We start from the raw sequence: 55,798 nt of genomic DNA, 5'->3' as shown, positions 1-55,798 counted from the left end.
CTCGACCCCGGCGCGGTGACCGCGGTGGTCGCCCGCCGCAAGTCGCTGCTGCCCGCGGGCATCACCGCGGTCGACGGCTCGTTCGCGGCCGGCGACCCGGTCGACCTGATCGACGCCGGTTCGGGCGCGCCGGTCGCCCGTGGGCTGGTCAACTACGACGCGGTCGAACTGCCCGCGCTGCTCGGCCGCACCACCGGAGAGTTGGCCGCCACCCTGGGGCCGGGATATGAACGGGAGGTCGTCCATCGCGACGACCTCGTCCTCCTTTAGAAGGATTACGTCATGACGACCGTCCTCCAGCAGGCCGCCGACGCGCGTGTGGCCGCCATCGATCTCGCCGCGGCCACGCGCCTCGACAAGGACAAGGCACTGCTGCTCATGGCCGACCGCCTGATCGAGCGTTCCTCCGACATCGTCGCGGCCAACGAGGTCGACGTGAACAACGCGCGGAGCGGCGGCCTGACCGAGGCGATGATCGACCGGCTGGCCCTCACCCCGGCCCGGGTCGAGGCGATGGCCGAGGGGCTGCGCGAACTGGCCGCGCTGCCCGACCCGGTGGGTGACGTCGTACGCGGTTCGACGCTGGCCAACGGGCTCGAGCTACGCCAGGTGCGGGTGCCGTTCGGCGTGGTCGGCATCATCTACGAGGGCCGGCCCAACGTGACCGCCGACGCCGCCGGCATCTGCCTCAAGTCGGGCAACGCGGCGCTGCTGCGCGGGTCCGGTTCGGCCTTCAGCTCGAACGCGGCGATCGTGTCGGTGTTGCGCAAAGCGGTGGCCGACAGCGGTCTGCCGGCCGACACGATCCAGCTGCTCGACGCGACGACGCGCGACTCGGTGAAAGAACTGATGCGCGCCCGGGGCCTGGTCGACGTTCTGATCCCCCGCGGCGGGGCTTCCCTCATCCGTACGGTCGTGGAGGAATCGACCGTGCCGGTGATCGAGACCGGGGTCGGAAACTGTCACGTCTATGTGGACGAAGACGCCGACCTTGAGAAGGCCCTGGCCGTGGCGGTCAACTCCAAGACGCAGCGACTGTCCACCTGCAACACGGCCGAGTCGCTGCTGGTGCACGCGGCGATCGCCGACCGGTTCCTGCCGCTGGTGCTGGCCGCATTGGCCGACGCCGGGGTGACGGTGCACGGCGATCCGCAGGTGGTGGCGTACGACTCGGCGGTCGTCCCGGCCGTTGACGAAGACTGGGGCAAGGAATATCTGTCGGCGGACATCGCGGTGGCGATCGTCGACTCGCTGGACGACGCGCTCGACCACATCCGCCGCTACGGCACCGGGCACACCGAGGCCATCGTGAGCGAGTCGCTGACGGCGACCCGGCGGTTCACGGCCCGGGTCGACGCGGCGGCGGTGATGGTGAACGCGTCGACGCGGTTCACCGACGGGGGCGAGTTCGGGTTCGGCGCCGAGATCGGGATCAGCACGCAGAAGCTGCACGCCCGGGGGCCGATGGGGCTGCCCGAGCTGACCTCGACCAAGTACGTCGTGACCGGGAACGGCCACATTCGACGGTGAGCTTACGACTCCGGTGACGGTGCCGGAGTCGCCTCGGCCGTGATCTCCAGGTCCGGCTTGGGCGACTCCGGCTCCGTCGGTTCCGGGGTGGGGTGCTTGGTGGTCGGTTGCGGGGCCGGCCTGGTCGTCTCCGTGGGGTTGGTGGGCTCGGCGGACGGCGTCGAGCCCACCAACCCGGCCGGAGAGGAAAGTTCGGGGGCGGGCGTTGTCCGGCCGGGTTCCGGCGCGGGCGTCGTCGGGCTCGGCGCGGACGTCGTCGGCGCGGGCGTCGTCGGCGCGGGCGTCTTTGTCGGGCTCGGCGCCGGCGTGGCGGGGTCGGTCGGGGTCATCGGTGGTGGCGTGGGTTCGCCGATCGTTACCGGCGCGCCCTCGACGGCTGCGGAACGCCAGTTGTCACCGACGAGCGCCGTCACCGCGTAGACCCAGCGGCCGGCCGGCACACCGATTTCGGCGCAACGCGTCCGGGTGATCACGCCCGAGCATCCTCGCCCCGCGTCCACGGTCGTGCCCGTCGCCAGATCGGTGCGGGTGACGCGATAGCCCCGCAGGGCCGGGCCGGTGAAATCGGACCAGCGCACTCGCACCGACTCCCCCACCACTCGCGCATGGGGTGCCCGCATCGCCGGCAGCACCATCGCCGCCGCGGTCGCGGGTGCGTCGCTCACCGACGAGTCCCAGGCGGCCATCGCGGCGGCCGGTTCGAAAAGAAGCACGCCGATGAGGCCGGCCCCCGTCAGCACCAACGCCGAGCGTCGCGGTGTCACGGCAGCCTCCTCACCTGGTAGTTCGACGACAGCGAAGCCATCCTGATCTCATCGCCGAGTTTTTGCGCGTTATCCACAGTCGAGCGTTATCCACAGGCCATCCACAGCGGCCCGATTTGATCACCGAATTCCGGCATAATGCCCGGTGGACGGGGGCCCCGGTGGTGGGTGGGCCTGTGGGGCCGGCCACGCTGCGGCCCGAGCCGGCGACACCCGGGCGGAAACCCGGGCGCCGCCCAGCGGGGGTCAGCTGGCGTCGCTGGCGCCGGTCACCTTGACCTTGATGGCGAACTTCGCGCCCTGGCAGCCGTCCTCGACGTTGTTGATCATGCGGATCGACTTGGACAGGGTGAAGGTCTTCGTCTCGCCCGCGGCCAGCTTCAGCGACAGGCCGGAGAGCACACCGCCGCTGCCGATCGTGTTCTGGCTGAAGTCGCCGAAGTAGATGCCGGTGTTGTTGCAGTGGCTGCCGGGCTGCACGCTCACGGCCTGGGCGCCGTCCGACTGGTTCCAGACGACCTTGGTGACCTCGACCGGGTACTTGTTCGGGTTCTCGATCTTGATCGTGGAGTCGCCGGTCGCGCCCGGGTAGAGGGTGGCGTCGGTCATGGCCTCGGTGATCACGAGCTCCTTGGCCGTGTCGGCCTGGGCGTAGGCGTTGCCTTCGCCGTTGGCCAGCCACGACGCCCAGGCGGCACTGGCCGCGCCGGTCACGGCGAGGGTGGCGACGATGACGGCGGCACGCTTGGTCGACTTACGCATGATGGCGGCTTCCTCCGATGTAGATGAAGGCGCCGGTTTCGCCACTGACTCCCCGCCGGACTGTGGCGACCAGTGTCATCGCCCAGCGGATCTTCGCCTCGCCTGAACCCGGTGTCGGGCTCGGGAGAACTGTGCCTTGGCTGTGACGTGCGACTCAACAACCAATGTGACTATGAGTAGCGTCGACCGGGTTGCCAGACCGTAGCTGATCAGCCCCATTAGGGTGCAAATCGGTTGCCGATGTTGACAATCAGCGACAGGCCCGAAGCACGGTCAGCGTCGTGTTCACATCGAAGTTGGGCCCCTCGGCGCTGTCCCAGCCGCCGTCGGTGCGCTGGGTCTCGCCGAGCCGCTTGCGAGCGCTCTGCAGCAGCCAGTCGTCGCCGAGGTTGACCCGGCGCAGCGCGGCGGCCATCGAGGCGATGTCGGCCGGCGTCATATCGGGCAGCCGGTCGCCGAGCACCAGCTGCACCCGGGCCGACTCGTAGAAGTACTGCTGGCCGTAGAGCAGCCCGGCCGCGTGCCAGCCGGCCGCGAGGAAGGACGGCCACGTGCCGTCGGAGTGGAGCCGGCCGACCACCCAGGCGGCGGCCGAACCGAGCGTGTGGCCGTAGCGGGCGGGCACGTCGAAGTGCGGGTGCGCCTCGTACTCGGCCAGCGTCATCCAGAACCCGGCGACCGCGGTGAGATAGAGGGTGGCCTCGGGGTCGCCCGGCATCGCCCAGGCGGGCGCCTCGGCGGCCAGCTCGGCGGCCTCCTGCCAGGTGCCGTCGCGCCGCTGGATGCTGGCCAGCCAGGCCAGGGCCCGGTCGACCGGGTCGCCGTGCAGGCCACCGAGGTCGTCGAGCTCGTTGAGGCGGAAGCAGGTGGCGTCGATCGAGTCGACGGGGCCGTCGGTCGAGGCGGGCCAGCCGCCGGCCTCGGACTGCCCGGCCGTGATGCGCCCGATCACCAGCGGATCGGGTGAGTGACCGGTGCGCAGATATGACAGACGTGCTCGCTCCACGGGGTCGCCGTGCGCGACGACGTAACCGATCGCAGCGTCGATGTCTACCACGACGGTGACGCTACAACTCGTACCGGGAAAGCGCTGCTTTGAAAGTCACGCTGGGGAACCGTTTGACGACTCCCCAGCGTGACATTCCCGGACAATCAGTACGAAGGCTGCGACGGGTCGATCGTGTTGACCCACGAGACGATGCCGCCCTGAAGGTGCACCGCATCCTTGAAGCCGGCCGCCTTGATCGCCGCCAGCGCCTCGGCCGAGCGCACGCCCGACTTGCAGTGCAGCACGATCTGACGGTCTTGCGGGAAGCGCGACAGCGCCTCGCCCGAGAGGATCTCGCCCTTGGGGATCAGGGTCGCGCCCGGGATCCGGTTGATCTCCCACTCGGCCGGCTCGCGGACGTCGACCAGGAACAGGTCCTTGCCCGAGTCCTGCCAGTCCTTGAGCTCGCGGGCCGTGATGGTCGCGTTGAGCGTCGCCTCTTCGGCCTCGGCCGAGACCGCGCCGCAGAAGTCCTCGTAGTCCTCGAGCAGGTCGGTGACGGTCGGGTTGTCGCCGCAGAGCGCGCAGTTCGGGTCCTTGCGGACCTTGATCTTGCGGTACTCCATCTCGAGGGCGTCGTAGACCATCAGCCGGCCGACGAGCGGCTCACCGATGCCGGTCAGCAGCTTGATCGCCTCGTTGACCTGGATCGAGCCGATCGAGGCGCACAGCACGCCCAGGACGCCGCCCTCGGCGCAGCTCGGCACCATGCCGGGCGGCGGGGGCTCCGGGTAGAGGCAGCGGTAGCAGGGACCGTGCTCCTCCCAGAAGACCGAGGCCTGGCCGTCGAAGCGGTAGATCGAGCCCCAGACGTACGGCTTTCCGAGCAGCACCGCGGCGTCGTTGACCATGTAGCGCGTCGCGAAGTTGTCGGTGCCGTCGACGATCAGGTCGTACTGGCTGAACAGCTCTTTGACGTTGTCGCGGTCGAGCGCGGTGTTGTGGATGACCACGTTGACCAGCGGGTTGACCTCGGCGATGCTCGCGGCGGCGGACTCGGCCTTGGGCCGGTCGATGTCCGAGACACCGTGGATGATCTGGCGCTGGAGGTTGGACTCGTCGACCGTGTCGAAGTCGACGATGCCGAGCGTGCCCACACCGGCGGCGGCGAGGTAGAGCAGCGCCGGCGAACCGAGGCCGCCCGCGCCGACGACCAGGACCTTCGAGTTCTTCAGCCGCTTCTGGCCGTCCATCCCGACATCCGGGATGATCAGGTGCCGCGAATAACGGCGGATCTCATCGACGGTCAGCTCTGCGGCCGGCTCGACGAGCGGGGGCAGTGCCACGTTAACTCCCCGGGTTGACGGTAAGGATCGGTCACCATTGTCACTCGCGACGACGGCAACCGGCCATGACGTTGGACACCGGCCCGACATGCGGGACACGGGAATTTTCCAGGCCGTTCACAGAGAAGGGCCGCTGAAGATCTTCCCATTCCGGGTCGGCCACGCGTACGCCTTGCAGCCGCGCAGCGTGAGGGTCTGCTGCACCATCACCGGGGCCGGGCCGCCCGCCTTCGGACAGCCCTCGTGATGATGGCCGAGCTCGTGACCCACCTCGTGGTTGATCACGTATTGCCGATAGGTGTGCAGGGATACCCGGGCACTCACGAACGGGGTCGCCGAGCGCCGCCACCGGTCCAGGTTGATGATCGCCTTGCCGGTGGTCCGGCACGACGTGTACGGCCGTCCGCCGATCCGGATGTTCGTGCCGCCCCGCAGGCACATCTGCCCCGCGGTGTCCCGGGTCGCGAGATAGACGGTGAAGTCGGCCGGATCCGAGCCACTCACCATCTGCAGGCGCACCTGGCCGCCGCCGATCCAGCTGCGCGGGTCGCCCAGCGTGTCGGCGACCTGGGTGGCGAAGTCGGTCGCGTCCTCGTTGCTGCCCTTCTCGACGGCCACCCGGAAGCGGCGCAGCTCGCCCTTGCGGCCGAAGACCGGGCTGCGCGTGGTGGCGTACGTGAACTGGCCGGAACCGTGCGCGGGCACTCCGCCGGGCATCTGCAGCTGGCTGGACACCAGCGTGGTTTTCTCCGGGGTCTTCGATGGCGTCGGAGTCGGCGTGCTCTCCAGAACCGGGGCCGCACTCGAAAACGAGGGAGACGGGGCGACGGCCGGGGGCGCCGGGGCGGCCGATTCCTGGATGCGGCGGCCCACCGCGAAACCGCCCGCGATCAGGATGACCAGCGCGAACGCCACCAGCCACCACTTACGCCACTGATCGCGGCCGACAGGCGGCGGCGCGGCGGGCGGAGCGGTGACTTCGTCGATCATCGTGGGTCAGCGTCGCACACGGCGGTGAACGATGTCTGCCCCAAATGGATCTTGTGAGATCCGCTATCCCCCGACCGGGGACCGGATCTCGTCGAGCATGCCGACCACCGCGCGGGCGATCACCCGCGGCACCTCCATCTGGGCCACATGCCCCACGCCGGGCAGCATCAGCAGCCGGGAATCGGGGATCGCGCGGGCCACCACGGCGGGCACCCGCGGGTCGACCAGCTTGTCGTTGAGACCCCCGGCGACCAGCGTCGGCGCCTCCACCCGGGCGGCCAGCCGCCACTGCGAGTTCTCGCCCGGCAGATAGGCCCGGAGGAAGCTCGAGACAAGACCCCGGAGCGTTCCCAGGTACGCCTTCGGGTAGTGCGCGACCGTGTAACGCAGACGGATCTCTTCCATCGCCTCGGCGCGCCGCTGCGGGGTGACCTTACGGGTGTCGCCGAAACACGCGGCCAGCACCTGTTCGGCCATCTCCTCGGCGGTCAGACGGGCGAAGGCCCACCCGAGCACACGATCGGCCTTGGGCAACGCCAGCAGAGGCAGAGCACGGGCCTGAGCCGTACGCCGTACGTCGAGGAACGGCATGGCCGGCGAGATCAACGTCAGCGTCCGTACGAGGTCAGGCCGCAGCCCGGCGACCCGAACCGCGATCGATCCGCCCAGTGAATTGCCGACCAGGTGGACCGGGCCTCGCCCGTCGTGCTCGAGATAGGCGATCAGCGTCTTGGCGAAAGCCGGGATCGAGTAACGCGGACTGGGATCGCTGTAGCCGAAGCCGGGCAGGTCGACCGCCTGGGCGTCGAACCGGTCGGCCAGCAGTCCCGCGAAGTCGGTGAAGTTCTGCGACGAGCCGCCGAGACCGTGCACGTAGAGAGCCGGTTCGGCGTCGGGGCGGGTGGCCGGCGTGTCCCGGACGTGGAGCATCGCTCCCCCGATGGTGACTCGCCGTGCAGGCCAGGGTGCCGGTGCTTCGCCCTCCGGCAGCAATGCGCTGTCGGCGGCCAGGTTCGCGCCTCTCATCGAGTCAAGAGTGCCTCAAGCCGGCGGTTCACCGCCGCCAAAGTGGCGCGCACCATGGCGTGCCGGTCGTCGCTGGTGACCACGGCCGAGCCGGCCAGCTGTTCGACCCAGCCGCCGCACGAGAGCAGCAGCACGACGACTGCGACCTGGGCGGCGCCGAACGGGACGGCGGCCGCGTGCTCGACGAAGCACCGGGCCGGGCCGTCCGGGTGGTGGTCGGACTCGGACAGCAACTCGTCGACCGCGCCCGCCGTGGCCATCGCGCACAGACGCAGCAGATAGCCGTCGACCGCGGGCCCGCTGGCCGTTCCGGACGCCGTACGGGTGCCGACGCCGAGCTTGACCTCCACCGTGGCGTCCGAGCCGAACGTGTTGACGTGCACGTTCTCGATCACGACGCGCGGGCCGGGGTGCTCGTTCGGATAGAGCGGGCGCGGCGTTCCGCATTCGACACCGGTCGGTACGACCTCGGCCGACTCGTCGACCAGGGGGACGGCGGCCGGGCGGGCCGCGGCCACGTGACGTTCGCGCGCCTCCCGTTCCCGGGTCTCGCGCTCCTTGGCCTCGCGGGTCTCGCGTTCCCGGGCCGCCTCCCGCTCCCGCGCCTCCCGCTCCTTGGCCTCGCGCTCCCGCTCGGGGGCGATGACGTCGGCGAGCGACGCCGACTGGGCGGGCGGGGCCGAGATCGGCTCGGCCTTGCGCACCCTCGGCACCAGACCGGACGGTGAGACGGGCACCGGGATCTCGCCGGGCATGGCCGCGTCCAGACCCATCCGGTCTTGCAGGAGGCGGGCCACCTGACGGCTCACCTCGGCCGGGTCGGCGCCTTCGGCGAGGTCGAGCCGCAGGCTGTGCGCGCCGTTCGGGGCGGACCGCAGCGAGGCGTCCCGCACCCCGTCGACCTCGCGCACCGCGGCCAGGATCGCCTGCACGTCGAAACCTTCCTGCCGTTCCTGCGCCGGCAGGACGTCACCACGACGCAGGTGGGTGGCGATCCGGGCGAGCGCGGGGGTCTCGGCGGTGGCCTCCACGAGCGGCGGCTCCGGCACGCCCTTGGGCACGTCGGGCTGGGCGGGCACCCGCTGGGGCAGACCGGGGTGGCTGGGCTCGCTCGACTCACTCACCGGTCCGAGGCCGGGGTGGCTCGGCCGGCTCGCGGCGCCGACGCCCGGCTGGGTCACGGGTCCGAGGCCGGGATGACTCGGTCGGCTCGCCGGCCCCAGGCCCGGGTCGTTGGCGGAGCCGAAGCCGGGACTGCTCGGCTCGTTGGCCGGGCCGGGGCCGCCCGGTTCGGCGGCTGGGCCGAGTCGAGCGGTGGTCTGGCCGAAGCCCGAGTAAGGAGCCGGCGAGGGCTGGGTCGGGACCGGTGGCTCGTACGGCTGCGGGGTCTCATAGGACGACGGCGGCTTCAAGGGCTCGTACGGCTTCTGCGGCTCGTAGGGCGACGGCGGCTCGTAGGCCAGCCGGCGCGGGAAGCTCGACGGGTCGTAGGCCGGGCGAACCGTGCCCGGCTGGTCGGACGGCACCCGCGGCACGCCCTGGATCGGGGTGCCACCGCTGAGCGCATGCCGGGCCGGCTCGGTGGTGGTGTGCTCGGCCGTGCCCCAGTCGGCCCGGCGTCCGCCGCCGGGGGTGGACGGGCGCACCAGCGGGACGGCGGCGCGCTGCTGGACGATCGGCGGCGGGGGCGGTGGGGTCTCGTCGTCGAGGTCGCCCTCGTAGGGGTAAGGCGGGGCGCTGTTCGGCGTCGGGACGTCGTAGGCCCGCAGCGGCACGGGACCACTGCCACTACCCGGTTCACGACGGTCACCCGTGCTCAAACCGGGCTCACGACGACCTCCCGTGCCCAGACCAGGCTCACGGTTGGCCCCCGTGCCCAGACCAGGCTCACGGTTGGCCCCCGTGCCCAGACCAGGCTCACGGTTGGCCCCCGTGCCCAGACCAGGCTCACGACCGGCCACCGCACCCGGGCCCGATCCCGTGCCCAGACCGGGCTCCCGACCAGCCACCGCGCCCAAGCCAGCTCCAGTACCCAGACCGGGCTCACGGTTGGCCCCCGAGCCCAAGCCGGCTCCCGTGCCCAGACCGGGCTCACGGTTGGCCCCCGTACCCAAGCCGGGCTCACGGTTGGCCCCCGTGCCCAGGCCGGGCTCACGGGCAACGGCGGGGCGGGCCGGCGACGTGGGCTCGGCCGCGGGGCGGGGTGGCTGCGGCGCGAGCGGGCTCAGCAGCTCGGAGAAGCGCGACCTGTCCCAGCGCGAGCCGCCGGGCAGAGTCTCCACGGACGGGGGAATCTCGCTGCCCGGTTTCGCGTCGACGAAGCCGGGCGGGGCGGGCGCCGGAGACGGGGCCGGAATGCTGGACGCGGGCCGCACGGAGGGCTGAGCGGAGGCGGGAATGGCCGATGAGGGAAATGCCGGATTACGCGGAAACGAGCGGGTCTCGGCCCCCGAACGGCGCCAGGAGGGCACGTCACCCTCGGTCTCGACCCCTGTCCCCTGATAGGACCAGGGGCTGTCCGATGTCGCCCAGCCGTTCACCCGAGAGCGCTCACGCGAATCGGCACCGTTGCCGCTGTCCGCGGCTCCGGTGTCTCCGGAATGCCCTGATTCATCCACCGCGTGCTCCTCGCTCGCCCCCGCTGAGGCTACCGTGTGCTTGCAGTGGCGATAAGTTGCAGCGTCGCGACAATTGCTGCGAAGGAGCAACACTCGCCGATACGGGCAATCCGCGCCGGCAAACGGGGTACGACCCGCTGGAGGTTCGAGAGACATGACCGCTGCGTCCGGCGGAGCTCAGACGGCCCGTCCCACCCGTCTGCCCCGATCCGCGCGTCGTAAGCAGTTGCTGGCGGCCGCTCAGCAGGTCTTCGTCGCGCACGGCTACCACGCCGCGGCGATGGACGACATCGCCGAACGTGCCGGCGTCTCCAAGCCCGTGCTCTACCAGCATTTCCCGGGCAAGCTGGAGCTCTACCTGGCACTGCTCGACACCCACTGCGACGCGATAATCGCCAAGGTGCGCGACGCCATGCTGGCCACCTCCGACAACAAGGAGCGGGTCAAGGGCGCCGTACGGGCGTACTTCGACTTCATGGATCACGAGAGCGAGGCGTTCCGGCTCGTCTTCGAGAGCGACCTGCGCAACGACCCGCAGGTGCGTCAGCGGGTCGAACGGGTCGAGGTGGGCTGTATCGCCGCCGTCACCGACACCATCATCTCGGACACCAGCCTCAGTTCCGACGCCGCCGAACTGCTCGCCTCGGGTCTCGTCGGGGCGGCCGGACAGTCGGCCCAGTTCTGGCTGACCAACGGACGGCGTACGCCTAAAGCTGAAGCCGAAGCGCTCGTAGCTGCGCTGATCTGGCGCGGGATAGCCAGCTTCCCGCTCCAGGGTGGCGCATCCGGCGGCACTCCGGCCGAAATCGGATAGCCTTGCCAGCGGTAAGACCCGCGAAAAGGAGGGGCCCCGTGGAGGTCAAGATCGGCGTGCTGCACACGCCGCGTGAGCTGGTGCTCGAGAGCGCTCAGACCCCGGCGGAGGTCGAGCAGGCCGTGACCGAGGCGATGGCCAAGGACAGCGTGCTGTCGCTCACCGATGAGAAGGGCCGCAAGGTGATCATCCCGATCTCCAAGGTGGCGTATGTGGAGATTGCCGACGCGAACCCGCGTCCGTTCGGTTTCACCACCCGCTGAAGTATTTCTTCACCCGCTGAAGGCGCCTTCGTTCCCGGAGGCGCCTTCAGCGTGCTTCGGCCTCCGAAGTCCGCTCTGAGGTGCACGATCGTCCGGTCGGGTAGACTTGCCCTGTTGCCGTCGACGTCGATCTCTACCGATCGCCGCGGTGACCCGCGCGTGCGGCCCGCTGCTTGTTAGCTCAGCAGCGTGTGGCCCGCGCCCTATCCACACCGCGCCCCAGACTTTCAACGGGCGCACCACGAGAGGCACCCGTAAAACTTCATGACCGAGATCGAGATCACCGAACCCGCACTTGTGCCGGTCACCAGCCGCGCACCGGTCCGTCCGGACAGCCCCACCTTTGCCGAGCTGGGTGTCCGCGCCGAGACCGTGGAGGCGCTGGCCAAGGCCGGCATCACCCACGCCTTCGCCATCCAGGAATACGCGCTGCCGATCGCGCTGCGCGGCACCGACCTGATCGGCCAGGCCCCCACCGGCACGGGCAAGACGCTGGGCTTCGGCCTGCCGATGCTCGAGCGGGTGCAGGCCCCGTCCGAGGGCGCCGACGGCAAGCCGCAGGCGCTCATCGTCGTTCCCACCCGTGAGCTGGGCCTGCAGGTGGCCCGCGACCTGGCCGCCGCGGGCAGCACCCGGGGCGTCCGCGTCCTGCCGATCTATGGCGGCGTGGCCTACGAGCCCCAGGTCGACGCGCTCAAGAAGGGCGTCGAGATCCTGGTCGGCACGCCCGGCCGCCTGCTCGACCTGGCCAAGCAGAAGCAGCTCAAGCTCGACTCCATCCGCACGCTCGTGCTCGACGAGGCCGACCGCATGCTCGACCTGGGCTTCCTCGACGACGTGGAAAAGATCCTGGCGATGATCCCCGAGCAGCGGCAGACCATGCTGTTCTCGGCGACCATGCCCGACCCGATCGTCGCCCTGTCCCGCCGCTTCCTGCGCACCCCGGTGACGATCCACGCCGGCCACACGGCCGACAGCGGTCCGTCGCCGCTGACCAAGCAGGTCGTCTACCGCACCCACCCGCTCAACAAGGTCGAGATGGTGGCCCGCATCCTGCAGGCGCGCGGCCGGGGCCTCACCATGATCTTCACCCGCACCAAGCGGGCGGCCGACCGCCTGGCCGAAGACCTCGACTTCCGGGGCTTCGCCGTCGCGGCCGTGCACGGCGACCTCAACCAGGGCGCTCGCGAGCGGGCCCTGCGGGCGTTCCGCAGCGGCAAGATCGACGTGCTCGTGGCCACCGATGTCGCGGCTCGCGGCCTCGACGTCTCCGGCGTCACGCACGTGATCAACTACGACTGCCCGGAAGACCCCGAGACCTACACGCACCGCATCGGCCGCACCGGCCGGGCGGGCGCCACCGGCGTCGCCGTCACCTTCGTCGACTGGGAGGACATGCCGCGCTGGGTCCTTATCGACAAGTCGATGGGCCTGAGCATGCCGCAGCCGCCCGAGACCTACCACACGAGCCCGGCGCTCTACAGCGACCTGGACATCCCGACCGACATCTCGGGCACCCTGCCGACGGCCGACCGCAGCCGGGCCGGGCTGTCCGCCGAGGTCGAGGAAGACCTGGGCGGCGGCCGTCGCCGGCGCGAGACCGGTGGCGGCGGACGCGGCCGGGGCGGGCGCTCCCCGCGCGGCGGCTCCGATTCGGCTCCGCCCTCGTCCGAGAGCGGCAGCGACACCGAGCGGCCGAAGCGGCAGCGGCGCCGGCGGCGGGTCGACTCCGACGACGCGGCGCCGGTCTCCGACGCGGTCACCACGACCGAAGAGTCCACGCCCGACGAGGGCGAGCGTCCGGCCGGCACCACGCGCACGCGCAGCCGCCGCCGGGTGGCCGCGCCGACGTTCTCCGATGCCGAGACCGACGCGGTCGACGCCCCGGCCGATGACGCCGGCGAGTCCGATGACGACAGCGCCGACCGTCCTCGCCGCCGGCGGCGCCGGGGTGGCCGGGGCAGCCGCGGGGCCGGGTCCGCTTCGGACGACGCCGCGCCCGCCGACATGAGTGGTGGATCGGAAGCCGGAGTGGGCACGACCGCCTGATTGCCCGCGTACGGGGAAAGCCCCTTGGTCTTGATCTTGAGACCGAGGGGCTTTCGCGTGTCAGTGGCGGGGCTCGACGCCCAGGGCCGCGCAGGCGTCGCGATACATGCGGACGGCCTCGGCCCGCACCTGGCGGCGCTCGGTCAGCCGCTCGGAGAACGGGACGCGGACCGGCACCTCGATGCCGTTGACGACCGCCTTGAACTCCATCGCGTCGGCGTCCAGGCCGGACATGCGGGCCGCGGTCGCCGTCGGCATGCCGCCGAGTGCGCGCACGATCAGCACCATGTTGTCGGTGTGGTCGCCGTTCATGTGCCGGGCGATCTCGTCGACCACCTCGGGCGGAAACGGATCGGTCATCCCCATCGCCTCTGCAGCTCGGTCAGCACGCCGATGTTCAGCCGGTAGGCCTCGGCGACCTCGGTGATGAACTCCTCCTGCTCGTGCGGCGACCAGGGCACCGAGTCGAGCAGGGCCCGGTAGTGATCTTTGAAGGCGCGCGGGTCGACGCCGTTGAACAGGAAGAAGCGGTGGCCGTCGGCGGCGGGCAGGCCGTAGGACTGGGCTATCGCGGGGCCCAGATATTGGCCGCCGGAGAGGTCGCCGATGTAGCGCGTGTATTGGTGGGCGACGAAACCCGTGGCGGCCAGGTGGGCCACGTGACGCAGGCGTGTGCAGTACGTGGTGGTGCTGGGCAACGCGAAGAGGTGGTCGGCCCATCTCGGCCCGTACAGGTAACGCAGGTCGGCCTCGAGCGACGGAAGCCGGCGCAACTCGGGGAACAGGAACGTGCCGACCACCGGATCGTCGGCCATCGTGGTGGCGGCCGACTCGAGGGCCTCGTAGATGAACCAGTGCTGCGCGGTCAGGTCGGCGTAGGCCTCCCAGGGCAGCCGGCCGGCCGCGAGCGCGTCGAGGAAACCGCTGCGCTGGGCCGCGTCATGGTCGCCGACAGTGTTGCGGCGCACACGGACGGACAGCCGGTCGGCCCCCGGCGGAACGGCCATCAACGACATCGGCAAGGCACCTCGCTCCCGGCCCATCAGCCTACTTATAGATCCACTCGGCGCTGACGGCGGTCCTCACTCCGCGTGCACATCTGCCGTGGGCCGGGATCATACGCGGCGTTCGTTTCCCCTCTCGGCGCACTCGGCGTGTTCGTCGACTTTTTCCGGGCGCGGCAGAATGGAGGGATGCCGCAATCGCTCGAAACCGCGTTGGCCGAGGTCCGGGAACTCCTGCTGGGCCCCGATCTGACCCGTGCCGTGGCGGCCGGCCGTCGTCGCGGCCTCACCGCGCCGGTGACCAGGGCCGAGTTGCGGCCGGTGACACTCAAGGGTGGCCCGCGGTTGCAGATCGTGACGGACGACGGGTCGCGGCCGTTCACCCGCAACGTCGCCCCGGGAGCCGAGGCGGCGGCTGCGGCCGATGAGCTGCTGGCCCTGCCGTTCGGCAACTGGCACGTCGAGACGACGTCGGTGACGCTGCAACTGCGTGTCACCAAGAAGGGTGACGCTCAGGTGCACCGGGCTGCTGCTGCGGCTTCTTCTGGATCTTCCGCCCATGATCGCCAGAAGCAGTGGCTGCTTGACCCGGGCGATCCGCTCTTCGACGTGATCGGCGGCAACGCGGCCAAACGGCGGCAGATCGACGCCTTCCTGCGCGCCCTCGCGGCCACGCTGCCCCGCGAGCTTCCGCCGACGTTGCGGGTGGTCGACCTGGGCTGCGGAAACGCGTACCTGACGTTCGCCGCCTACCGCTACCTGGCCGGGCTGGGCACGTCGGTCCAGGTCGTGGGGGTCGACGTCCGGGAGGATCAGCGCGTACGCAACACCGCCGTCGCCGCCTCCCTCGGCTGCGCCGACGACGTGACCTTCGTGGCCGGCACGATCGAAGACGCTCAACTGCCGTTCGCGCCCGACCTGGTGCTGGCCCTGCACGCCTGTGACACGGCCACCGACCAGGCGCTGGCCCGGGCCGTCGACTGGAACGCGGAATGGGTGCTGGCCGCGCCTTGCTGCCACCACGACATCGCCGCCCAGCTCAAGGGCCGTCCGGCGCCCGCCCCGTTCGGCGAACTGACCCGGCACGCGATCATGCGCGAGCGTTTCGCCGACGTGCTGACCGACTCGCTGCGGGCGGCGCTGCTCCGGCTGAACGGCTACAAGGTCGAGGTGGTCGAGTTCATCGACTCGGCCCACACCCCGCGCAACCTGCTGCTGCGCGCCCGGCACACCTCGGCCGCGCCCACCTCGGCCCAGCGGGCGGAGTACGAGGCGCTCACGTCCGAGTGGGGCGTCACTCCCGCGCTCGCTTCCCTACTCGACCGTCAGGCTCCAGGCCGCGGTGTGGACCTGGCCGGCCACCTGGAAGTCGAAGAACATGCGGTAGTTGCCGCTGCTCGGAGCGGTCAGCCAGAACTTCACCTTGCCGTCGACCAGCGTCGTCTCGGGGTGGACGTGTAGGTAGGCGACGTCACCCTCGCGCATCACGACCAGGTGCCCGAACGTGCCCAGATAGGGGTCGAGCTTGGCCGGCCGTCCGTCGGCCCCGGTGACGCTGACGAGCACCGGCTGGGTGGCTTTGGTATCAGGCGTTCCCTCGTACGCGACGGTGAAGCCGGACGATTTGTCGGTGCGCTGGGCGGCCGGCAGGGCGACGGGCGTGTAGTCGCCGGCCACGGTCAGGTCGCCGCCCAGCGTGGTGGCGATCTGCTGCCCGCCGACGATCGCGGTGAAGTCGGCCACCATGCGATAGATCCCCGGCTGGGCCAGCGTGAGGTCGATGCCCCAGGTGCCGTCGGCCGCCATGGTCGGGTGCAGATGCTGGAACCCGGTCAGGTCGCGCCGGACGACGATCAGGTGCAGCGGTTTGTCGTGCACGACCGCGTACGTGGTCACCGGCGCCCCGCCCGCTCCCGTGACCCGGAAGGTGAGCCGCTGCGCCTTGCCCGCGGTGAAGCTGGTGGTCTCGGGAACCAGGGTCAGCCCGCCCGAGCTGAGCGACAGCCCGCCGACGGCCGCCCCCATCGCCATCGGGGTGGCCGCGCCGGACTGCACGGAGGTGCCGTCGGCGTTGTGGGCGTGCGGCTGGCTCTCGTCCATGACCATGCCGGGCATGGCGGTCGGGCCGGCCGTCGCCGCTGCCGTCGGAGCCGGCGACTCGTTCAAACGCCCCAACCCGTAGCCGGCGAACAGTACGACGATGAGCACCGCACCGAAGGCGGCGAGCCGGAACCCGGCGCGGTCCCCCGTCGGGGTCTCCTTTTCCAGAGGTGGCGCGTCAGGCATTCGCGAGCTCGTAGCCGGCCTCGTCCACCGCCGCGCGGACAGCCTCGTCGGTGAGCGGGGCCTCGCTGGTCACGGTGACCGCGCCGGTCGGGAGGTCGATCTGCACGGCGTCCACACCCGGGAGGGCCGACAGTTCGCCGGTCACCGCTTGCACGCAGTGGCCACAGGTCATGCCGGTCACGGTGTAGGTGCTGGTCACAGCCATCGCAGAAAGCCTTTCACTTCAGGAACGGACGAGCCGGGCGATCGCGTCGGACGCCTCTTTGACCTTGGCGGTCGGATCCCCGGCGCGGGCCGCGTCGACGACGCAGTGGGCCAGGTGATCCTCGAGCAGGCCGACCGCGACCGCTTGGAGAGCACTCTTGGCGGCCGAGATCTGCGTCAGGACATCGATGCAGTACGTGTCCTCGTCGACCATCCGCTGGAGACCGCGAATCTGCCCCTCGATACGCCGGAGGCGCCCGAGCAGTGCCGCCTTGTCTCCCGAATAGCCGTGCGGACCATGCTGCGGCGTCGACTCATCGGACATGACGCCAGCATACCCCCTACCCGTATCCCGCCACCCCTCGCCCCGAGCGTTGGCGGCTCGCCGTTCCAGCACCCGGCGCCCGGCGGCCCGCAACCCCGGCGGTCAGCAGTCGCGCTCGATCACCCCGACGCCCAATCACCCACGCTCAGCGACCGACCCGCGACCCGCGACCCGCGGCCGGTGGCCCACGCCCGACGAGACGGCGGCCCGGTGCCCCGCCGGCCGACGCTTGGCGGCCGACGCTCAGCGACCCGCGCCGCCATCGGCCCGCACAACAGCCCGCGCCGCGGTCAGCCCGCGACGGCCAGCGCTAACGGCAGGACTGCGGCGGCGCCCGCTCGGCGCAGGGCTCGGCCGGCCAGGGTCATGGTCCAGCCGGAGTCGACCAGGTCGTCGATGAGCAGCACCGGGCCGGTGAGGGCGGGCAGCTCGGCTTTGACGTCGGCCGGGACGGTGAACGCATCGTGCAGCACGCGGACGCGCTGGGCGCTGTTGCCGCGGCCCTCGTCGTCGGCGTGGGTGGTCGCCTCGATCGAGCCGAGCAGTGGCAGCCGGCCGATCTTCGCGATGTGAGCGGCCAGCGAGCTGATCAGCTCGGGATGACGGGTCGACGGGACGGCGACGACCGCGGCCGGGCGCTGCGACCAGGCGTCGTCGCCGTGCGCCCAGTCCTTGAGGATCTCGACCACGGCGGCGGCCAGATCGTCGGGGATCGGGGCGTCGGCCGACTCGGGACCGGCCACGCCGCGCAGACGGCTGCCCCAGCCCAGGTCGGAGAGCCGGCCCACGGCCCGACCGGGCTCGATCTGTTCGGTGGCGGCGATCTTGCCCTTGAGGCTGACGCCGACAGCGGCCAGACCGGTCGGCCACATCTTCTTCGGAGCGACCACCACGCCCGGGTGGCCCAGGAACGCATCGGCGGCGGCAAGCGCGGAGGCCGACACCTCGGCGTCGAACAGCGGGCCGGCGCAGTTGTCGCAGCGCCCGCACGGCTTGGCCTCGGGGTCGTCGAGACAGCGGCGGAGGAACTCCATGCGGCAGGCGCCCGTGGACGCGTATCCGATCATGGTCTTCTGTTCCTCGGCCCGCGCCTCGGCGACGCGGCGCAGCCGGGCCGTGTCATACGTCCAGGGCTCGCCGGTGGCGAGCCAGCCGCCCCGGGCCCGGCGCACGGCACCGTCGACGTCGAGCACCTTGAGCATCATCTCGAGGCGGGCGCGGCGCAGGTCGACCAGCGGTTCGAGGGCCTGGGTGGACGTCGGCCGGTCGGGCCACAGGTTGGCCAGCACCGAGCGCACCTGATCTTCGGGCGGGAACGCCAGCGAAGCGAAGTAGCGCCAGATCGCCGCATCCTCGGCGCCGGGCAGCAGCACGACCTCGGCGTGCTCGACGGCCCGGCCCGCGCGGCCGACCTGCTGGTAATACGCGATCGGGGAGGGCGGAGCGCCGAGGTGCACGACGAAGCCGAGGTCGGGCTTGTCGAAACCCATGCCGAGCGCGGACGTGGCCACCAAGGCCTTGATCTTGTTGTCCAGCAGGTCCTGCTCGGCGGTCCGGCGCTCGGCATCCTCGACCTGGCCGGTGTAGGACGCCACCGGGAAGCCGCGGCCACGCAGGAAGTCGGCGGTCTCGGTGGCCGCGGCCACGGTGAGGGTGTAGATGATGCCGGAGCCGGGCAGCCGGTCGAGGTGATCGGCGAGCCAGGCCAGCCGCTGGGCCGGAGTCGGCAGGTCGAGCACGGCCAGGCGCAACGAGTCACGATCGAGCGGGCCGCGGAGCACCAGCGCGTCGCCCAACTGGTCGGCCACGTCGGCGGTCACGCGGGCGTTGGCCGTCGCGGTGGTGGCGAGCACCGGGGTGCGGCCCGGGAGCCCGGCCAGGAAGATGCGCAGCCGCCGATAGTCGGGCCGGAAATCGTGACCCCAGTCGGAGACGCAGTGCGCCTCGTCGACCACGAGCAGGCCGGTCTCGGCGGCAAGACCGGGCAGCACGTTGTCGCGGAAGTCGGGGTTGTTGAGCCGCTCGGGGCTGATCAGCAGGACGTCGACCTCGCCGGCCCGGATCTCGTGCTCGATCTCGGACCACTCGTCGAGGTTGGCCGAATTGATCGTGCGGGCCGTGATGCCGGCGCGGGCGGCGGCGTCGACCTGGTTGCGCATCAGGGCGAGCAGCGGGGACACGATGACGGTCGGGCCGGACGGACGCTCGCCGGTGGCGCCCTGACGCAGCAGCGCGGTCGCCACGAAGTAGACGGCCGACTTGCCCCAGCCCGTGCGCTGCACACACAGCACGCGGCGCCGGTCGACGGTGAGCGCCTCGATCGCCCGCCACTGATCCTCGCGGAGCACCGCGTGGTCACCGGCGAGCCGCCGCAGCACCGCCTCGGCCCGCTCGCGCACGGCGGCCCGCTCGGCTGAGGTGCCTGGCTCGGCTGGGGTGGTTGCTGGCGTCTCGGTCACCCGGCATGTCTATCAGCCCGGTCCGACAGAACCCGGGTTATCCACAGGCCGGCCCGTTATCCACAGGCGGCGAAGAAAGTCGCGCCGGGCCGGAGCGGATCGGTCAAGGATCGGGCCACCCCGCAGAAGGAGCGAGCCGTGAGTCCCTACCCGTCCTCTTGGTACAAGGCGCAACGTCAGGTGCTCGACCAGATCTACGGTTCGAATCGGAACGCTCGCCGACGACGCCTCCGCGGGCAGCTCCCGCCCGAGCTGCTGAGGCGGCTGGCGGCCGGGGAGCTCTTCGATCACAGCGGCAACCCGCTGGGCATCTGGCCCGCGGGTCCGCAGACCGCGGCCCGCATCAAGCTCGCCGCTCAGCAACGCCACCTGCGGTTGGTGGGGCGCGAGGAGGTCGACCCCGACGTCCTTGACAACTTTTATTGTCGGTGCGACGCTCGGGACATGTCGAAGACGATTGCCGAGAAGCTGCTGATCAAGCCGAACACCACGGTGTGGCTGTCGGATCCGGCGCATCTGACGCTGCTGACGCCGATGCCGGACGGGGTTCGCGAGACCGACATGCTGGCCACGGCGAGCACGGCCGTGCTCTTCGCCGAGGACGCCGCGAGCGCCCGCAAGCAGCTCGACGAGCACCGGGACGACCTGGGGAAGCCGGGCGTGTTCTGGGTGGCCTATCCGAAGGGCAACCAGGCCGACATCAACCGCGACACGCTGTGGCCCATCGTCGCCGACTACGACATGCGCCCGTGCGGTCAGGTCGCGATCGACGACCGCTGGTCGGGCCTGCGCTTCCGGCCCAACCGCGAGGGCGAGGGCCGCTTCACCGGCGGAGCCAAGTAGACCGACGCCAAGCGGGATCAGCGGCCGAGACCGGCGCCAAGCGGGATCAGCGGCCGTAGACCGGCGCCTAGCGGGATCAGCGGCCGAGGACCGAGCCGCCGTTGACGTTGATGATCTGGCCGGTGACATAGCGACCGCCCGGGCCGGCCAGCCAGCGGACCGCCTCGGCGATGTCGTCGGGCACGCCGGGCTGCTTGAGTAGGGTGGCGTCGACCCGGGCGCGGTGGCCCTCGGGCGTCATCCGGTCGGCGAAGAACTCGCTGTCGGTCACGTAGCCGGGGGCGATGACGTTGGCCGTGATGCCGTCCTCGCCCAGCTCGGCGGCCAGGTCGTGGAGGTAGCCGTGCAGGGCGGCCTTGGCGGCCGAGTAGGGGCCGCCGCCACCCTTCTGGGCGGCGATCGAGCTGGTCAGGATGACCCGGCCGCCCGGACGGCGCAGGGCGGGCCGCAGGGCCGTGGTCAGCAGCACGGCGGTGAGGACGTTGGAGTCGAAGTTGGCCCGCCACTGGGCGGCGAGGCCGTCGAGTGTGGAACCGTCGCCCGGCACGTAGGCCCCGGCGTTGTTGACGAGCACGTCGACCGGGCGCTCCCCGACGGCCGCGACCACGGCGGCGATCTGGGCCGGGTCGGAGACGTCGGCGGTGACCGCGGACGCCTGCGGGCCGATCCAGGCGACGGCGTCGGCCAGCACCTTCTCCCGCCGGCCGACGACGATCACGTCGTAGCCCTCGCCGGCGAGCATGCCCGCCGTCGAACGCCCGATTCCCGTTCCGCCACCGCTGACCACCGCGAGCCTCGACATACCCGAACCCTATCGACCGACCGGACCAGCCAGGCCCCGGCCCACAAAGCCCGACCAGACCAACCAGACCCCGACCCACAAAGCCCGACCAGACCAACCAGACCCCGACCCACAAAGCCCGGCCGGTCCGCGCCGGTCGATCAGGTGGTGGATGCGGGTTCGGGTGTGCGGAGCGTGGCCAGCCGAAGAGGACGCCAGGCCACGAGCGCGACCAGGGCCATCGCCACCGCCGCGGTCCAATAGGTGGCGGTCAGGCCGTAAACAACCGCGACCGCGCCGCCGAGCAGGGAACCCAGTGCCGCCCCGCCCAGGTCGAGAAACGAGTAGACGCTGGTCACCCGGCCGTACATCGCGTCGGGCACGTCGCGCTGACGGATCGTGGTGACGACGACGCCCCAGACCGTGGTGTGGATGCCGAAGATGACGATCATCGCGGCGGCCGCGAACGGTGAGCGGGTCGCGGCCAGCGTGGCGTGCAGGGCCATCTCGATCAGCAGGCCCGCCCGCAGCAGCGGTGCTGCGTCGAGCCGGCCGATCAGGGCGGGTGCGACCAGCGTGCCGAGCAGGCCGCCGACCGCGAACGCCACCAGCAGCACCCCGTAGCCGACCTCGGTCAATCCCAGACGTTGCTCGGCGTAGAGCACGAAGATGGCGAACGCAGCACAGAAGACGACGTTGCCGACCGCCATCGTGACCGCGAGCGTGCGCAGCAGCCGATGCCGCCACAGCCACCGCACGCCCGCGCGGATCTCGCCCCGCAGGTCACGCCGAGCGGGGGTAGGGGCAGGGGCGGGGGACGACACGGCGCGGACAGTGAGGACGAGTGCGGCGGAGACGACGAACGTCACGGCGTTGACGGCGAACGGCACCGCGGCCGCCACCACGAACAACCACCCGCCGACCGGTTTGGCCGCGAATTGATTGAGGACATTGAAGTTCGCGTACATGAGGGAATTGGCCTCGGGTCGTGCCGCAGCGGGCACGACCAGCCGGACAACGGCCGCCGACGCCGTGTCAGCCAGCGTCTCCCCCGTGCCGAGCAGGAAGAACACGGCCAGGACGAGTGGCACGGTCACCACGTCGAACGCCACCGCCGCACTCAGCGCGGCCAGCGCCGCCGCCCGCAGCAGGTTGACCGCGACGACCAGGCGCCGGCGGTCGACCCGGTCGGCCCAGGCACCGCTGGTCAGGGCGAACAGCAACCATGGCAACTGCTGCGCGAAGACCGCCGAGGCGACGGCCGCCGGATTGTGGGTGATCGAGGCGACGAGTAGGGGCCCGGCGACCATGGTGATGCCGTCGCCGAGGTTGGTGACGGCGGACGAGGTCCAGAGTTTCCAGAAATCCGCACCGAGTGGTGCGGCGAAAAGGGCACGCAAAAGGAGCTCCTCGAGCGAGGGGAACGGTCAGAAGCGACCGCCCGACGCGAGGAGAGACGAGGGCGTAAAGGGCCCTAGCGTCCCCGCGTCGAGGCGAAGACCGTCACCGAGGTGCTTTGCATGCGCGAACCCCTTCCTGCCGGACGCCGACCTTAGCCTGAATCCCGGCATCTGGGCACGAGCGTTACGGGTTTCCCGGGACGGCTCCGGACGACCCGCCCCTCGGGTCACAATCGGCACATGGGGCGGACGGAGCGAAACGGGCAGATCGCGTCGCTCCGGATCGCGGGGCGGTATCGGCTCGTCGAGAAGCTGGGCACCGGCGGTATGTCCGAGGTGTGGCGCGGCTACGACGAGACACTCGGCCGGTCGGTGGCGGTCAAGATGCTCTCGCCCCGCCTGGCCGGTGACCAGATGTTCCGCGATCGCATGCGACAGGAGGCACTGGCCGCCGCGCGACTCAGCCATCCGCACATCACCGGCATCTTCGACTTCGGCGAATCACCGCTGGACGAGCGACTGACCATTCCGTACGTCGTCATGGAGCTCAACGACGGCGAGTCGGTGTCCTCGCGGATCGCGCGACGTGGGCCCCTCCCCTGGCGCGAAGCCGTCACCGTGGCCGTCGAGGTGGCATCCGCGCTGGCCACGGCACACGCGCGAGGCGTGGTGCACCGCGACGTCACCCCGGCCAACGTGATGCTGACCGGCGGCGGGGCCAAGGTCGTCGACTTCGGCATCTCGGCGATCATCGGCCAGCGCGACGCCGCGCCCGACGGCAGTCTGCTCGGCACCCCGGCCTATCTCGCGCCCGAGCGGCTCGGCGGCTCGCAGGTCTCGGCGTCGGCCGACGTCTACGCGCTCGGGCTGCTGCTCTACCGCTCGCTCTGCGGTCGTCTGCCGTGGCCGGCCGAGACCACTTCGGAGGCGCTCCGCGCGCACCTGTACGCCGACCCGGAGCCGCTGCCCACGATCCCGGGGTTGCCCGAGGCCGTGGCCGACCTGTGCCTGCGCTGCCTGACCAAGGACCCGGCCGACCGTCCGGTGGCGGCCGAGGTGGCCCGCGACCTGGCCGGCGTCGTCGGCGTGCAGGCGATCATCCCGCCGGTGGTCGAGCGCGCGGCCGACGCCCCCGAGGCCGTACGCGGTGCCGCCTACCCACCGCCGGTCGCGCCGAGGCCCCGCCCCGGCATGGGTAAGGCCCTGCTCGCCTATCTCGGGCTGCCGGGCGGGATCCCGGGTCCGCGCCCGCCGGCCCGGGTGCTGCGACTGCGGGCCGGGCTCCGGATCGGGGCCGCGCTGCGGCTCGGCGGCCCGCGCCCGCTCGGCGGCGGCGTCTTCCTGGGCGGCCGGATCGGCGGGAGCCATCGCGCGCAGAGCGTCCTGATCACGCTGGCCGTGGTCGCGGTGGCCGGGACCAGCTGGGCCGTCACCCGCAACACGCCGGACGTGCAGGAGGCGCAAGCGGCTGGGGCGGGCGTCGCGGTGGCCGGACCGAGCGACGACGAGTCGCGGTGTGCGGTGCGCTATCAGCTGCGGCGGGACTCGGGCCGGGACTACGAGGCCCAGCTGACCGTGGCGACCACCCGGGAGCTGGCGCACAGTTCGTGGCGGGTGCAGTTCCTCTATCCGGGCACCCAGAAGCTGACCGGCTCGTCGAAGACGGTCACGCAGAAGGGCCGCAAGGTGACCGCGAAGGGTCACGGCAAGCTGCGGTCGTTCACGCTGCGTGGCGAGTATCGCGACTACAACCCGCTGCCGTTGTCGTTCGCGGTCGACGGGGTGCGCTGCCGCGCCGAAGTGATGGCCAACCCGCCGGCCAGCCGCCGCGAACGCGACCGGGGTGTTCAGCCGGCGAGGAGCTGGTCGACCGGCGCGTAGTCGTCGGTCAGCACCCGGGCGTCGTCGATGAAGTCGGTCAGCGCCTGGCCGGTGAGCAGCACCCCGGGATCCTTCACGTCGGCCACCCGCCGGGCCACCTCGTCGGTGGGCAGCGGGCTCTTCGACGCCATGATCACGAAGTTGGCCCCGACCTGGCCGTCCAGCGCCTCCTGACTGCTGATCACGGCCACATGCGGGAACGCGGCGGCCACGGTGGCCAGCTCGGCCCGGATGAAGCGGTCGGGCGGATAGTCGATGACGTTCTGGACGTAGATGCCGCCGGGCCGGGTCACCCGGGCGATGTCCGCCGCCATCTCGCGGGTGGCCAGGTGCCACGGCACGGTCAGGTGGCCGAAGGCGTCGCCGACCACGAAGTCGTAGGAATCCGTCTTCTCCGAGGCGACGCCGACGCGGGCGTCGCCCACCCGTACGCGAAGATCGGGCCCGGTGGTCAGGCCGAGCCTTTCGCGGTCGAGCTTGACCAGGTCACCGTCGAGCTCGAGCACCAACTGGTCGCTGCCGGGCCGGGTCGCCCGCACGTAGTCGGGCATGGTGAACCCGCCGCCGCCCAGGTGCAGCGCGTCGACTGGACCCGCGGGCAGCACGTCGGCCACCGCCCCGATCCACTGGATGTAGGCGAACTCCAGGTGCCGGGGGTCGTCGAGGTCGACGTAGGAGTGCCGGGCCGAGTTGAGGATCAGCTCACGCCCGCCCGGGGTGGACGGGTCGGCTTGCACGCGGGCGCAGTGGTAGGCCGTCTCGATGTCGCACGGGTTCGGCGAGGCCACCCCGAGACCGGCCCCGACCAGGCCGATCGACGCCAGCACGGCCCGGGTCCGCGGTCTGCCGGGCAGCTCGGCCGCTCCCCCGTTGCGCCGCAACCACCAGGCCAGCACGGCCCCGGACAGCGCGAGCAGCACCGCCAGCGAGATGACGATCCAGCTCGAGGGCACCGCGGCGACGAAGATGAACCCGGTCGCCAGCGTCGCCGTGATCGCGCCCAGGGTGCCCATGCTGGACAGCCGACCGACCACCGAACCCGTCCGGTCCAGGTCGCTGAGCTGCAGCTTCACCACCAGCGGGGTGATCGCCGAGAGCAGGAAGGCGGGCAGGAAGACGGCCAGCGCGGCGAGCAGCAGCACCGCGGGCGCGGCCCCGCCCCGCAGCAGCTCGCCGCCGAACCGCACCAGCGGCAGCGTGACGGCGGCACCGATCGCCCCTAGCAGCAGCGCCGGCACCAGCAGCGCGCGCGGGTCGTAGCGGTCGGCGAGGCGGCCGCCCAGCCACGTCCCGTACGCGATGGCCGCCAGCGCGATGCCGATGACCGAGCTGCTCACCTGCAACGTGACGCCGACATAGGGCCCGACGAGCCGCAGCGCGACGATCTCGAGGACGAGGACGGCGCCACTGGACCCGAAGACCAGAGCGGTGGCGAGACCGGACGGCAACGCCCGCGGCGGCTTTCCCATTCGCGGGATGCTATCCGGCCCGGCCTGGGAAGAAGCTGCTAGAGCATGGACACGTGCACGTGATTCGTGTGTTCGGCCGACGCCCCGCCACTGCCGCTGTAGCTCTTCCACCCCGTGCCGGGCATCCAGATCTCGCGGAACCAGATCACGTACATCACCCCGAGGCGGTCCGCGTTCTTCACGAAGTAGGCCGCGAGATTGTTTCCGTACGTCTTGTCGCCGCCGGTCGCCGGGGATGTCTTGTACGTCGTCGCGTTGGACGACATGTCACACGCCCGGCCCTTCGGATGCTCACCCGAGCTGCGCTGACTCCAGCACACCGTGTAGCGGCCGAAGCCGTCCGACTTAGCCTCCTGATAGGCGTGCAGGGTCCGCGGGGTGAGGCAGCCCGAGCTGGTCGGGTCGTTGATCGTGCACTTCTCGCTGGGCCAGGAGCCGTCCGAGTTGCGCGGGGCCGGCTTGGCCAGCGGCGAGTTCACCGACACGAAGCCGCCCGAGACACTGCCGCCGCCGACGCTGGCCAGTGCGCGTTCGGCCTCGTTCTTCTTCTTGGTGAGCGCGGCGACCTGCTTGGTCTGCTCGGTGATCTCTTTGGCGATCGCCACCTTGGCCGCCTCGGCCTTGTCGAGCGACTCGCGATATTGCGTCAGGGTCGCGCTGTCGAGCTGGGCCATCATATCGAGCTGCTGAATGCGCTCGAGGAAGATGTCGGGTGAGGTCGCGTCGAGCAACATGGCCATCGTGTTGGGCCGGCCGAGCCGGTAGGACCGGTTGGCGATGTCGTTGACCCGGACCTCGAGCGCCTTGGCCCCGGCCTGCGCCTGCTTGACGGTCGCCTGCAGCTGCACCGATCGCTTCTTCGACGCGTTCAGCTTCTGGATCGCCACCGCCTGGCCCTTGGCCGCGGACTCGAGCGCGCTGCGCAGCGTCTTGTCATCGCCCTCGTCCGGATCGGCCTGGGCCACCCCGGACGTCGCCGTCAGCAGAAGCGTGCAGGCCGCCACGACCAGCACGAGCAAACCGCTGAGCCGGCGCTGGAAAACCGCCGCCACGGATACCTCCCCATCGTCAGCGCGGGCAGACTCTACCGTGATACGTAGGGAAGCGGCAGATCGATCAACTGGCCGAGTAACCACCGTCGACGAAGAGTGTCTGGCCGGTCACAGCGACGGCGGCATCGCTGGCCAGAAAGACGGCACAAGCCCCGAAATCTTCCGGTACGCCGTTTCTGCCGATCATGGCGCGGGCCGCGTGCTTCGCGACGGTTGCCGGATCCGCGAAGACCGGTTCGGTCAGTGGCGTGTGCACCACTCCGGGGGCGATCGCGTTGACACAGACGCCCTGAGCCGACCACGCCTCGGCCTGTGACCTGGTCAAACCGACCAGACCGGCCTTGGACGCACCGTAGGCCCCGCTGTTTCCGTACGCGCGGAAGGCCTGTTGGGACGCCACGTTGATGATCCGTCCCCAGCCGCGCTCGGCCATCCGGGGCCCGAACGCCTGACCGAGCAGAAACGGGGCTGTGAGGTTCGCCGCCATCGTCACGTCCCAGTCGTCCTCGGTGAGCTCGCCGAGGGGCGGGCGCCGGTTGACCGCCGCCGAATTGACGAGCACGTCGGGAGATCCGTACCGGGAAATGGTCTGGTTGATCAGTTCGGAGACGGCCGGCCGGGAGGAAAGGTCGGCCCGCAGCGCATGCCCCTCGACGCCGAAGCCGCGCAGTTCGTCGACGACCTCGGCCATCGGCTCGGGCCGGCGGGCCACCAGCAGCACGCGTGCCCCGGCCCGGCCCAGCGCGATCGCCATGGCCCGGCCGATGCCCGAACTGCCGCCGGTCACCATCGCGGTGCGGCCGGTCAGACCGAAAATGCTTTCCAGGTACGCCGTCACGAGCACCTACAGAATCGACGTGTCCGGGAAGAGCGTGTCCCGCACCGTCCGCCAGATGTCCTCGTTGGCGGCGACCAGCAGGCCGCGCTCACTGTCCGTCGGACGGTAGGGGGCACCGTCCAGATGCAGCGCCGTGCCGCCGGCCTCGCGCACGATCAGCGAACCGGGCACGTGGTCCCACGGCAGGATCCGCCAGAAGAGCGCGAACTGCTGCTCGTCGAGGGCGACCGCGGGGTATTCGTACCCGGCGCAGTGTTTGCCCTTGGTGACCTCGCCGAGCGCCGCCGCGTTGGGCTGAGCCACCGCGCGCAGACGTTCGGGCAGATAGTGCGTGGCGACGACACCGCGCAGCGCGGCCGCCCCGGGATCGTCGGTGCGTGTCTTCACCCGTACGCCGTCGCGGTAGGCACCCGACCCGGCCTCGGCCACCGTCATGTGGTCGCCGACCGCGTCGAGGATCCACGAGGCCGCCGGTTCGCCGTCCCGCAGCAACGCCACCATGATCGCGAACGGGGTCTTGCCGGCCGCGAAGTTGTTCGTGCCGTCGACCGGGTCGACGATCCAGACCGCGCCCGGTTCACCCACCCGACCGAGCACCCGCGGGTCGGCCGCAACCGCTTCCTCGCCGACCACGATCGAGCCCGGCAGCAGGGCGGTCAGGCCACGGGTGAGCGCGACCTCGGACTCCTTGTCGGCGATCGTGACCAGGTCGCCCGGCGACTTCTGGACGATCTCGTCGGTGGACAGGTGACGGAAACGCGGCAGCACGATGGTGGCCGCGACCTCCCGGATGAGCTCGCCGACCTGATCAAGCACGCGGCGGCAACTTCACGACGCTGACGAAGAACTCGTCGATCTGCCGGATCACGGTGATGAACCGCTCGAAGTCGACCGGCTTGGTCACGTACGCGTTGGCGTGCAACTGGTAGCTGCGCAGGATGTCTTCGTCGGCGGCCGACGTGGTGAGCACGACGACCGGGATCCGGCCCAGCTCGTCGTCCTTCTTGATCTCTTCGAGCACCTCGCGGCCGTCGCGCTTGGGCAGGTTGAGGTCGAGCAGGATGAGGTCGGGGCGGGTGGCGTCGGCGTACTGGCCCTCGCGGCGCAGGTAGGCCAGCGCCTCGGCCCCGTCGGAGACGACGTTGAGCCGGTTGCGGACCTTGTGTTCCTCGAACGCCTCCTGGGTCATCAGCACGTCGCCGGGGTCGTCCTCGACCAGCAGCACCTCGATCGGGGTGCCGTCCGCCCGTAGGGGAGACGTCATGCCGTGACCTCTTTTCTCGTTTCCTGCGCCGGCACCGGGGGCTCCTCGTCGGAGGCGCCCGGCAGCACCGGGAGGGTGAACCAGATCGACGTCCCGACCTCGGCCTCGAGGTCGAGCCAGATCCGCCCGCCATGATATTCGACGATCTTCTTGACGATCGCCAGACCGATGCCGGTGCCCTCGTACGCATCCCGGGCGTGCAGCCGCTGGAAGATGACGAACACCTTGTCGGCGAACTCGGCCTCGATGCCGATGCCGTTGTCCCGCACGTTGACGCGCCACTCGCCGTCGACCTGCTCGGCGCTGACCCGGATCACCGGGGGCACGTCGGGCCGTTTGAACTTGAGCGAGTTGCCGATCAGGTTGACGAACAGGGTGGTGAGCAGCGGCTCTTCGCCCTCGACGACGGGCAGCTCGGACCAGGTGATCTCGGCCTCCTCGCCCGCCCGCGGCTCGAGCTGCGACTTGACCTCGGTGAGCACCCGGTCGAGCGGCACCTCGGTGAAGCCCGAGGTGAGCCGGCCGATGCGGGAGAAGGCGAGCAGGTCGTTGATCAGACGCTGCATCCGCTGGGCGCCGTCGACGGCGAACGCGATGTACTGGTCGGCGCGCTCGTCGAGCTGACCCGCGTAGCGGCGTTGCAGCAACTGGCAGAAGCTGGCCACCTTGCGCAGCGGTTCCTGCAGGTCGTGCGACGCGACATAGGCGAACTGCTCGAGGTCGCGGTTGGAGCGGGTCAGTTCCTCGGCCTGCACCTTGAGCTGGTCGTTGACCCACTCGATCTGGGTGCGGGCCTCGCGTACCTCGGCCAGCTCGGCGGCGATCTTCTGCCGCATGCCGTCGACGTCGTCGGCCAGGCTGGACAATTCGGGCGAGCCGGTGCTCGAGATGTGTTTCTCGTAGTCGCCCGCGGCCACCTCACGTACCTGCTCGGCGAGCTCGGTGACCGGGCGGCTGACCATCCGGTCGAGCAGCAGGATCAGCGCCGACCCGGCCAGGATGATGATCGCGGCGGCCGAGATCTGGATCGCCACCATGGTCCGGCTGCTCTGCCGGGCGGCCTCGGCCGAGGCGGCCCGCAGCACGGCGATGTCGTCCTGCATCGCCCCGATCGCCGACCGCAGGGCGTCGAACTTCTCGGTCGAGATCGCGTTGATCTGTGCCTGCCCGGCCTGGACGCCCTCCGACTTGATCGTCGCGATCACCGGCTCGGCGACGTCGCGGTGCCAGACTGCGGCCCGCCGCTGCACCTCGTCGAGCGCGGCCCGGATCTCGGTGTTCTCCGGGCGCAGATAGCCGTTGATTCGCTCGATCAGCATCTTCTCCTGGGCGACACCCTCGGTGTACGGGCGCAGGTTGGCCTCGTTCCCGCTGATGGCGTAGCCACGGATGCCGGTCTCCTGGTTGACGTACGCCGTGTTCAGCTGCTCGCCCGCGGCGCGCATCGGGCTGGCCCGGTCGAGCACGTTGTCGAGCTGGCGGTTGTTGCCGGCCGCGGTGATCACCGCGAACACGCCGAGCACGGTGAAGATCAGGCCGACTGTGACGCAGAGCGCGATGATCCGTCGGCGCAGCGTCCAGCCGCGGAAGCTCATCGTCCGTTCCCCCGGGTGATCAGGAGCATGGCCACGTCGTCGGCGAGCGGGCCGCCGTTGGCGTGCTCGGCCCGGCCGACCAGCCAGGCGGGCAGCGCCGGGAGGGGCACGGCCTGGGCCGCGGGCTCCTCGAGCAGCGCGCACAGGCCGGTCACGTCGAGGCGCTCGTTCCCCACGCCGGTGTGGCCCTCGATCAGGCCGTCGGTATACATCAGCAAGGACCAGTCATCTCCGGACAGCTCCACCTCGGTGGCGGGCGTGGGCTTCGGACTTACCCCGAGGACGATTCCCGTACGCGCTTCGACCGGCCCGACCCGACCGCCGCTGAGCAGCACCGGCGGCGGATGCCCGGCCAGGCGGACCACGGCGCGCCCGACGTCCAGGTCGAGCGTGATCGACGCGACGGTGGCGAACACCTCGCGGGCCCGGCGCTCGCTCATCAGCACCTGTTCGAGCGAGCCGAGGATGGCGTCGTCGGGCACCCCGGCCAGCACCAGCGCACGCCAGGCGACCCGGAGCTCGACGCCGAGGGCCGCCTCGTCGACGCTGTGCCCGCAGACGTCGCCCACGATCACCTGCAGCTTGTTGTCACCCACCTGGACGACGTCGAAGAAGTCGCCGCCGAGCAGGCCCATCGCCCGGCCCGAGCGATAGAACGTGTGCACCGCCACCCGATCGGTGGACATCAGGGGCTGGGGCAGGAGGCCGCGCTCGAGGCGGGCCGACTCGGCCTGGCGCAGTTCGACCTCGCGCAGCCGCTGGGCATTTTCGTCGGCCCGCTTGCGCTCGACCGCGTAGCGCAGCGCCCGGGTCAGCAGAACGCCGTCGACCTGGCCCTTGACCAGGTAGTCCTGGGCGCCCTCGGCCACCGCGTCGACGCCCAGGTGCTCGTCCGAGCGGCCGGTGAGCACGCACACCGCGGCGCTGCCGGCCACCGCGAGCAGTTTGCGCAGGCCGTCGATGCCCTCGGCGTCGGGCAGGCCGAGGTCGAGCAGCACGCAGTGGATGCCGGGCAGCAGGCCCCGGGCCTCGCGCAGGCTGGTGGCGACCCGCAGGTCGAACGGCGCGTCGGCCTCGTGCAGCAGCTCGCGGACGAGGAACGCGTCGCCCTCGTCGTCCTCGACCAGCAGGACGCGCAGGCGCTCCTGATAGGCCGGGGCGCGGGTGCGCGGCGCGACCGAGCGCTCAGTCATTGCGCAAAACCCACCTGTCCTCGCGGCCACCCTGACCCGCTGATCGTGGCGCACCGACTGCGGGGGCACAACACTCTCACGTGGCGTCTTCGGCGGCCACGCGACGGGCGTGCATGGCGATCACCTCACCCAGGATGCCGTGCAGCCGGCCGCATTCCCGGCAGTGCAGATTCTCGTCGAGGTGGCGTCCGCCGCACTCGACGCACGTGCCCCGGTCCTCCGGGTCGCGGTAGGCGGCCAGGGCCTTGCACATGGCCCGGATCACGTGGTCGCCGACGGGGAAGACGGCCTCGCCCATCGCGGTGCGCACGCCCACCATCGCGACCGGGCCGGCGTCGGGCGCGGGGTCGTAGGGCGCGACCGCGTCGATGAACGCGGCCATGACGGCGGCTGGGTCGATCGGCGTGCTCACGCCGACAACGCTAGGCCACCGGATATTCGATCTTCCGGCCTACCCGGTGTCGTACCCAACCGCTTAGATGTCACCCATGCGAGCACCCGCCCTCACCGACCCGGCGCACCGGGCCCTGGCCGCTCTCGTCGCGGTCGTCGTCCTGGCCCTGGCCGGTTTCGCGGGCCTCGCGTCGGTGCGCCCGCCGGCCTCGCGACCGGTGTCGGCGCCCGAGGCCGAGTTCAGCGCCGAGCGCGCCTTCCAGCAGGTCGAGGCGATCGCGACCCGCCCGCACCCGGTCGGCAGCCCGGCCAACGACGAGGTGCGCGAGCGGCTGCTGACCACGCTGCGCGGCATGGGCCTGACCCCCGAGGTGCAGGACACGGTGTCGATCGAGGGTGCCGGGCTGTCGTCCAGCGCGGGCGGCACCGGCCTGGCCCGGGTCCGCAACGTGATCGCGCAGATCCCCGGCACGGCCTCGACCGGGCGCATCTTCCTGGTCGCCCACTACGACTCGGTGCAGGTCGGGCCGGGCGGCAACGACGACGCGGCGGGCACCTCGGCCGCGATCGAGACGGCGCGGGCCCTGCTGGCCGGCGACCGCCCGCGCAACGACGTGGTGCTGGTGCTGACCGACGGCGAGGAGGCCTGCCTGTGCGGGGCCAAGGCGTTCGTCGACCAGCACCCGCTCGCCCGCGACGGCGGCGTGGTGCTCAACCTCGAGGCCCGGGGCAGCAGCGGCCCGGCCATCATGTTCGAGACCTCGGCCGGCAACGGGCGCCTGGTCGAGGCCTACTCGCACGCGGCCAAACCGGTCGGCACGTCGTTCGCCGTCGAGATCTATCGGCTGCTGCCCAACGACACCGACTTCACGCCGTTCCGCGAGGCGGGCTTCGCCGGGCTCAACACGGCGTACATCGACGGCGCGGCGGTCTATCACGCGCCGACCGACGTCCCCGCCGCGATGGACCGCGACAGCCTGCAACACCACGGCGACAACGCGCTCGCCCTGGTCCGCGAGCTCGGCGGTCGTGACCTGGCCGACCTGAAGGCCACCGGCGGCGGCGACGCGACCTACTTCCCCGCGCCCGGCCTGCTGGTGCGCTATCCCGGCTCGCTGGTCTGGCCGATCGCCGTCCTGGCCCTGCTGGCGGTCGCCGCGCTGGCCTGGCTGGCCCGCCGGCAGCGACTGATCACCGGCCGCCGCGCGCTCGTCGCGGGCGCGCTGACCCTGGTGCCGATCGTGCTGGCGCCGGTGCTGGCTCAGGTGCTCTGGGCCCTGCTCAAGATCATGCGTCCCCCGTACGCCGAGATGCCGATCGACCCGTACCGGCCGGAGCTCTATCGGGTGGCCGTCATCCTGCTGGCCGCGGCCGTGATCCTCGCCTGGTTCGCGCTGCTGCGCCGCCGGGTCGGGCCGGCCGCCCTGGCCCTCGCCGGGTTGGGCTGGCTGGCCGTGCTCGGCGTGGTGCTGGCCGCGTTCGTGCCCGGCGGCTCCTACCTGGCCGCCCTGCCCGCGCTCGCCGGCGCCGTGTTCGGCCTGGTCGCGGTCACGACCCGGGGCTGGATCCCGGTCGTGGCGGTGACGCTCGGCGGCGCGGTGGCCACGGTCATCCTGCTGCCGACCGTGATCATGCTGTTCCCGGCGCTCGGCATGGGCCTGGGCGCGGCCGGGGCGTTCCTGACCGTATTGCTCGGGCTGGCCCTGCTGCCGGTGATCGACCTGATCCACCCGCGGGCCGGGGGCCAGCGCGGTATCGAGGCGTTGCGCAGTCGCCGCCTGGGCGCCGTGCCCACGCTGGCCGTGGTGCTGGCCGTGATCGTCTGCACGGCGGCCGGGCTGGCGGTCGACCGGTTCGACGCCCAGCGCCCGGCCCTGACCCAGCTCATGTACGCGCTGGACGCCGACAACGGCACCGCCCGCTGGATCAGCGACGAGCCCGACGTCCAGGACTGGACCTCGCAATACATCTCCGGCGATCTGCACCGCGTCGACGACACGCTGCCCACGTTCGGCCCCGAAGAGGTCCGCACCGGCGACGCCCAGGCCGCCACCCTGCCCGCGCCGCTGCTCACCGTCGAGTCCGACACCCGCTCGGGCGACGCTCGCACGCTCAAGCTCCGGCTCCAGCCGCAGCGCGCGGTCCGCCTGGTCACGCTGCACGTGGCGGCGGGCGCCACGGTCGAGTCGGCCACCGTGGGCGGCCGCCCGCTACCGTCTCGGACGACCGGCGACCACGCCTGGGGCTGGGGCTTCGTCTTCCACGCCCCACCGTCCGACGGCGTCGAGATCACACTGACCGTGCGCGCGAGCGGCCCGGTCAAGTTCCGGGCGATGGACGGCAGCGACGGCCTGAGCGAGCTGCCGGGCTTCCGGGCCCGCCCGCCCGCGGTCGGCATCGTCGGCTCCCACACGAGTGAGTTGCTCGCCGTCGCCAAGACCTACACGCTCTGAGCGCCTAACGGCCGCGGCCGCGGCGGCCGGTCGACTCGTTGTGCTTGAAGTGCACGAAGAGCCGGCCCCAGTTGTCGCCGTCCTTCTCGACCCGGTGGTAGAGCTGCTTGATCTCCTTCTGGTCGAGGAAGCGCAGCACCTTCTTCTTCAGCGCACCGCTGCCCTTGCCCGGGATGATCTCGACCATGGCGGCCTTCTTCTGGATCGCCTCGTCGATCACCCCGCGCAGTGCCTTGTCGATCTCGGTGCCCTTGTTGAAGATGTCGTGCAGGTCGAGTTTCAGCTTCACGTTCCCGACCTTATGCCGTCTCGGATTTGCCGAGCCACTGCTCGACCCGATGGACCGCGTCCGAATACTCCGGCTGCTGCTTCATCGCGGCGGCCAGACGCAGATGCGGCAGCGCCTCACGGAAGCGCCCGTCGCGCTCCAGCGTGCGGCCGAGTACGTGATGCGCGTAGTGGTCGGACGGGTCGTGCTCGACCAGCGCGCGCAGCTGGGCCTCGGCCCGGCCGAGCTGGGCCGAGTTGAAGTAGGCCCGGGCCAGCAACTGCCGGACGGCGGTGTTGTGCGGCTCGGCCTCGACTATCGGCTCGAGCAGGCGGGAGGCCCCGAGCGGATCCCCGGACTCGAAGAAGAAGGTCGCCCTGCGGTACTCCTCGAGAAGATCCACGTGCCGCTCCTCACGCTCGCGCCTGCCTAACGCTGGCACAACAAAGCGCCAACGGCGAGTGTTCCGATCATCCAAGCTTCCCGACAAACCCGCCCATAGGCCACCCCCGACGACAGACAATGCCTGCGTGGGGGATTTTCCGAGCCATCTCGTGACCGCGCCGGCCCGTCCGCGATTCGGACGTTTCCGGGCGTCCGTGATCGGGGTGTTCGTGCTCGGCCTGTGCGCGCTCCTGGCCGGCGGGGCGGCCGCACCGGCCCTGAACTCGCCGGCCTTCCTGATCGCCGGGATGAACGAGATCCCGTCACCGCCGCAGGGCACCTCCTGGGCGGCCGCCCCGCGCGAGTCCGGTGGCCTGCGCATGGTCGCCAGCTCGGACGGGCAGAAGTTCGAGCTGCACACGGCCGGGGGCGACCGCACCTTCCTGCCCGGCGTCGACCTGGGCGACACCACGCCCGGCCACCTGCCCGGCGAGGGCGCGATCTCGGCCGCGCAGTATCGGGCCTGGTTCGCGGCCATGGACTGGCTCGGCCTGCGCGTGGTCCGGGTCTACCAGATCCACCCGCCGGCGTTCTACGAGCAGCTGGCCGCGTGGAACGCCGACAACCCGGAGCGGCCGCTCTACCTGGTGCAGGGCGTCTCGCTGCCCGACCAGACGTACGTCGAGAAGAAGAACCTCTTCGACAAGACGGTGACCACCGCGTTCCGTCAGGAGTTGCAGGCGGCGGCCCGGGTGGTGACCGGCGATTTCCGCCGTACGACCGTGCCCGGCCGGGCCGGCGGCACGTGGGACACCGACGTCACGCCGTGGCTGATCGGCTGGGTGATCGGCGACGAGATCGACCCGGCCGCGGCCGCCGCGTCGGACGAGCGCAACGCCGACGTGCCCCGCTTCGCCGGGAAGTACTTCCGGAACACGCCCAAGTCGACGCCGACCGAGCGCTGGCTCGCGGCCCGGATGAACGACCTGGCCGGATACGTCGCCGGGCACGGGGTGAGCCAGCCGATCGCCTTCGTCAACTGGCCCACGACCGATCCGCTGCGCCACCCGCAGGAGCCGCTCGAGCAGGAGGACCGGCTCGGGATCGACGCCAACCACGTGCTGCCCACCGCGGACTGGCCGGCCGGGACGTTCGCCAGCTACCACGCCTACCCGTTCTATCCGGACTTCCTGCGCAACGAGCCCAAGCTGATCTCGTACGAGTACGGCGGACGCCTCGACCCGTACGCGGGATATCTCGCCGACCTGCGTAGACACCACCCGACCATGCCGACTCTGATCACCGAGTTCGGGGTGCCGTCGTCGATCGGATCGGCCCACAACGCCCCGCTCGGCCGTTCGCAGGGCGACCACAGCGAGCAGGACGCGATGCAGATCAACGCCGACCTGCTGCGCATGATCCGCGACCAGGGGCTCGGCGCCGGCTTCGTGTTCAGCTGGATGGACGAGTGGTGGCGCTACACCTGGAACACGGCCGGCACCCAGGATCCGGGCCGCCGCCAGCTCTGGCACGACCCGCTGACCAACGAGCAGGCCTTCGGGGTGCTCGCGATGGACGCCGACGGGCAACCCGACGCGGCGAACCAGCAGCTCTTCGACGGTGACGGCTGGCCGGCCCGGGACGTCGACGCGCGGGTCGACGAGGAGTACCTGAACCTGAAGATCAAGCTCGGGGACTCGGCGCCGGGCACCATGATGGTCAACTTCGACGTGCTGCCCGGGGTCACCGGCGCCCCGATGCCCGGGAGCGCCGACCGGCGGCCGGACGCGGTGTTCGCCCTCAACCTCGTCGGGCACAGCGGTCAGGCGTACGTGCGCAATCAACTCGATCCGATGAAGCTGGACTTCTCGGTGCCGGCGTCCGACCGGGGCCCGGCGCCGGACGGCTGGAAGCCCATCGAGCTGGTCGTGAGCCGGGCGCTGACCGACCCCAAGCGGGGCATCAAGCTGCCGGTGGAGCTGCAGAACGTGGGCCAGATCCGCTACGGATCGTGGGATCCGGCCCAGGACGAGTCGGACAGCCGGGCGCTCTGGCATCTCGACGGCGACGACCTGACCGTCCGGGTGCCGTGGTCGATGCTGGCCTTCGCCGACCCGTCGGCCCACCGGGTGGCCGTGCCGAAGGACGGCAAGCTGACCACCCAGGTCAGCCCCGGGGTCACCGTGTCGCTCACCTCGTCCGGCACCGACCAGGCGATCGGCCAGGTCAAGTGGCCGGACTGGACCCGGCCCTACTACACCGAGCGGCTCAAGCAGGGTGCCGCGAAGCTGCGGGACGCGGCGCTGGCTACCGCCCGGAACGACTGACGGTCAGCAGGCCCACGCCGCCCGCGACCAGCAGCGCACCCAGGGCCACCAGGATCAACGGATTACTGCCGGGCCGGTACGGCTGGGGATAGCTCGCGCCCCAGCAGTAGACCTGGCCGGCCTCAGTCAGCGCACACGTGCTGTCCCCGTCGGCGACCAGTTGCACGACCTTGCCGTCGAGCCCGACCTCGACGAGCCCGTCCCCGGCCCGCCCGTCGGCTCCGGCCGGGCTCGCGGCCACGGACAACGCCACCACGACGGCCAAGATCGCCACTACCCGCCGCGTGATCTTCATGCAAGCATTATGACCGTTTTATACGCTTTCGGGGTTCTTCGACACGCCTCGCCCGGCCGAGGTCGCCTCGGCCAGCACCGAGGTCGCCGTGATGGTGTCGGCCGCGGTCACCGTCGCGAAGCCGGCCACCTCGCTCGCGCCCAGCCGGGACGTCCCGAGCGTGCCCGGTCCCAGGGTCGAGGCCAGCGCGATGGCCGCCCCCAGTGCCACGATGCCGGTGCGCCGCTGCCAGCCTGCCGTCAGGTGCTTCGTCATCTGCGTCATGACCAAGACCTTCCCGGCGTACGGTGTCAGGCGGCTGTGCGAAAACGATGCCGTTCCTGTGGGTCCAACACACAGGTGGTACACAGGAAGCGAAAAGCAAGCGCATAGCGTGGCCCATGACAGTAGGGGCATGACGATGGCGAACGCAGATTCCAGCACCGACCTCCGCCGCCCCGACGGAGGTCCCGTCCGGGTCCTCGTGGTCGACGACGAGCCGACGCTGGCCGAACTGCTCTCGATGGCCCTGCGCTACGAGGGCTGGGACGTCAAGAGCGCGGGCGACGGGCAGACCGCCGTGCGCACCGCTCGCGAGTTCCGTCCCGACGCCGTCGTCCTCGACATGATGCTGCCCGACATCGACGGGCTCGAGGTGCTGCGCCGGCTGCGCGGTGAGTCGCCCGAGGTGCCGGTGCTGTTCCTGACGGCCAAAGACTCGGTGGAAGACCGGATCACCGGCCTGACCGCCGGCGGCGACGACTACGTGACCAAGCCGTTCAGCCTGGAAGAGGTCGTGGCCCGGCTGCGGGGGCTGATGCGCCGGATGGGCCACTCCCCGATGCGTACGGACTCGCAATTGATCGTGGGGGACCTCTCGCTGGACGAGGACAGCCACGAGGTGCGCCGGGCGGGCGACCTGGTCACGCTGACCGCCACCGAGTTCGAACTGCTGCGCTATCTGATGCGGAACCCGCGCCGGGTGCTGAGCAAGAGCCAGATCCTCGACCGGGTGTGGAACTACGACTTCGGCGGCCAGGCCAACGTCGTCGAGCTGTACATCTCGTACCTCCGCAAGAAGATCGACGCCGGCCGCGCCCCGATGATCCACACGATGCGCGGGGCGGGCTATGTCCTCAAGCCAGCCGACTGAGATGGCCGTCATCCACCCCTCGCGCTGGCGCAGCCCCGCGGGCTGGCCGCTGCGTACCCGGATCGTGGCCATCATCATGGTCCTGCTCACGATCCTCGGCCTCGCCGTCGGCGGCACCGCGTTCTTCTTCCTCCGCAACACGCTCTACGCCCAGGTCGACGCGAAACTCGAGGTCACCGGCCGGGGTCCGGGCGGCGGGCCGTTCGGCTCGTACGACGCCGACCACCCGTTCCGCGGTGCCGAGCCCGGCTCGATCACGATCTTCTACACCAGCGCCACCGACGTGCAGGGTGGCCAGGTCGTCACGTACACCAACACCGACGGCAACCCCGACACCAAGTACCAGACGCTCAGCGACGTCGCCGCGGCCGAGCTGATCGCCGTGCCCACCGACGGCACGAAGGAGAACATCAGCCTCGACGGGCTGGGCTCGTTCCGGGTCACCGCCGAGACGACCAGCAGCGGGATCGTCCGGGTCACCGCGCTGTCGCTCAAGAACACCAACTTCACGCTGCTCCGGGTAGCAATGGTCACCGGCGGGGCGGTGCTGATCACCCTGGGCATCGCCGGGTGGGCCGGCGCCCTGATCGTGCGCCGCACCCTGGCCCCGCTCGACCGGGTCGCGGCCACCGCGACCAACGTCTCCGAGCTCCGGCTCGACCGCGGCGAGGTGCGGCTGGCCCAGCGGGTGCCCGACGCCGACACCGACCCGCGCACCGAGGTCGGCCAGGTCGGCGCCGCGCTCAACCAGATGCTCGACCACGTCGGCAACGCCCTCGAGGCCCGGCACGCCAGTGAGATGCAGGTACGCCAGTTCGTCGCCGACGCCAGCCACGAGCTGCGTACGCCGCTGGCCGCGATCCGCGGGTACGCCGAACTCAGCCGTCGCAGCCGGGCCCCGATACCGGACGAGATCGCGCACGTGCTCAACCGGGTCGAGTCCGAGGCCAAGCGGATGACCGGCCTGGTCGAAGACCTGCTGCTGCTCGCCCGCATCGACGCCGGTCGCCCGCTGGCCCACGACCCGGTCGACCTGACCATGCTCGTGGTCGACACGGTCAGCGACGCCCACGCGGCCGGCCCACGGCACTTCTGGCAGCTCGACCTGCCCGAGGAGCCGGTGATCGTGATCGGCGACGGCGCGCGGCTGCACCAGGTGCTGGCCAATCTGCTGGCCAACGCGCGTACGCACACCCCCGAGGGCACCTCGGTGACGGTCGCGGTCACCTCGACGCTCGACTCGGCCGTCGTGCACGTCATCGACAACGGCCCCGGCATCCCGTCCGAGCTGCAGCCGAAGATCTTCGAGCGGTTCGCGCGCGGCGACAGCTCGCGCTCGCGGGCCGCCGGGAGCACCGGCCTCGGGCTGTCGATCGTGGCCGCCGTGGTGCAGTCGCACCAGGGCCGTGTCTCGGTCGAGAGCGCGCCGGGCCGCACCGTCTTCAGCGTCGTACTGCCGCTAGGTCCGGCCGCCGTCCCACCAGCTGAGCAGTTGGCCGAGTTGGCGCCACCCACGGTCTGAGGCGCTATGCTGTCCGACGTGACTCCGAAGTTCTATTGGTTTACGAGGCCGGCTCCCGCCGGTGCCTCAGCCATGTCCTTCGACTGAGACACCACGCCAGAGCCGGCCGGGCAGCGACACGACGTCGCTGCCTTTTTGTTTGCCGGCACTCAGGGTGGGCGCCGGCGGAGAAGTGGAGACCACCGTGACTGCCCCCGAGGTTCAGCGCGTTCGTGACCAGCGCATCGAGGCCGTCGTCCCGCTGATGAGCCCCGCGCTGCTGCACCACGAGCTGCCGCTGACGAGCGAGTTGCACGACACCGTGCTGGAGGGCCGCCGCCAGGTCGAGGACGTGCTCAATGGCCGAGATCCCCGGCTGCTGGTCGTCGTCGGCCCGTGTTCCGTGCACGACCCGGTCGCGGCCGGCGAATACGCCTCGTTACTGGCCGGCGCCACCGAGCGTTTCTCCGACGACCTGCTGATCGTGATGCGCGTGTACTTCGAGAAGCCGCGCTCCACCGTCGGCTGGAAGGGCCTGATCAACGACCCGGCTCTGGACGGCACCGGCGATGTCGGCACCGGCCTGCGGATCGCCCGGCGGCTGCTGCTCGACATCGTCGGCCGGGGGCTGCCGACCGCCGTCGAATTCCTCGACCCGATCACGCCGCAGTACATCGCCGACACCGTGAGCTGGGGCGCGATCGGAGCCCGTACGGTGGAATCGCAGGTGCACCGGCAGCTCGCCTCGGGACTGTCGATGCCGATCGGGATGAAGAACCGCCCCGACGGCAGCATCGCCACCGCGATCGACGCGATCCACGCGGCCGAGGTGCCGCACGTCTTCCCCGGCATCGACTACTCGGGCACGCCGGCCATCCTGCACACCTCCGGCAACCCGGACACGCACCTGGTGCTGCGCGGCGGCGGGGGCAAGCCCAATTACAGCGCATCCGACGTCGACGCTGCGCTTGCTCTTCTGCGGGCCGCATCCCTTCCCGAGCGTCTGGTGATCGACTGCTCGCACGGCAACAGCAACAAGGACCACCTGCGCCAGCCGATCGTCGCCGACGACGTGGCCCAGCAGATGGAGGCCGGGCAGCGCGGCATCAGCGGCGTGATGCTGGAGAGCTTCCTGGTGCCCGGCCGCCAGGACCTGGGCGGATCACTGGTCTACGGCCAGTCGGTGACCGACGCGTGCATGGGCTGGGACCCGACCGTCTCCGTACTGGAGCGGCTCGCGTCGGCCTCGGCCAAGCGGCGCGCGACTCACAGCTGATCTTTCCTACAGCTGACCTTTGACCGGCCGGTCGACGACTCACAGCTAGCGCACAGTACCGGCATAACGGCGGGACAGGGCCCGCGCCGACAGTTATCGAGGTAAAGATCCGCCACTTAGTGGAGAGCCTCGATGACGACGACGTTGCCCGTCCCGCCGCCGGTCGCGCCCGACCTGCCGACGCCACCGCCGGTCCGGCACCGTTCCCGCGTCCAGCGTTTCTTCCTGGGAAGCGGCGCCGACCCGTCCTGGGTCCGCCCGTCCCTTCTCGCCCTGCTCGTGCTCACCGGAGTCCTCTACATCTGGGGTCTCGGCAAGAACGGCTGGGCCAACGCGTTCTACTCGGCCTCCGTGCAGGCCGGGTCGGAGAGCTGGAAAGCGTTCTTCTTCGGCTCCTCGGACGCGGCCAACTCGATCACGGTCGACAAGACGCCCGGTGCGCTGTGGCCGATGATGCTCTCGGCCCGGATCTTCGGCGTCAACTCGTGGAGCATCCTGGTGCCGCAGGCACTCATGGGCGTGGCCAGCGTCGGCCTGCTTTACGCCACGGTCAAGCGCTGGTTCGGCCCGGCCGCGGGTCTGCTCGCGGGTGCGGTGCTCGCGCTCACCCCGATCGCCGTGCTGATGTTCCGCTTCAACAACCCGGACGCACTGCTCGTGCTGCTGATGGTGGCCGGTGCGTACGCGACCACGCGCGCCATCGAGAACGGCTCGACCAAGTGGATCGTGCTGGCCGGGATGTTCGTCGGCTTCGGATTCCTGGCCAAGATGCTGCAGGCGCTGCTCGTGGTGCCCGCGTTCGCGCTCGCCTACCTGTTCGCCGGGCCGCCCAAGCTGGGCAAGCGCATCTGGCAGCTGCTGCTCTCGGGCCTGGCCGTAGTGGTGTCGGCCGGCTGGTACATCGCGATCGTCGAACTGGTGCCGGCCTCGATGCGGCCCTACATCGGCGGCTCGCAGAACAACAGCATCCTCGAGCTCACCCTCGGCTACAACGGCCTGGGCCGACTCAACGGCAACGAGACCGGCAGCGTCGGCGGTGGTGGAGGCGGCGGCACGGGCACCGGAATGTGGGGCTCGACCGGCCTGACCCGCATGTTCGACTCCTCGCAGGGTGGCCAGATCTCGTGGCTGCTCCCGGCCGCACTGATCCTGCTGGTGGCGGGCCTGGTCCTCACCGCCCGCCGGGCCCGGACCGACCGGCAGCGCGCCGGGCTGATCCTGTGGGGCGGCTGGCTGCTGATCACCGGCCTGGTGTTCAGCTTCATGCAGGGCATCTTCCACGCGTACTACACGGTGGCGCTGGCGCCGGCGGTCGGCGCGGTGGTCGGCATGGGGGCGGTGCTGCTGTGGCGTCACCGCAGCAACGTCTTCGCGACGATCACACTGGCCGCGACGGTGGCGGTCAGCGCCTGGTGGTCGTATCACCTGCTGGCCCGCAGCGCCGACTTCCTGCCCTGGCTGCGCTGGGTCGTGCTGGTCGGCGGGCTGGTCGGGGCGGTGGCGCTGCTCGGCACCCTGCGGCTGCCGGCTCGGGTGGCTGCGGTGGCGGCCGGGGTTTCGCTGGCGGCGGTGCTGGCCGGGCCGGCCGCGTACGCCGTGCAGACCGCGTCCGAGGCGCACACCGGCTCGATCCCGTCGGCCGGGCCGGCAACGTCCGGCGGCTTCGGCGGCCCTGGCGGTCGCGGCGGTCGAGGTGGTTTCGGTGGAGGTGGCTTCCCCGGCGGCGGTGGCTTCCCCGGCGGCGGCCAGGGCGGTTTCCCCGGCGGCGGCTTCGGCGGCAACAACCAGGGCGGCACCTCTCAAGGCGGCACCGCTCAAGGCGGCACCGCTCAAGGCGGCACCGCTCAAGGCGGCACCGCTCAGGGTGGCGGCTTCCCGGGCGGCAACGGTGGTGGCGGCATGCGGGGCGGCGGTGGCGGCGCCGGCGGCCTGCTCGACGCCGCAACGGTCAGCGACGAGATGAAGTCCCTGCTCGAGGCGAACGCCGACCAGTACACCTGGGCCGCGGCCGCAGTCGGCTCCCAGAACGCCTCCGGTTACCAGCTCGCGACCGGCGACCCGGTCATGGCAGTCGGCGGCTTCAACGGCAGCGACCCGTCCCCCACCTTGGCCCAGTTCCAGCAGTACGTGGCCGAGGGCAAAATCCACTACTTCATCGGCGGTGGCGGCTTCGGCGGCGGCCGCAGCAACTCGGGCGGCAGCAGCGCCAGCTCCGAGATCGCCACCTGGGTGTCCGAGAACTTCACCGCCCAGACCGTCGGCAGCACCACGGTCTACGACCTGACCCAGCCCACGACAACAACAACCGCCTAGCACGTTCCCGGCCGAGCGCCCGCCCATCCACAATCACGCTCCATCCACAGGGCGCTCGGCCAAGATCCCCCAATTCCCCCACAATGGATGCGGGGGCGCCCCCTTGGGAGGGCGGGGTCTGATTGGGCTCGACTTCAAGATCGGCCGGCTTCCGGAAGGGCGCCGGCCGATTCGTGTTTTGCAGGTCACACCGCCTCACAGCGACGGCACAGGAGCGCCATAAATCGTGCTCAGGCGGCTCGATCATGGTTGTCGCATGAGCCTTTCGACGCAGCCCTCGACGGCCGGGACGCCGACCCGATTCGATTCCCCGGTGCTCGACGTGGTCGTGCCCGTCTACAACGAGGAGAGCGACCTCGAGCCCTGCGTTCGGCGGCTGCACGCGTACCTGCGAACGTATTTTCCCTACCGCTTCCGCATCACGATCGCCGACAACGCCAGCACCGACTCGACGGCGAGTGTGGCGCACTGGCTGGCCGGCGAGTTCGCTGAGGTCGAGTGGGTGCACCTGCCGGAGAAGGGGCGCGGGCGGGCTCTGAAGTATGTGTGGACCCACTCCGACGCGGCCGTGCTGGCCTACATGGATGTGGACCTGTCGACCGATCTGGGTGCGCTGCTGCCCCTGGTCGCCCCGCTGATCAGCGGGCATTCCGACCTGGCCATCGGCTCCCGGCTGGCCCGTGGGTCGCGGGTCGTGCGCGGGGCGAAGCGGGAGTTCATCTCGCGCAGCTACAACCTGATCCTGCGGGGCACGCTGGCCGCCCGGTTCTCCGACGCGCAGTGCGGGTTCAAGGCGATCCGGTCGGACGTGGCCGAACGACTGCTGCCGATGGTCGAGGACACCGGCTGGTTCTTCGACACCGAGATGCTGGTGCTGGCCGAGCGGGCCGGGCTGCGGATCCACGAGGTGCCGGTCGACTGGGTGGACGACCCGGACAGCCGCGTCGACATCGTGTCGACGGCGGTGGCCGACCTGAAGGGGATCGTGCGGCTGTTGCGCGCGTTCGGGTCGGGTCGTCTGCCGCTGGCCACGCTGCGCGATCAGCTGGGCCGCAACCCGCTGCCGGTCGAGGGGGTTCCGGCCGGGCTGACCGGGCAGCTGATCCGGTTCGCTGCCGTCGGGGCGGCGAGCACGCTGGCCTACCTGGCCCTGTACGCGTTGTTGCGGCTGGGCCTGGGTCCACAGTGGGCGAATTTCGTGGCGCTGCTGGTCACCGCGATCGCCAACACCGCGGCCAACCGCCGGCTGACGTTCAAGGTGCGGGGCAACGACGGCGCGTGGCGTCACCAGGCGCAGGGTCTGATCGTCTTCGGGATCGGGCTGGGGCTGACCAGCGGGGCACTGGCGTTGCTGGGATCGCTGCACTCGGCGCCGACCAAGCCGGTCGAGCTGACCGTCCTGATCCTGGCCAACCTGCTGGCCACCGCGGTCCGCTTCCTGCTCCTGCGGATCTGGGTGTTCCGTTCCCGCCAGGAGAGACGACAGGAAGCCAGGGCCTGAGCACCGCCGAAGTCGTGCCCGCGACGGAGGGCACCCCCGGCCTCAGGCCCCAGGAAAGGCGGCGCCAACTCTCACCGGCGTCGCCTTTCCGCCTGCATGGAGGTCAGCGCCGGTTTCAGTGCAGAGGCGGGAACTCGTCGGGGGTGACGCGGCGCGGCCGGCTCAGCGGACGGCGCCGGTTTCAGTGCAAAGGCGGAAGCTCGTCGGGCGTGATGCGGCGCGGCCGACCCGGCGGACGGCGCAATACGGCTGCGGCGATCACCAGGATGGCGAAGAAGGCCGCGGCCGCGGCGGCGACCCACCAGCCGAGCACGGCGAGGATCACGGCCGCGGTCCAGATGACCACGGCGGTGAGCACCAGCGACAAAGACGGGCGTTTGGGGCGCGGAGCTTCGAGTCGGCCGCTGGTCATGCGGGCACAGAACTCGGGGTCGTCACGCCTCAGCTGACGCTCCAACTGTGCCAGCCGTCGGCTGTCTTCCCTGCTCAACATGTCGCCACCTCCGGTCGGCCCGCGGCCATCCCGATCGACCGGCACGCACCCCGATCAATGCCATTGTTACTCACGCGTTGCCTTTCGGATACCTCCAGATTGCCGCAGTTATTCGAAGACGACCTTGACCTCGGGGACCTCGCGAGCCCGCGCGACCTCAACCGACTCCTTCTCGACCTGTTTGCGGCGAGCGGCGGACAGCGACCCGAATGTCGTAATCGTCAGATCCACCCGCTTCTTGCCGGACATCTTGGCTCGCCAGACCCCGGCCACCTCGCCGTCGACGAGCAGCGCGCCCGGATTGCCGAGAATGCGCCAAACCTCCTTCTGCTGCTCACGATCGGGCACCAGGACGTCGCGATCGCGGGCCTGCAGCAGCGGGTCCATCGGCGGGACGAATCGGACGCCCGGCACCGGGCCGGCCGCCTCCAGAGCGTCGACCGCGTCGGCCGGCAGCCAGACCTTGCGACCCTCCACAGTCACCTGGGTCAGCCGGTCGTCGGGCCAGACGGATTTCATCTCGGCGGTCGAGCTGCCCAGATATTTCCCCACCTCGAGCGGACCGGCCGGGCCCAGGAAGCGCAGATAGCTCAGGGTCAGCTCGTCGGCGCCGGCGTTCTTCTTCGGCATGGGCGGCGCGTTGCGCAACGGGCCGAGCATCGCGTCGCGCCCGCGTGACTGCACCTCGACGCCGCCGGCCAGCCCGGAGTGCTGCCAGATGTTGCCGGCGATGTGCCGCGCCCGGCAACTGCGGCACTCGTACGTCAGCGCCTCCGGCACCCGCTGGCTGACCTCGGTGCTCACCTCGCCGCGGGGCATCGGCTCCTTGACCACGTCGCGGAAGGCCTGGGCGGTGACCCGGAACGCCTCGAGACCGAGTTTCGCGCCCTCGGGAATCTGGCCGCTCTTGATGCGCGCCGCCGCGTCGGCGTCGCTGATCGGCCACAGCTGCCGGACGAGCGTCTTCAGGTCGGCGCGACGATGCAGGTGGGGTGCCCCGCGCGCGGCCCAGACGGTGACCAGCCGGTCGTCGGCGGCGTCGGCGCTGGTGCGGGCGGCCAGCGCGACCTGGGCCGAGCCGGGCGTGTATTCCTGCACCCCGAGATCGAGGACGGGCAGGTCGGCGGGCCGGGCCGAGCCGCGTTCGGCGAGACCCAGCGTGGCCACCCGGTAGGCCATCACTTGCGCACGATCGACGTCGACCACGGCACCCCCTCGTCCAAGTGCTCCGCGCCGAGGTGGGAGCTCCGGCCCCACACCGGCAAAGAGCCTAGGTGCGACGACCGTACCGCCGGGCGGCGACATTTTTCAGACGATCACGGCGCGTGCCGGCCTGACCCTCGACGAGTTCCCAGGTGTCGAGCCGGCTCGAGCCGTACGGGCCCTCTTGCAGGATGGGCGGTTCGCCGGTGAGCCGATAACCGCAGCGCTGGGCCACGGCGGCGCTTCCGGCGTTTCGGGCGTCGATGCGCAGGAGCAGCCGGTTGAGATGGAGACTGCTGCGGGCGTACGCGGAAAGAAGTGACAAAGCACCCGACGCGAGCCCTCGTCGCCGTTCCTGCGCGTCGACGAGATAGCCCAGTTCGGCCTCGCGCAGGCCGAGGTCGACGCCGAACAGGGTGACCTCGCCGAGCGGGCGCGCGCCGTCGGTCGTGATCGCGAGCTGGATGCGGCGGCCGCCGACCCGGCTCTGATAGCAGCGCTTCAGATAGTCGATGCCCGCCTCGACGTCGAACGGCGACGGCATCGGCGACCACCGGGCGATCTCGGGTTCGTCGAGCATGCGGACCAGGTCGTCGAGGTCTTCGGACCGCCATTCGCGCAGGATGATGCCGTCCCCCGTCAGTGTGAGCGGATAGGGCAGACGGCTGGCGGCCATGATTGAATCCTGCCCGTAAGGACCGGTTGCGGCCAGTAGCGCAGCATATGAAGCCGGTGAGGGATTGGTCATGCCGACAACGTCGGATAGTCGCTACCGTCCCGAGGCGAATCGCGAGATGATGCGGATCTTGCACACTCCGTAGTTGACCAATGTGGAGGGTTGCCGGATCGGGTGATCGGCGTAGTCGTAACGTTGACGGCGTGGAGGAACAGACCACGACCTCCCGGCGGGGCGAGACCTACGCGGGGCGATCGCGCGAGGAGCGGGCCAACGAGCGACGCGAACGGATCGTGGCGTCGGCGGTGCACCTGTTCGGCACGCGGGACTACGACGACGTCACCGTGGCCGACATCTGCGCCGGGGCAAAGGTGTCCAAAAGATACTTCTACGAGCATTTCGATGATCGGGCCGACCTGCTGCTGCGGGTGAACCGTGAACAGAACGAGTGGCTGCTGCGCGGCGTCGGGCGGGCCGTGCCCGAGCGGCCGGCCAGCCTGGAAGAGCTGTTCGGGGCGGCGCTGCACACGCTGGTCGAGATGCTGGCCAGTCATCCGGAGAGCGCCCGCGTCATCTACGTGAACGCACCCCGGATGGAGACCCGGCGGCGCGGCGTGCTGCGCGAGGACGCCCAGTTCGTGGCGGCCGTGCTCGAGCGCGCGGTGGGCAAACCCGACGATCCGGTCGGCTACCAGCGGACGCTGCTCGCGCTGGTCTCCGGGCTCAGCGAGGTGATCATCGACTGGATCTCGCACGACATGGCCGGCGACCCGGGCGAGCTGGCCGACCACCTGACCCGGATCGCCGTGGCCCTGACCAGCACGATCAGACCCGCCTTGCCGTGATCCCGACGGCCGGCCCCGACGGTCAGAGCCGCTGGGCCGTGATTTCGACGCCGGCCACCCGCAACCGCTCGACCAGCACGTCGCCGAGGGCCGTGGCCGGCGTCAGCACACCGCCGCCCGACGGCGGCAGGGCGTCGCGATCGTGCACCAGGGCCAGGGCCGACTCGGCGAGCATGACCGAGGTCGCGCCGTAACCGGGATCGCCCTGGGCCCGGAAGCGCGCCTTGTAGCGGGCCCCGGTCGTCGTGGTGGTGAAGAAGTCCATCGTGAAGTAGCCGTCGCGCTGGGAGCGCTCGCTCGGGCCGGTGCCCGGCTTGGGCAGCAGCTTGTCGAGCACGAAACGCGTCGGCGGCAGCATCAGGCCGGCCATCAGGGCGCCGAAGCCCAGCTTGACGCCGTTCGCCACGACCGGTGAGAGCGGCGAACTGCCGACGCTCATCAGTTCGCGGTATCGGAAGCTGCGGCCGTATCGGAAATCGGTCAAAGCGTTGCTGCGGCGGACAACCCGCGTGTTGTACGACGCCATGAAGAACGGCGCGAGGGTGCCGCGCAGAGACGGGTGCACCTCGGCGCCGCGGACCGTGGCGGTGTCGCCCTGACGGCCCAGCTCGGGCTCGGCGGTGCGGTCGGGGCTCAGCGAATAGGGGCTGGCGGCCACCCGGCGCAGGCCACGATCCTCTTTGACCACGTCGAGCTGGTGGCGCATCGAGTCGATCGTGCCGCCGCTGATCCCGCCGCGCATGCTGGTCACGACCATGGTGGTGTCGGCCAGCTCGCCGGCGCCGTCGGCCGCGGCCTGCTGCGCGAGCACGTGCACGCCGAGGTCGGACGGGATCGAGTCGAAGCCGCAGGAGTGCACGATGCGGGCCCCGGTGCGGACCGCCGTCTCGTGGTTGGCGTCGATGCTGTGCCGAGCGAAGAGCACCTCGCCGGTGAGGTCGACGTAGTCGGTGCCCGCCTCGGCACAGGCCGCCGCCAGCGCCTTACCGTATTTGAGATAGGGACCCACTGTGGTCACGACGACCCGCGTCGACGCGGCCAGCTCGGCCAGCGCCTCGGTTTCGTCGGCGTCGGCCACGACGATCGGCCAGTCGACGCCGAGCTTGTCGCGTACGGCGGCCAGGCGCTGCTCGGAGCGGCCGCCCAGGGCGAGCCGGGTGCCGGCCGGGGCGTGCTCGGCGAGGTAGCGGGCGGTCACCACGCCGACGAATCCGGAGGCTCCGTAGACGACGATATCGTGATCACGTGCGGGGTCGGTCATGGTTCTGGATTCTGCATCAGAGCCCCGGAAGCCGCTCGGCGGGTTAGTCTCGATCCGTTTGATCCCATACCGATCCGGCCGGTGCCGGGCCCGTGGAGGCCCAGGCCCGGCCCGGTCCGCGCATCGCGGACACCGCGGGCGGCAACGCCGAATCCTGCCACCGCCCGACGGGACTCACACCCATGGCATGGAGCGGGGGACCCACGTTCCTCGGCGCGTCCGCGCGCCTCGGGGTGAAGCCGCAGAACGACGGCGGCCGGGCGCCTCAGCCCGAACCCGACAGCTGACCTCGCAGGCGTGGAGGGACCACTGTCATGGCACGAGTCTGCACATCTGCCCGCATCGTTTTCGCCCTGGCCGCCGCCCTGATCGGGCCGCTTGCGGCCGCACCACCGGCCTCGGCCGGACCGGACGTCAACTGGGACGCGATCGCCGAGTGCGAATCCGGCGGTAACTGGGGCATCAACACCGGCAACGGCTATTACGGCGGCCTGCAGTTCAGCCGCAGCACGTGGCGCGCCTACGGCGGATCCCGTTTCGCCCACACCGCCGACGACGCCACCCGAGCCGAACAGATCGCGATCGCCGAGCGCGTCCGCGACGGTCAGGGCCTGGGCGCGTGGCCCACCTGCGGCCGGCGCGCCTCGTCGACCAAGGAGTATGACGTCGCCGAGGCGAAAGAGGCGAAGCCCGTCGCTGCGCCTGCTAAGGGCAGCGTCTACACCGTGCGCCCGGGCGAAACCCTCGCCCTCATCGCGGAGCGCATCAGCTTCCCGGGCGGCTGGCGCGCCCTCTATCGCCTCAACCAGGCCACTCTGTCCAGCCCGCATCGCATCTATCCCGGCCAGCCTCTGTCACTGCTGTGACGACGAGCCGGGGCTGACGAACTCGGGCTGGTCGAGAACGCGCAACCAGGAGCCGTCGGGCTGACGACGGACGACCTGGGCCCGGGCGCCGGCGCCGTCGCTCGGCGGCGTCGACGTCAGGGCCAGGTCACCGCTGATCAGCGTGGGCAGCGGCGGCTCGGGCGTGAACTCGGGCATGTGCGGCAGCGCCTCGGCCCAGAGGCGCTGGATCGCAGCCCGGCCGACCGTCTGCTCACCCGGCGGATAGGCCATCACGGCATCCTCTTCGTAGAGCAGCGCCAGCCCCTCAGCGTCTTTGGCGTTGGCCCGCTCGACGAAGAGGCGGGTCAGGTCTTCGGGACGTTGTGCATTCTCACGTTCGGTCATGGCTCCACCCTGCCCGGGCCCGATCCACAAGTCCAACGCATAGTTCTTATGGGAACTAGAATCCGCAGTCATGGAACTGCGTCAGCTCGAGTACTTCGTGACCGTCGCCCGGGAGGCCAACTTCACCCGGGCCGCCGAGCGCGTCCGGATCAGCCAGTCCGGCGTGAGTTCCCAGGTCAAGGCGCTGGAGCACGAGATCGGCGCGCCCCTGTTCGACCGCTCCGGACGAACCGCGCGCCTGACCGAGGCCGGCGTCGCCGCGCTGCCCTGGGCCCAGGCCGCCTTGGACGCCGCCGCGGAGATGCGGCAAGCGGTCGACGAGGTGCGCGGGCTGGTCCGTGGGCAGCTCACGGTCGGCATGGTGACGGGTTGCGAGATCAAACCGCTCTTCGCGGCGCTCGCCGGTTTCCGCCGCGACCATCCGGCGATCGAGCTGGACCTGATCGAGGACAACTCCGACCGGCTCGTCGCCGGGATCCGAGCCGGCACTGTGGACATCGCCCTGGTCGGAGTGGCCGGCGAGCCTCCGGAGCATCTGCGGTCAGAGGTCATCGTCAGCGAGGGCCTGGTGGCGCTGGCCCCGCCGGACACCGAAGCCGCCCGCCGGGAGCGGATGACGCTGCTCGACCTGATCGGCTATCCCCTGGTCACCCTGCCCGAGGGCACCGGGATCCGGGCTGTCCTGGACGAATCGTGCCTGGCCGGGAAGCTGATCCCGGACGTGGCGCTGGTCGCGTCGGCGCCCGGCGCGGTGGCCGAGCTCGCCTCCCGGGGGCTGGGCCTGGGCGTGCTGAGCGAGTCCATGGCCACCGCTTTCCCGCAGCTCAAGGCCATTCCGATCGAGGGTGTACGGATCCCCGCGCTGCTCGCCCTGGTCTGGCGCCCGCGCCCCAGCCCCGCCCTGACCGCCCTGCTCCCGCACCTGATGACGGCCTTCGCGACGGAGTCAGACTGAGGACAACTCGATGGACGAGTCAGCCAGCCGCTTCGGGTCGACCACGGCACGAGAGCGGATCAGGTCGCCGATCTGGTCGGCCACGTCCCACACGTTGACGTTCATGCCCGCGGCGACCCGGCCGTCGACCAGCCAGAACGCGATGAACTCACGACCCGCGACATCGCCCCGCACGACCACCTCGGCGTCGGCCGGGGCCACGCCCGTGTATTCCATGCCGAGGTCGTACTGGTCGGTGAAGAAATAGGGCAGGCGGTCGTACGCGACCGGTTGCCCCAGCATCGCGCGGGCGGCGGCCTGTCCGGTGTGGATGGCGACGTCCCAGTGCTCGACGCGGATCCGCCGGCCGAGGAAGGCGTGTTCGACGGCGGCGATGTCGCCCGCCGCGAAGATGGCCGGGTCGCTGGTCGCGAGGCTCGGCGAGACCAGCACGCCGTCGTCGGTGGCGAGCCCGGCGCCGGACGCCAGGGCGACGTTCGGGGTCACGCCGACACCGGCGATCACCACGTCGGCGGGCAGGCGGGTGCCGTCGGCCAGCACGACCTCGGTCGGGGTCACCTCGGTGACGTGGGTGCCGAGCCGCAGTTCGGTGCCGTGCGCGCGGTGCAGGTCGGCGAACATCTGGCCCATCTCGTCGCCGAGCACGTTCTGCAGCGGCAACGCACCGGTGCCGACCACGGTCACCTCGGCTCCGCGGGTGCGGGCGGCGGCCGCGACCTCGAGACCGATCCAACCGGCGCCGACGACCACCACACGTGTGGAGGCGGTGACGGCGGCCGAGATCCGGTGCGAGTCTTCCAACGTACGGAGAAGGAAGGCTCTTTCTCCGCCCGGCACCGGAAGGGGGCGCGGGCTCGAGCCGGTCGCGAGCAGCAGACGCTCGTACGGGATATCGTCGCCCCCTGCCGTCCGCACCACCCGGGCGTCGCGGTCGATCGCGGTGACGGTGACGCCGAGCCGCAGGTCGACGTTGTGATCGTCGTACCACTCCTGGGTGTGGACGAACACGCTCTCCGGCTCGTCGGTGCCGAGCAGCAGGCCCTTGGAGAGCGGCGGACGCTCGTACGGGCGATCGGTCTCGGCCGCGATCAGCGTGACCGGACCGTCGAAGCCCTCACCGCGCAGGGTCTCCACCGCTTTGGCGCCGGCCAGGCCACCGCCCACCACCACGTAGGTCATGACGCTCCTCCTCGCGGGTCGATATGGATCTTCGGTGCCGCGCCGCTCCGCCGTCCGGCCAGCACGTCGGCCGCTTCGTCCAGTCCGACCGTCTCGGCGACCAGGGGACGAGGATCAACTGCTTTCGACGCGTACGCCTCGATGGTCTCACCGAGTCCGCCCGAAGCGCTCAAAATGCCCACCAGAGTGAGATCTTTGAGTACGGCCTGACGGGTGTCCACGAGGGATGGCTCGCCCGAGATGCCGATGCACACGACCCGCCCACCGGGCTCGACCCGGTCGACCGCGAACGCCGGCAGCGACGCCGCGTTGGTCGCATCGATGATCGCGTCGAACGGCGTCGACGGCAGCTCGTCGCGGGTCCAGGCGTCGGTGAAGCCCAGCTCACGCGCGAAGGCGAGCGACTCCACGGTCGCGCCGAGCAGGTGGACGTCGGCACCGCGGGCACGGGCGAACATCGCCGCCAGCAGACCGATCGTGCCCGGACCCATGATCAGCACGGACTTGCCGGGCGCCGGGTCGGCCGCCCGGACCGCGCGCAGGGCGTTGCCGCCGGGCTCGACCAGCGCACCGAGCGTCGGGCCGACCGCATCGGGCAGCGCGAACAGCGCCTTGGCGGGCACGGGCAGCTTCTCGGCCAGCGCGCCCGGCCAGCCGTGCCGGATGCCGATCTCGTAGCGGTCGGCACACAGGTGCTGGCGACCGTGGGTGCAGCGCTCGCAGTGGCCGCAACCGAGCATCGTGTCGCCGGTGACGCGCCGGCCGAGCCAGCCCCGGTCGACGCCGTCGCCCACGGCCGAGACGACGCCGCACCACTCGTGGCCGATGCGCACCGGGTACGCCGCGTCGCCGCTGGCCAGATAGGCCATGTCACCGCTGAGGAACTCCATGTCGGTGCCGCAGACACCGGCCCGTTCCACGTCGACGACCACCTGACCGGCCCCGGCCACCGGCGGATCGACCTCGACGACCTCGGACCGGCCGGGCCCGGTGATCACGAATGCGCGCATGCCGTCAGTCTGCCCCGCTGAGCGATCATGCGGCCGTGATGCCGCCTACAGTCAGCTCGCGGATCATCCGGGCCATCTCGGCCGGCCCGTGCGGGAAGCCGGCCCGCACCCACCAGCCGAGGGTCCCGACCAGGGCGCTGGCGTGATATTCGGCGGCCACGTCGACCGGGAGTCGCAGCTCGTCGTGGGTGCAGAGGTGTTCCCGCATCACCTCGAAGATCATCGGGTGCAGGTGGGCGGTGCCGACCGCGCGATAGATCTGCGGGTGCCGGAAGGCGTGCTCGAAGATCAGGGTGAGGGGTTTGAGCGGGTCGCCCGACTGGCCGTCGGTGTGACTGCCGTCGTGGCTTTGCGGGCCCAGCAGGCTCAGCTCTCGGGCCAGGTCTTCGCGGAGGTCTTCGAAACACGACCCGAACAGGGCGTCCTTGTCGCGGTAGTGCGCATAGAAGGTCGAGCGGCCGATGTCGGCCCGATCCAGTACGTCGCGCACGGTCACCCGCTCGTAGCCGCGCTCGACGATCAGCTCGATCAGCGCCTTACGCAGGGCCGCCTGGGTGCGGCGGACCCGCCGATCTCCGTTTCCGGCCATTTTCGCTCCCCTGTGCGGTTCGGGACTGATGGGCGAGTCCGCGCGTTGACCGCCCTGACGATAACCGAACACGATGTTCGGAAGCGAACATTGAGTTCAGGAGTAGATCATGGCATTCACCCACGCCGACCAGTACGACCGGCACGCCCTGCGCCTCGGCCGCAAGCTCTACGCCCGCGTGGTGGCCGACGCCCACGCCCTGGACCTGCCGCCCGGCACCCGGGTCCTCGACGTCGGGACCGGCCCCGGACGGGTCCCGCGCGCGCTGGCCCAGGTCGAACCCGGCTGGACCATCGACGGCGTCGACCTCTCACCACAGATGATCGAGCACGCCCGGAGCCAGAACTCCGGCGTCACCTTCACGGTCGGCGACGTGGCCGACCTCCCCTACCCCGACGCGACCTTCGACCTGATCGTCTCGACGCTGAGCCAGCACCACTGGTCTAATGTGGACGGCGGCCTGCGCGACCTGCGCCGGGTGCTCCGGCCGGGCGGCCGCCTCTGGATCTACGACGTGCGCTGGAGCCTGTTCCGAGCCACGCGAACCGCCGGGCAGCTCTTCACCGACGTCCGCCGCGAGCCGGTACGCCTGACCCACTGGCCGTTCCCGCTGGTCGCCCGCCTGAACGGCCACGTCCCCGCCTAGGTTCTGTCTCGCGGATCAAGTCCGTCGGGGACGGCGCGTAGCCAGTCGAGCATCTCGACCAGGTCGAGGGTGGCTTGATAGTGAGCGCCGAGTTTGTCGTAGCGGGTGGCCACACCGCGCCA

Annotated in this window: 54 protein-coding genes, 1 pseudogene and 1 riboswitch (1 of these 56 cut by a window edge); of the genes and pseudogenes, 20 read left to right on the top strand and 35 right to left on the bottom strand. The window is 70.9% G+C overall.

All coding sequences use genetic code 11. From position 1 onward, the window contains the following. Both proB and KOI35_RS34225 read left to right on the top strand, forming a co-directional pair. A protein-coding gene (gene proB / locus KOI35_RS34230; protein WP_215792849.1) for a glutamate 5-kinase crosses the window boundary here: on the top strand, positions 1-270 show its 3' portion. It extends 891 nt beyond the left edge of the window; the window shows 270 of its 1,161 coding nt (coding positions 892-1,161); the start codon falls outside the window, past its left edge; the stop codon is at positions 268-270. 12 nt (positions 271-282) lie between these two features. Next, positions 283-1,530, top strand: a complete 1,248-nt coding sequence (locus KOI35_RS34225) for a glutamate-5-semialdehyde dehydrogenase (protein ID WP_215792848.1) — start codon at positions 283-285, stop codon at positions 1,528-1,530. 2 nt (positions 1,531-1,532) lie between these two features. On the opposite strand, the gene KOI35_RS34220 is transcribed toward KOI35_RS34225, so the two are convergent. The 7 genes from KOI35_RS34220 to KOI35_RS34190 form a co-directional block, all read right to left on the bottom strand. Then, complete coding sequence (locus tag KOI35_RS34220; protein ID WP_215792847.1) at positions 1,533-2,294, bottom strand: hypothetical protein; 762 nt, start codon at positions 2,292-2,294, stop codon at positions 1,533-1,535. 246 nt (positions 2,295-2,540) lie between these two features. Next, complete coding sequence (locus KOI35_RS34215; protein WP_215792846.1) at positions 2,541-3,056, bottom strand: hypothetical protein; 516 nt, start codon at positions 3,054-3,056, stop codon at positions 2,541-2,543. Between the two features lie 250 nt (positions 3,057-3,306). Next, positions 3,307-4,113, bottom strand: coding sequence for a prenyltransferase/squalene oxidase repeat-containing protein (locus KOI35_RS34210; protein WP_215792845.1), 807 nt, complete (start codon positions 4,111-4,113; stop codon positions 3,307-3,309). Positions 4,114-4,208: 95 nt separating this feature from the next. Next, positions 4,209-5,390, bottom strand: a complete 1,182-nt coding sequence (gene moeZ, locus KOI35_RS34205; protein WP_215792844.1) for an adenylyltransferase/sulfurtransferase MoeZ — start codon at positions 5,388-5,390, stop codon at positions 4,209-4,211. Positions 5,391-5,507: 117 nt separating this feature from the next. Continuing rightward, on the bottom strand, positions 5,508-6,380 hold the full coding sequence (locus tag KOI35_RS34200; protein ID WP_215792843.1) for a DUF3152 domain-containing protein: 873 nt from the start codon (positions 6,378-6,380) through the stop codon (positions 5,508-5,510). Between the two features lie 63 nt (positions 6,381-6,443). Then, positions 6,444-7,406, bottom strand: a complete 963-nt coding sequence (locus tag KOI35_RS34195) for an alpha/beta fold hydrolase (RefSeq protein WP_215792842.1) — start codon at positions 7,404-7,406, stop codon at positions 6,444-6,446. Further along, positions 7,403-9,181: a Daple gene (locus tag KOI35_RS34190; RefSeq protein ID WP_215792841.1), complete on the bottom strand. Its 1,779-nt coding sequence runs from the start codon at positions 9,179-9,181 to the stop codon at positions 7,403-7,405. The genes KOI35_RS34195 and KOI35_RS34190 overlap by 4 nt, the downstream gene beginning before the upstream one ends. 361 nt (positions 9,182-9,542) lie before the next feature. Between KOI35_RS34190 and KOI35_RS34185 the strand changes: the two genes are divergently transcribed. The 4 genes from KOI35_RS34185 to KOI35_RS34170 all read left to right on the top strand — a co-directional run bounded on the left by KOI35_RS34185 (position 9,543) and on the right by KOI35_RS34170 (position 13,150). Further along, entirely contained in the window at positions 9,543-9,791 is a 249-nt protein-coding gene (locus KOI35_RS34185; RefSeq protein WP_215792840.1) for a hypothetical protein, read from the top strand. A 387-nt stretch (positions 9,792-10,178) separates the two neighbouring features. After that, the gene (locus KOI35_RS34180; RefSeq protein ID WP_215792839.1) at positions 10,179-10,838 is read left to right on the top strand and encodes a TetR/AcrR family transcriptional regulator; all 660 of its coding nucleotides are present in this window, start codon (positions 10,179-10,181) and stop codon (positions 10,836-10,838) included. Between the two features lie 38 nt (positions 10,839-10,876). Further along, entirely contained in the window at positions 10,877-11,101 is a 225-nt protein-coding gene (locus KOI35_RS34175) for a DUF3107 domain-containing protein (protein WP_215792838.1), read from the top strand. A gap of 264 nt (positions 11,102-11,365) precedes the next feature. Next, the gene (locus KOI35_RS34170) at positions 11,366-13,150 is read left to right on the top strand and encodes a DEAD/DEAH box helicase (protein ID WP_215792837.1); all 1,785 of its coding nucleotides are present in this window, start codon (positions 11,366-11,368) and stop codon (positions 13,148-13,150) included. A gap of 60 nt (positions 13,151-13,210) precedes the next feature. Here the strand turns inward: KOI35_RS34170 and KOI35_RS34165 are convergent, their stop codons facing one another. Both KOI35_RS34165 and KOI35_RS34160 read right to left on the bottom strand, forming a co-directional pair. Next, positions 13,211-13,510 carry a DUF2470 domain-containing protein gene (locus tag KOI35_RS34165; RefSeq protein WP_215792836.1) on the bottom strand — a complete coding sequence of 100 codons (300 nt, stop codon included), beginning with the start codon at positions 13,508-13,510 and terminating at the stop codon, positions 13,211-13,213. Continuing rightward, positions 13,507-14,166: a biliverdin-producing heme oxygenase gene (locus KOI35_RS34160; protein ID WP_215792835.1), complete on the bottom strand. Its 660-nt coding sequence runs from the start codon at positions 14,164-14,166 to the stop codon at positions 13,507-13,509. The genes KOI35_RS34165 and KOI35_RS34160 overlap by 4 nt, the downstream gene beginning before the upstream one ends. Before the next feature lie 177 nt (positions 14,167-14,343). Here KOI35_RS34160 and KOI35_RS34155 point away from each other — a divergent pair, with 177 nt between their 5' ends. Further along, a complete protein-coding gene (locus tag KOI35_RS34155) occupies positions 14,344-15,615 on the top strand; it encodes a class I SAM-dependent methyltransferase (RefSeq protein ID WP_246614240.1) in 1,272 nt (423 codons plus the stop codon). Here the strand turns inward: KOI35_RS34155 and KOI35_RS49420 are convergent. The 4 genes and pseudogenes from KOI35_RS49420 to KOI35_RS34135 form a co-directional block, all read right to left on the bottom strand. Next, positions 15,535-16,179: pseudogene (locus KOI35_RS49420) on the bottom strand (DUF8832 domain-containing protein); the annotation flags it as partial. The gene KOI35_RS34155 and the pseudogene KOI35_RS49420 overlap by 81 nt on opposite strands. Positions 16,180-16,432: 253 nt before the next feature. Beyond that, on the bottom strand, positions 16,433-16,645 hold the full coding sequence (locus KOI35_RS34145; RefSeq protein WP_215792834.1) for a heavy-metal-associated domain-containing protein: 213 nt from the start codon (positions 16,643-16,645) through the stop codon (positions 16,433-16,435). Between the two features lie 18 nt (positions 16,646-16,663). Further along, entirely contained in the window at positions 16,664-16,969 is a 306-nt protein-coding gene (locus tag KOI35_RS34140) for a metal-sensitive transcriptional regulator (protein ID WP_184953800.1), read from the bottom strand. Between the two features lie 290 nt (positions 16,970-17,259). After that, positions 17,260-19,428 (bottom strand): RecQ family ATP-dependent DNA helicase, encoded by a 2,169-nt coding sequence (locus KOI35_RS34135; RefSeq protein ID WP_308121278.1) that lies wholly within the window; start codon positions 19,426-19,428, stop codon positions 17,260-17,262. Between the two features lie 138 nt (positions 19,429-19,566). On the opposite strand from KOI35_RS34135, the gene KOI35_RS47880 reads away from it, so the two are divergent. Beyond that, a complete protein-coding gene (locus KOI35_RS47880) occupies positions 19,567-20,271 on the top strand; it encodes a hypothetical protein (RefSeq protein ID WP_246614239.1) in 705 nt (234 codons plus the stop codon). 76 nt (positions 20,272-20,347) lie between these two features. On the opposite strand, the gene KOI35_RS34125 is transcribed toward KOI35_RS47880, so the two are convergent. Both KOI35_RS34125 and KOI35_RS34120 read right to left on the bottom strand, forming a co-directional pair. Further along, a complete protein-coding gene (locus KOI35_RS34125) occupies positions 20,348-21,073 on the bottom strand; it encodes an SDR family NAD(P)-dependent oxidoreductase (protein WP_215792833.1) in 726 nt (241 codons plus the stop codon). Positions 21,074-21,213: 140 nt separating this feature from the next. After that, positions 21,214-22,452, bottom strand: coding sequence for an MFS transporter (locus KOI35_RS34120; protein ID WP_215792832.1), 1,239 nt, complete (start codon positions 22,450-22,452; stop codon positions 21,214-21,216). 240 nt (positions 22,453-22,692) lie between these two features. Here KOI35_RS34120 and KOI35_RS34115 point away from each other — a divergent pair, with 240 nt between their 5' ends. Next, complete coding sequence (locus tag KOI35_RS34115; RefSeq protein ID WP_215792831.1) at positions 22,693-24,333, top strand: serine/threonine-protein kinase; 1,641 nt, start codon at positions 22,693-22,695, stop codon at positions 24,331-24,333. Here KOI35_RS34115 and KOI35_RS34110 read toward each other — a convergent pair. From KOI35_RS34110 to KOI35_RS34075, 8 genes are all read right to left on the bottom strand, one after another. Next, positions 24,300-25,802 (bottom strand): fused MFS/spermidine synthase, encoded by a 1,503-nt coding sequence (locus tag KOI35_RS34110; protein ID WP_215792830.1) that lies wholly within the window; start codon positions 25,800-25,802, stop codon positions 24,300-24,302. The two genes, KOI35_RS34115 and KOI35_RS34110, sit on opposite strands and share 34 nt — an antisense overlap. Positions 25,803-25,840: 38 nt before the next feature. Further along, positions 25,841-26,854, bottom strand: coding sequence for a coiled-coil domain-containing protein (locus KOI35_RS34105; RefSeq protein ID WP_308121277.1), 1,014 nt, complete (start codon positions 26,852-26,854; stop codon positions 25,841-25,843). A 64-nt stretch (positions 26,855-26,918) separates the two neighbouring features. Beyond that, a complete protein-coding gene (locus KOI35_RS34100) occupies positions 26,919-27,698 on the bottom strand; it encodes an SDR family NAD(P)-dependent oxidoreductase (protein ID WP_308121276.1) in 780 nt (259 codons plus the stop codon). Continuing rightward, positions 27,699-28,508, bottom strand: coding sequence for an inositol monophosphatase family protein (locus tag KOI35_RS34095; protein ID WP_215792829.1), 810 nt, complete (start codon positions 28,506-28,508; stop codon positions 27,699-27,701). Continuing rightward, positions 28,501-28,956, bottom strand: coding sequence for a response regulator (locus KOI35_RS34090; protein WP_215792828.1), 456 nt, complete (start codon positions 28,954-28,956; stop codon positions 28,501-28,503). The genes KOI35_RS34095 and KOI35_RS34090 overlap by 8 nt, the downstream gene beginning before the upstream one ends. Next, positions 28,953-30,551, bottom strand: a complete 1,599-nt coding sequence (locus KOI35_RS34085; RefSeq protein WP_215792827.1) for a sensor histidine kinase — start codon at positions 30,549-30,551, stop codon at positions 28,953-28,955. Before KOI35_RS34085 ends, KOI35_RS34090 begins: the two co-directional genes overlap by 4 nt. Continuing rightward, positions 30,548-31,744, bottom strand: a complete 1,197-nt coding sequence (locus KOI35_RS34080) for a PP2C family protein-serine/threonine phosphatase (RefSeq protein WP_215792826.1) — start codon at positions 31,742-31,744, stop codon at positions 30,548-30,550. The genes KOI35_RS34085 and KOI35_RS34080 overlap by 4 nt, the downstream gene beginning before the upstream one ends. Positions 31,745-31,820: 76 nt before the next feature. After that, entirely contained in the window at positions 31,821-32,156 is a 336-nt protein-coding gene (locus KOI35_RS34075; protein ID WP_215792825.1) for a hypothetical protein, read from the bottom strand. Positions 32,157-32,232: 76 nt separating this feature from the next. On the opposite strand from KOI35_RS34075, the gene KOI35_RS34070 reads away from it, so the two are divergent. Further along, positions 32,233-34,590 (top strand): M28 family peptidase, encoded by a 2,358-nt coding sequence (locus KOI35_RS34070; RefSeq protein ID WP_215792824.1) that lies wholly within the window; start codon positions 32,233-32,235, stop codon positions 34,588-34,590. A gap of 4 nt (positions 34,591-34,594) precedes the next feature. Here the strand turns inward: KOI35_RS34070 and KOI35_RS34065 are convergent, their stop codons facing one another. Then, on the bottom strand, positions 34,595-34,879 hold the full coding sequence (locus KOI35_RS34065; RefSeq protein WP_215792823.1) for a Smr/MutS family protein: 285 nt from the start codon (positions 34,877-34,879) through the stop codon (positions 34,595-34,597). A 10-nt stretch (positions 34,880-34,889) separates the two neighbouring features. Beyond that, positions 34,890-35,261 carry a tetratricopeptide repeat protein gene (locus KOI35_RS34060; RefSeq protein WP_215792822.1) on the bottom strand — a complete coding sequence of 124 codons (372 nt, stop codon included), beginning with the start codon at positions 35,259-35,261 and terminating at the stop codon, positions 34,890-34,892. 127 nt (positions 35,262-35,388) lie between these two features. Here KOI35_RS34060 and KOI35_RS34055 point away from each other — a divergent pair, with 127 nt between their 5' ends. Beyond that, complete coding sequence (locus KOI35_RS34055; RefSeq protein WP_215792821.1) at positions 35,389-37,569, top strand: hypothetical protein; 2,181 nt, start codon at positions 35,389-35,391, stop codon at positions 37,567-37,569. Here KOI35_RS34055 and KOI35_RS34050 read toward each other — a convergent pair. Next, positions 37,550-37,864, bottom strand: a complete 315-nt coding sequence (locus KOI35_RS34050) for an RCC1 domain-containing protein (RefSeq protein WP_215792820.1) — start codon at positions 37,862-37,864, stop codon at positions 37,550-37,552. The two genes, KOI35_RS34055 and KOI35_RS34050, sit on opposite strands and share 20 nt — an antisense overlap. An 18-nt stretch (positions 37,865-37,882) precedes the next feature. Then, positions 37,883-38,128, bottom strand: coding sequence for a hypothetical protein (locus KOI35_RS34045; protein ID WP_215792819.1), 246 nt, complete (start codon positions 38,126-38,128; stop codon positions 37,883-37,885). Positions 38,129-38,258: 130 nt separating this feature from the next. On the opposite strand from KOI35_RS34045, the gene KOI35_RS34040 reads away from it, so the two are divergent. The 5 genes from KOI35_RS34040 (at position 38,259) to KOI35_RS34020 (ending at position 45,587) form a co-directional block, all read left to right on the top strand. Continuing rightward, positions 38,259-38,996, top strand: coding sequence for a response regulator transcription factor (locus KOI35_RS34040; RefSeq protein ID WP_215792818.1), 738 nt, complete (start codon positions 38,259-38,261; stop codon positions 38,994-38,996). A 76-nt stretch (positions 38,997-39,072) separates the two neighbouring features. Then, on the top strand, positions 39,073-40,518 hold the full coding sequence (locus tag KOI35_RS34035; RefSeq protein WP_438870645.1) for a sensor histidine kinase: 1,446 nt from the start codon (positions 39,073-39,075) through the stop codon (positions 40,516-40,518). Between the two features lie 184 nt (positions 40,519-40,702). Then, positions 40,703-41,773: a 3-deoxy-7-phosphoheptulonate synthase gene (locus KOI35_RS34030; protein ID WP_215792816.1), complete on the top strand. Its 1,071-nt coding sequence runs from the start codon at positions 40,703-40,705 to the stop codon at positions 41,771-41,773. A gap of 132 nt (positions 41,774-41,905) precedes the next feature. Beyond that, positions 41,906-44,086 (top strand): ArnT family glycosyltransferase, encoded by a 2,181-nt coding sequence (locus KOI35_RS34025; protein WP_215792815.1) that lies wholly within the window; start codon positions 41,906-41,908, stop codon positions 44,084-44,086. Between the two features lie 256 nt (positions 44,087-44,342). After that, positions 44,343-45,587 carry a bifunctional glycosyltransferase family 2/GtrA family protein gene (locus tag KOI35_RS34020; RefSeq protein WP_215792814.1) on the top strand — a complete coding sequence of 415 codons (1,245 nt, stop codon included), beginning with the start codon at positions 44,343-44,345 and terminating at the stop codon, positions 45,585-45,587. Positions 45,588-45,768: 181 nt separating this feature from the next. Here the strand turns inward: KOI35_RS34020 and KOI35_RS34015 are convergent, their stop codons facing one another. The 3 genes from KOI35_RS34015 to KOI35_RS34005 form a co-directional block, all read right to left on the bottom strand. Next, positions 45,769-46,080, bottom strand: coding sequence for a DUF3040 domain-containing protein (locus KOI35_RS34015; protein ID WP_215792813.1), 312 nt, complete (start codon positions 46,078-46,080; stop codon positions 45,769-45,771). 108 nt (positions 46,081-46,188) lie between these two features. Continuing rightward, on the bottom strand, positions 46,189-47,286 hold the full coding sequence (locus KOI35_RS34010; RefSeq protein WP_308121275.1) for a DNA glycosylase AlkZ-like family protein: 1,098 nt from the start codon (positions 47,284-47,286) through the stop codon (positions 46,189-46,191). Positions 47,287-47,350: 64 nt separating this feature from the next. Then, a complete protein-coding gene (locus tag KOI35_RS34005) occupies positions 47,351-47,959 on the bottom strand; it encodes a GNAT family N-acetyltransferase (RefSeq protein ID WP_215792812.1) in 609 nt (202 codons plus the stop codon). A gap of 203 nt (positions 47,960-48,162) precedes the next feature. Between KOI35_RS34005 and KOI35_RS34000 the strand changes: the two genes are divergently transcribed. Next, on the top strand, positions 48,163-48,804 hold the full coding sequence (locus tag KOI35_RS34000) for a TetR/AcrR family transcriptional regulator (protein WP_308121274.1): 642 nt from the start codon (positions 48,163-48,165) through the stop codon (positions 48,802-48,804). A 22-nt stretch (positions 48,805-48,826) separates the two neighbouring features. On the opposite strand, the gene KOI35_RS33995 is transcribed toward KOI35_RS34000, so the two are convergent. Next, a complete protein-coding gene (locus KOI35_RS33995) occupies positions 48,827-50,065 on the bottom strand; it encodes a saccharopine dehydrogenase family protein (protein ID WP_215792810.1) in 1,239 nt (412 codons plus the stop codon). Between the two features lie 135 nt (positions 50,066-50,200). After that, positions 50,201-50,378: riboswitch (cyclic di-AMP (ydaO/yuaA leader) on the top strand. A gap of 1 nt (position 50,379) precedes the next feature. Between KOI35_RS33995 and KOI35_RS48575 the strand changes: the two genes are divergently transcribed. Beyond that, positions 50,380-50,931: a LysM peptidoglycan-binding domain-containing protein gene (locus KOI35_RS48575; RefSeq protein WP_215792809.1), complete on the top strand. Its 552-nt coding sequence runs from the start codon at positions 50,380-50,382 to the stop codon at positions 50,929-50,931. Here the strand turns inward: KOI35_RS48575 and KOI35_RS33985 are convergent. Next, positions 50,920-51,297: a YybH family protein gene (locus KOI35_RS33985; RefSeq protein WP_215792808.1), complete on the bottom strand. Its 378-nt coding sequence runs from the start codon at positions 51,295-51,297 to the stop codon at positions 50,920-50,922. The genes KOI35_RS48575 and KOI35_RS33985 overlap by 12 nt on opposite strands. 70 nt (positions 51,298-51,367) lie before the next feature. Here KOI35_RS33985 and KOI35_RS33980 point away from each other — a divergent pair, with 70 nt between their 5' ends. Further along, complete coding sequence (locus KOI35_RS33980; RefSeq protein ID WP_215792807.1) at positions 51,368-52,252, top strand: LysR family transcriptional regulator; 885 nt, start codon at positions 51,368-51,370, stop codon at positions 52,250-52,252. Here the strand turns inward: KOI35_RS33980 and KOI35_RS33975 are convergent. From KOI35_RS33975 to KOI35_RS33965, 3 genes are read right to left on the bottom strand one after another with little or no spacing between them, the layout of a single operon-like run. Beyond that, positions 52,244-53,431: an NAD(P)/FAD-dependent oxidoreductase gene (locus KOI35_RS33975; RefSeq protein ID WP_215792806.1), complete on the bottom strand. Its 1,188-nt coding sequence runs from the start codon at positions 53,429-53,431 to the stop codon at positions 52,244-52,246. The genes KOI35_RS33980 and KOI35_RS33975 overlap by 9 nt on opposite strands. Then, a complete protein-coding gene (locus tag KOI35_RS33970) occupies positions 53,428-54,441 on the bottom strand; it encodes a zinc-dependent alcohol dehydrogenase (protein WP_215792805.1) in 1,014 nt (337 codons plus the stop codon). The genes KOI35_RS33975 and KOI35_RS33970 overlap by 4 nt, the downstream gene beginning before the upstream one ends. A gap of 25 nt (positions 54,442-54,466) precedes the next feature. Continuing rightward, a complete protein-coding gene (locus KOI35_RS33965) occupies positions 54,467-55,030 on the bottom strand; it encodes a TetR/AcrR family transcriptional regulator (protein WP_215792804.1) in 564 nt (187 codons plus the stop codon). 109 nt (positions 55,031-55,139) lie between these two features. Between KOI35_RS33965 and KOI35_RS33960 the strand changes: the two genes are divergently transcribed. Then, complete coding sequence (locus KOI35_RS33960; protein WP_215792803.1) at positions 55,140-55,676, top strand: class I SAM-dependent methyltransferase; 537 nt, start codon at positions 55,140-55,142, stop codon at positions 55,674-55,676. The last annotated feature ends 122 nt before the right edge of the window (positions 55,677-55,798 follow it).

It is taken from the genome of Paractinoplanes bogorensis, from assembly GCF_018829635.1.
GTDB classification, from domain to species: Bacteria; Actinomycetota; Actinomycetes; order Mycobacteriales; family Micromonosporaceae; genus Actinoplanes; species Actinoplanes bogorensis.
Note: the sequence above shows the minus strand (reverse complement) of the source record. Positions and strands in the feature narration are given on the sequence as shown.

What these genes read in the sequence shown, in the direction of transcription:
- KOI35_RS34225 (WP_215792848.1), top strand. Translation starts at nt 283, where the DNA reads ATGACGACCGTCCTCCAGCAGGCCGCCGACGCGCGTGTGGCCGCCATC.
- KOI35_RS34215 (WP_215792846.1), bottom strand. Translation starts at nt 3,056, where the DNA reads ATGCGTAAGTCGACCAAGCGTGCCGCCGTCATCGTCGCCACCCTCGCC.
- KOI35_RS34200 (WP_215792843.1), bottom strand. Translation starts at nt 6,380, where the DNA reads ATGATCGACGAAGTCACCGCTCCGCCCGCCGCGCCGCCGCCTGTCGGC.
- KOI35_RS34195 (WP_215792842.1), bottom strand. Translation starts at nt 7,406, where the DNA reads ATGAGAGGCGCGAACCTGGCCGCCGACAGCGCATTGCTGCCGGAGGGC.
- KOI35_RS34180 (WP_215792839.1), top strand. Translation starts at nt 10,179, where the DNA reads ATGACCGCTGCGTCCGGCGGAGCTCAGACGGCCCGTCCCACCCGTCTG.
- KOI35_RS34170 (WP_215792837.1), top strand. Translation starts at nt 11,366, where the DNA reads ATGACCGAGATCGAGATCACCGAACCCGCACTTGTGCCGGTCACCAGC.
- KOI35_RS34165 (WP_215792836.1), bottom strand. Translation starts at nt 13,510, where the DNA reads ATGACCGATCCGTTTCCGCCCGAGGTGGTCGACGAGATCGCCCGGCAC.
- KOI35_RS34160 (WP_215792835.1), bottom strand. Translation starts at nt 14,166, where the DNA reads ATGTCGTTGATGGCCGTTCCGCCGGGGGCCGACCGGCTGTCCGTCCGT.
- KOI35_RS34155 (WP_246614240.1), top strand. Translation starts at nt 14,344, where the DNA reads ATGCCGCAATCGCTCGAAACCGCGTTGGCCGAGGTCCGGGAACTCCTG.
- KOI35_RS34145 (WP_215792834.1), bottom strand. Translation starts at nt 16,645, where the DNA reads ATGGCTGTGACCAGCACCTACACCGTGACCGGCATGACCTGTGGCCAC.
- KOI35_RS34140 (WP_184953800.1), bottom strand. Translation starts at nt 16,969, where the DNA reads ATGTCCGATGAGTCGACGCCGCAGCATGGTCCGCACGGCTATTCGGGA.
- KOI35_RS34125 (WP_215792833.1), bottom strand. Translation starts at nt 21,073, where the DNA reads ATGTCGAGGCTCGCGGTGGTCAGCGGTGGCGGAACGGGAATCGGGCGT.
- KOI35_RS34115 (WP_215792831.1), top strand. Translation starts at nt 22,693, where the DNA reads ATGGGGCGGACGGAGCGAAACGGGCAGATCGCGTCGCTCCGGATCGCG.
- KOI35_RS34110 (WP_215792830.1), bottom strand. Translation starts at nt 25,802, where the DNA reads ATGGGAAAGCCGCCGCGGGCGTTGCCGTCCGGTCTCGCCACCGCTCTG.
- KOI35_RS34090 (WP_215792828.1), bottom strand. Translation starts at nt 28,956, where the DNA reads ATGACGTCTCCCCTACGGGCGGACGGCACCCCGATCGAGGTGCTGCTG.
- KOI35_RS34085 (WP_215792827.1), bottom strand. Translation starts at nt 30,551, where the DNA reads ATGAGCTTCCGCGGCTGGACGCTGCGCCGACGGATCATCGCGCTCTGC.
- KOI35_RS34080 (WP_215792826.1), bottom strand. Translation starts at nt 31,744, where the DNA reads ATGACTGAGCGCTCGGTCGCGCCGCGCACCCGCGCCCCGGCCTATCAG.
- KOI35_RS34070 (WP_215792824.1), top strand. Translation starts at nt 32,233, where the DNA reads ATGCGAGCACCCGCCCTCACCGACCCGGCGCACCGGGCCCTGGCCGCT.
- KOI35_RS34050 (WP_215792820.1), bottom strand. Translation starts at nt 37,864, where the DNA reads ATGAAGATCACGCGGCGGGTAGTGGCGATCTTGGCCGTCGTGGTGGCG.
- KOI35_RS34045 (WP_215792819.1), bottom strand. Translation starts at nt 38,128, where the DNA reads ATGACGCAGATGACGAAGCACCTGACGGCAGGCTGGCAGCGGCGCACC.
- KOI35_RS34040 (WP_215792818.1), top strand. Translation starts at nt 38,259, where the DNA reads ATGACGATGGCGAACGCAGATTCCAGCACCGACCTCCGCCGCCCCGAC.
- KOI35_RS34035 (WP_438870645.1), top strand. Translation starts at nt 39,073, where the DNA reads ATGGTCCTGCTCACGATCCTCGGCCTCGCCGTCGGCGGCACCGCGTTC.
- KOI35_RS34025 (WP_215792815.1), top strand. Translation starts at nt 41,906, where the DNA reads ATGACGACGACGTTGCCCGTCCCGCCGCCGGTCGCGCCCGACCTGCCG.
- KOI35_RS34020 (WP_215792814.1), top strand. Translation starts at nt 44,343, where the DNA reads ATGAGCCTTTCGACGCAGCCCTCGACGGCCGGGACGCCGACCCGATTC.
- KOI35_RS34015 (WP_215792813.1), bottom strand. Translation starts at nt 46,080, where the DNA reads ATGTTGAGCAGGGAAGACAGCCGACGGCTGGCACAGTTGGAGCGTCAG.
- KOI35_RS34005 (WP_215792812.1), bottom strand. Translation starts at nt 47,959, where the DNA reads ATGGCCGCCAGCCGTCTGCCCTATCCGCTCACACTGACGGGGGACGGC.
- KOI35_RS33995 (WP_215792810.1), bottom strand. Translation starts at nt 50,065, where the DNA reads ATGACCGACCCCGCACGTGATCACGATATCGTCGTCTACGGAGCCTCC.
- KOI35_RS48575 (WP_215792809.1), top strand. Translation starts at nt 50,380, where the DNA reads ATGGCACGAGTCTGCACATCTGCCCGCATCGTTTTCGCCCTGGCCGCC.
- KOI35_RS33985 (WP_215792808.1), bottom strand. Translation starts at nt 51,297, where the DNA reads ATGACCGAACGTGAGAATGCACAACGTCCCGAAGACCTGACCCGCCTC.
- KOI35_RS33980 (WP_215792807.1), top strand. Translation starts at nt 51,368, where the DNA reads ATGGAACTGCGTCAGCTCGAGTACTTCGTGACCGTCGCCCGGGAGGCC.
- KOI35_RS33975 (WP_215792806.1), bottom strand. Translation starts at nt 53,431, where the DNA reads ATGACCTACGTGGTGGTGGGCGGTGGCCTGGCCGGCGCCAAAGCGGTG.
- KOI35_RS33970 (WP_215792805.1), bottom strand. Translation starts at nt 54,441, where the DNA reads ATGCGCGCATTCGTGATCACCGGGCCCGGCCGGTCCGAGGTCGTCGAG.
- KOI35_RS33965 (WP_215792804.1), bottom strand. Translation starts at nt 55,030, where the DNA reads ATGGCCGGAAACGGAGATCGGCGGGTCCGCCGCACCCAGGCGGCCCTG.
- KOI35_RS33960 (WP_215792803.1), top strand. Translation starts at nt 55,140, where the DNA reads ATGGCATTCACCCACGCCGACCAGTACGACCGGCACGCCCTGCGCCTC.